Raw genomic sequence first — 57,671 nt, 5'->3', positions numbered from 1 at the left:
GCGGCGCTCGCGCCGGCGAGTTCGGTGAGGTACTCGGTCAGCTCCCGCTTGGTGTTCCGCCAGGTGAAGTACGTGTACGACTGCTGGAACCCGGCGCGGGCCAGCGCGTGGACCATCGCGGGGCGGGTGAACGCCTCGGCGAGGAAGATCACATCGGGGTCGGTGCGGCCGATGGCGCCGATCACCGTCTCCCAGAAGTGCACCGGTTTGGTGTGCGGATTGTCGACCCGGAAGATCCGCACCCCCTTGTCCATCCAGAAGCGCAGCAGCCGCTCGGTCTCGCGGACCAGCCCCGGGAAGTCGGTGTCGAAGTCGAGCGGATGGATGTCCTGGTACGTCTTGGGCGGGTTCTCGGCGCAGGCGATCGAGCCGTCGGCGCGGTGGCGGAACCACTCCGGGTGCCGGGTGAGCCAGGGATGGTCCGGCGAGCACTGGAGCGCGAAGTCGAGGGCGACCTCCATCCGCAGGTCACGGGCGGTGCGCACGAAGTGGTCGAAGTCCTCGAAGGTGCCGAGGTCCGGGTGGAGCGCGTCGTGTCCGCCGGCCGCCGAACCGATGGCCCAGGGGGAGCCCACGTCGTGCGGCCCGGCGGTCAGGGAGTTGTTGGGGCCCTTGCGGTGGGTGGTGCCGATGGGGTGGACGGGCGGGAGGTAGACCACGTCGAACCCCATCGCGGCGACGGCCGGCAGCCGCTCGGCGGCGGTGCGCAGGGTGCCGCTGATCAGCGTCCCGTCCGGCCCTGCGGTGGCACCCTCGGAGCGCGGGAACAGCTCGTACCACGATCCGTACAGCGCCCGGCGGCGTTCGACGAGGAGCGGCAGCGGGTCCGCGACGGTGAGCAGAGTGCGCAGGGGGTGGCGGGCGAGCGCGTCGGTGACGGCGGGGGCGGTGGCAGCGGCGAGGCGGTCGGCGGGCGGTGCGGTGGTGGCGCGCAGCGCGTCGGCGGCGGCGAGCACCGCCTCCCGCCCGGCCTTCTTGGGGACGCCGTCGGCGGCGCGTTCCAGCAGGTCGGCGCCTTCGTGGAGGGTGAGTTCGAGGTCCGGTGCGGCGGGGAGCTTCGCGGCGGCGGCGCGGCGCCAGGTGGTGACGGGGTCGGCCCACGCCTCGACGGTGTACGTCCAGCGGCCCTCGGCGTCGGGGGTGATCTCGGCGGTGAACCGGTCGGTGCCCGGGAGGAGTTCGGCCATCGGGGCCGGCGGGCGGCTGCGGCCCGCCGGATCGGTCAGTACGACATGGGCGGCGACGGCGCCGTGGCCCTCGCGGAAGACGGTGGCCGAGACGTCGAAGCTCTCGCCCGTCACCGCCTTCGCGGGGCGGCCGTCGTCGAGCCGGGGGCGGATGTCCAGGACAGGGATACGACCGATCATGGGCTCACCAGAGAATCGTCAGGTTTTGCCGGAATTTCTCCTTTCTATCCGTTCCTCTGGGGGAGCCGGTGTGCGAGGGGCGAGGGGCCTGCCGCCTTCACCCGGTTGGCGGCCGGAGCGGAGCCGATCGGCCCGCGCCCGCGGACCACGAGGCGGGGTGGCCCGGGGTGGCCCGCGGCGGCGCGGCGAGAAGGGTGGAACGGCGGGGACGCTGGAACGGCAGCCTGGAACGCCGGAACACGAGAGGGGTGGAACGGGCCGGAACGCACGAACGCCACGGGTGCGGGAACACCGGGAACACCGGGAACACCGGGAACGCCGGGAACGCCGGGAACGCCGGGACCGGCTGGAACGACCGGAACACCGGCGCCCCCGGAACGCGGGAACGGCGGAACGGCCGGGGAGAGGATCCCCGGCCGTTCCGCCGTTCTCGGGGCGCCGGCCGTTCCCGGGGACACGTCACAGGGGTCCCGGGTGGGCCGGTGCGGTGCCGGGCGCCGTGTCGTACGGCGCCCGGCGGGGTGCGTTACTTGACGGCGACGCCGTTCCAGGCGGCCTCGACACCCTTGACCTCGGCGCTGTCGGCCTTGTACAGGTCGGTCGCGGCCTTGATGGTGGCCTCGCGGGCCGCCTTGTAGTCGGTGTTCGAGGTCATGTACTCGGTCAGGGCCTTGAACCAGATCTTCTCGGCCTTGTCCCGGCCGATGCCCTCGACCTTGGAGCCGTCGGCGGTCGGGCTGTCGTACTTGACGCCACCGATCTCCTTGGCGCCGCTGCCCTCGGACAGCAGGTAGAAGAAGTGGTTGGCGACACCCGACGAGTAGTGCGGGTCCAGGCCACCGGTGCTGGAGTCCCAGTTGTCCTGCGACTGACCGTCCTTGGACGGCTTGTCCATGTAGCGCAGCGGCGTACCGTCACCGTTGATGTCGATCTTCTCGCCGATGAGGTAGTCGCCCGGGTCCTCGGTGTTCTTCGCGTAGAACTCGACCGAGGTGCCGAAGATGTCGGAGGTGCCCTCGTTCAGGCCGCCGGACTCACCGCTGTAGGTGAGGTTGGCGGTGGCGGAGGTGACACCGTGCGACATCTCGTGGGCCGCGACGTCGATGGCGGTCAGCGGGGCCTTGTTGCCCTCGCCGTCGCCGTAGGTCATGCAGAAGCAGCTGTCGTCCCAGAAGGCGTTGACGTAGTTGTCGCCGTAGTGGACGCGGGAGAAGGCGCCCTTGCCGTCACCCTTGATACCGGAGCGGCCGTGCACCTCCTTGTAGTAGTCCCAGGTCTCGGCGGCACCGTAGTGCGCGTCGACGGCGGCGGTCTGCGGGTCGTCCGGCTTGCCGGTGCCCCAGTTGTCGTCGTCGTCGGTGAAGAGCTTGCCGTCGCCGTCCTCGGCGTTCTCCAGGTTGGTGGTCTTGTGGCCACCGCGCTCACCGTCGGTCAGCGAGTAGCCGCTGCCCTCCTTGGTGGTGCCGAGCTCAACGGTGCCGCTGAACTCGCTCTCGCCCTTGCCGGTACGGATGTCGTCGTACTGGAAGAGCTTCTTGCCGGTGTTGGCGTCGGTGATGACGTGCATCCGGCTCGGGGTGCCGTCCTTCTTCACGCCCTTGACGACGGTGTCGTATGCCAGGACGGGCGAGCCGGAGGCGGCCCAGACGACCTTCTGCGCGGCCTGCGCGCCGGTCTGCTTGGCGCTGATGGACTTGGCGGCGGTGCCCTGCGCGCTCTTCGCCGCGGCACCCGGGGCGATCTTCGGCGTGAGGGAGGCGACCTTGATGGTCTTCTCGGTCGACTTGGTGGTGCTCTTGATGGAGCCGTCCTTGGCGCGGTGCACGACCATGTCGCCACCGAGCACCGGCAGACCGGCGAAGGTGCGGTCGTAGCGGGTGTGGACGGTGCCGTCGGCGTCCTTGATGACGTCCTTGACGACCAGCTTCTCCTGGGAGCCCAGGCCCAGTTCCTTCGCGGTCTGTGCGGTGAGGGCGCTCGCGTCGCGGATCATCTCGGCGCGGTGCGAGACGGTGAGGGCGACCGGCGCGCCGCTCGGGGCGGCGGTCGGGGCGGTCGAGGCGCCCGCCGTGGCGGCGACGCCGGCGACGAGGGCCGCGGCGGCGACGACGGCAGTTCCGGTGATGCGGGCCTTGCGGGATATGCGGGGGGTCACGCGTGCTCCTTCAACTTTGCCAAGTGGTGGGGGTGCAAAGCGATGCGGGTGTGACGTGCGTCGGGAACATTGCCATTCCGAACGCGTTCATGTCAGGACGCTGAGAGCAGGTTGGCCGAAACTCGTCGATAGGGTTCGCCGTACGATCTGTACAACGGGAACGGGCGCCGCCCCCGGAGATCCGGAAGCGGCGCCCAAGGTGCCGTTTTCGCAGGTGAGTTCAGGACGTCACCGGTCGTGCCACAGTCAGATGACCGGTTGGTGCCGTCACCGGGTCACAGTGTCACTTTCCGGCCGACACCCGGGAGCCGACGTGCACCGCGGCCCAGGTGTTGGCCACCGTGTTGTACGACGCGCTGCCCTGGCCGAAGAGGTCGGCCGCCGCCTTGAGCGTCGCGGTACGGGCCGCGGCGTAGTTGGTGGACGAGGTCATGTACTGGCTGAGCGCCTTGAACCAGACCTTCTCGGCGTTGGCCCGGCCGATGCCCGGCACCGACTTCCCGTCGTACGTCGGGCTGTTGTACTGCACGCCGTTGACCACCTTCGAGCCGCTGCCCTCGGACAGCAGGTAGAAGAAGTGGTTGGCGACGCCGGACGAGTAGTGCACGTCCTTGTTGCCGACGCCGGACGACCAGTAGTCGGCCGAGGCGCCGTCCTTGGAGGGCTTGTCCATGTAGCGCAGCGGCGTACCGTCGCCGTTGATGTCGATCTTCTCGCCGATGAGGTAGTCGCCCGGGTCCGCGGCGGTGTTGGAGTAGAACTCCACCGCGGTGCCGAAGATGTCGGACGTCGCCTCGTTCAGGCCACCGGACTCGCCGCTGTAGATCAGGCCGGCGGTGGCGGCGGTGACACCGTGGGACATCTCGTGCCCGGCGACGTCCAGCGCGGTCAGCGGCGCGGAGTTGCCGTAGCCGTCGCCGTAGGTCATGCAGAAGCAGCTGTCGTCCCAGAAGGCGTTGACGTAGCTGTTGCCGTAGTGGACGCGGGAGTAGGCGGCGACGCCGTCCCCGCGGATGCCGGTGCGGCCGTGCACGCTCTTGTAGTAGTCCCAGGTCTCGGCGGCGCCGTAGGCGGCGTCGACCGCGGCGGTCTGGGCGTTCTGCGGCGTGCCGTCGCCCCAGACGTCGTCGGCGTCGGTGAAGAGCGTGCCGGTGCCGTACGAACCGTGGTTGAGGTTGTACGTCTTGTGCCCGCCGCGCCCGCCGTCCGTCAGGCTGTAGGACGAGCCGGAGGCGGTGGTGCCGAGGGTGACCTTGCCGCTGTACTCGCTGTTGCCGACGCCGTTCTCGATGCCCTGGTACTGGAAGATCCGCTCACCGGTGGTGGCGTCGGTGATGACGTGCAGCTGGTTGGGGGTGCCGTCCTTCTGGAGCCCGCCGACCACGGTCTCGTATGCCAGCCTCGGGGTGCCGTCGGCGGCCCAGACGACCTTGCGCGGCGCCTTGTCGGCGGCGGCCTTCGAGGCGCCCAGGGAGCGGGCGGCGGCGACGGCCTTGCCGGAGGCGGCGGACGGTGTGACCTTCGCGGTGGTCGTGGCGACCTTCAGCTGCTTGCTCTGGGCCTTGGTGACGCCCTTGACGGTGCCGCCCTTCGTCTCGTGGACGATCAGGTCGCCGCCGAGGACCGGCAGGCCGTCGAGGGTCCGCGCGTAGCGGGTGTGGGTGGTGCCGTCGGCGTCCTGGGAGACGTCCTTGACGAGCAGCTTCTCCTGCGCGCCGAGCTTGAGCTGCTTGGCCGTCGCCGGGGTGGCGTCGGCGGCGGCGCGGATCAGCTCCGCGCGCCGGGCGGGGGAGAGCTTGGCGGGCAGGGCGCCCGCGGCGGGGGTGGCGTGGGGTGCGGCCGACGGGGGTGTGGCCGCGGTGCCGGTCCCGGCCTGGACACCGACGGCGAGCATGGCCGTGACGGCGACGAGGGTTCCGGTGACGACGGCGCGACGAGGGGGGTTACGTCTCACGCTGACTCCTTCTGCGGGGCTGCGGCGTGGGGCCGCGGCCGAGGGGGACCGGATGGCGGGGAGCCGTCCGGGCAGAGCGAGGCAGAACACTTGGAACGTGTGGGGGGAGACGGTGCCGACTGCCGCACGGCGGGACTGTGGGGGTCCGTGTGGCGGCTGCCGGGAAGAGTGCCACCGTCATGAGCCCGTTGTCAGGGCCCCTTCAACTAATTGGCCGGAATCCGTCCGTAGCCCGGAATGTGGATCCGGAATGCGGACGCCCCGTCCGGCGGCCCGGGAACGGCCCAGGTCCGCACAGTGCGCGGGTGAGTACGGGGCGGCCGGATTCTGCGGGTTTGGAGGACGGGGGCGGAGTGAAGGGGGCGCTGGGACAGGGGGGTTGAGGGAGCCGCGGGTGCGCGGCGGGACGGCGGTCGGCGGCCCTCGGTGGGCTGCCGGGATGCCGGGACGGCTGCGGCTGCGGCTGCGGGGGCGGGACGCGGACCGGCCGTCCGATCGGACGGGGCCCTCGGCGGTCCTTCAGTGCCGGGGCCGGGGCCGGAGTTGTGCGGTGGCTCGCGGTGATCCGTACGGCGGCCGGGGCGGGCGCGGGGCGGTGGCCGACGTGGGCCGGCCGGGCCCGGTCCCGGGCGCACTCCGGGGGCCGGGACCGGGATCCTGGCAGGTCAGCGGTGCTTCGGTGGTGCCGGGTACGGGGGCTCACCGCGCCAGGCGGGGGGGGCGGCGTCAGCCGCAGCGGATGGCGCGTGGCACTGCGGTGATCGGGCGTCTCCTGTCCCGGACGTGCCGCCTCACGGCCCGGACGTGCCACCTCACGGCCCGGCGTCCCCGTGGCCGCGCCCTAGGGGGCCGTGTACAGGTCAGCGGCGGACGGCCCGCAGCAGGACGAACTTGGGGTCGGAGGCGACGACCTCGCAGTTGCCGAAGAGCCGCTTGAGCCGTACGTGGTAGCCGAGGTGACGGTTGCCGACCACCCACAGCTCCCCGCCGGGCCGCAACGCGGCGCGGGCACCGCCGAACATCCGCCGGGCGGTCGCGTCGGACGTCGCGCGGTGGGTGTGGAACGGCGGATTGTTCACCACCAGGTCCACCGAACCGGGCGCCAGCCCCGTCAGCGCATCGCCGACGGTGAACTCCGCCCGTGCGCCCTCCGGCGCGTTCGCCGTGAAGGTGGCGCGCGCGGCGGCCACCGCGGAGAACGACTCGTCGACGAAGACGGTCTCCGCCTCCGGGTCGGCCAGCGCCAGCGCGGTGCCGACGACACCGTTGCCGCACCCCAGGTCGACGACGCGCCCGCCGCCCCGCCGCGCGGGCAGATGCCCCAGGAGGAAACGGGTGCCGATGTCGAGCCGGTCCGCGCAGAAGATCCCGGCGTGGTTGGTGACCGTCCGCCCCGACATCACGCCGATGTCCCCGGGCAGCGCGTAACTGCGCGGCCAGGACGGGGCGCCGGGGGCCAGGGACGGATCGGGGGTGCAGAAGATCAGCCGCGCCTTGCGGACGGCGAGGGACGTCCGGGTCGGCCCGAGGATCCGCTCGAACAGCTTCAGCGTCGACGTGTGGATCTCGGAGGCCATGCCGGTGCCGACGATCCGGGTCCCCTCGTGCACCGCGGGCGCCAGCCGCCGCAACTGCTCCTCCAGCAGGGCCAGGCTCTTCGGCACCCGCACCAGTAGCAGATCGATCCGCTCCGGCGGCGTGTCCAGCACCGTCCGCAGCCGCACCGCCTCCTCGGGGACACCGTTACGCCGCAGATTCACCTCGGTGGCGCGGTGCGTGAGATAGGAGTCGGTGATCTGTACGACAGGGCCGCCCGGGGCGAGGAACGGGGACGGACCGGTGCCGGTGCCGGCCGCCCGAACTGCCTCGGGAGGAGTGACGCCGGGGATGGCCACGGCGGTGGGCCCGGTCCCGGTGCCGGGTGTGGTGCCGGGGCCGGTCCCGCCGTCGGCTCCGGGCGCGGGGCCGGTGCCGGCACCGGCCAGTGCGGTGGCGAGGGCGCCCCAGCGGTCGCCGAGGACGACGGTGGCGCCCGCCGTGGCCGGCCGCGGTCCGGAGGAGTCCCCGGCGCTCGGCCCGGAGCCGTGCTCCGCGAGATGGTCCAGCAGATAGGCGTCGGCGGCGTCCCAGGCACGGAGCGGGTCGCGGGGATCCTCGGGGAAGCGGGTGAGGTCGTACGCACCCCACGACGTCGTGAAACGGTTCATCGTGAACTCAGGCTAGCCGAGGCGCGAGGACGGCCGGCCGGGGAGCGGGACCGGCCGGGGCCGGAGCGGGCCCTTGGGCGCGGCCGGGGGCCGAGCGGTACTTCAGGCAGGGGCCGGGTCCGGGGCGAGGTCCGGTACGCGGCCGGAGCGCGTTACGGCCAGGCCGGGCCGGGCTCACGGCACGGTGCGGCCCGAGCGAGCCCCGCCCCGCACCCGGCCGCACCCAACCGCACTCGACCCGAGGCCCGCTCCCGGCCTCCCGGCCTCCCGGCAACCGTCCACCCGCAGCGGTCCGCCCCCGGCACCCCCGGCGACCGCGGCCCCCGTCCCGCTCACCCCACGCTGTCCCGCCACGCCCGGTGCAGGTCCGCGAAGCGACCGCGGTCGGATATCAGGGTGGCGGGGGTGCCGTCCTCCACGATCCGGCCGCCGTCCATGACCAGCACCCGGTCGGCGATCTCCACCGTCGACAGGCGGTGCGCGATCACCACCGCCGTACGGCCGCGCAGCACGGTGTCCATGGCCCGCTGCACCGCCCGCTCGCCGGGGATGTCCAGCGAACTGGTCGCCTCGTCCAGGATCAGCACGGCGGGGTCGGCGAGCAGCGCCCGCGCGAAGCCGACCAGCTGCCGCTGGCCCGCGGAGATCCGGCCGCCCCGCTTGCGGACATCGGTGTCGTACCCGTCCGGCAGCGCGGTGATGAAGTCGTGCGCGCCGATCGCCCGCGCCGCCTCCTCGATCTGCGCGCGGGTGGCGTCGCGCCGCCCCAGCGCGATGTTCCCGGCGACCGTCCCGGAGAACAGGAACGCCTCCTGGGTGACCATCACCACGCCCCGCCGCAGCTCGGCCGCGGACAACTCCCGCAGGTCCACGCCGTCCAGCAGGACCCGGCCCTCGGTCGGGTCGTAGAACCGCGCCAGCAGCTTCGCCAGCGTCGACTTCCCGGCGCCGGTCGACCCGACCACGGCGACCGTCTCGCCCGCGGCCAGCCGCAGCCCGAAACGGGGCAGCACCTCGCCGCCGGTGCGGTACGCGAACCGGACGTCCTCGAAGACGACCTCCCGGCCGGGCCGCCCGGCGGTGGCCGGCGGCAGCGCCGCCGGGACGGGCGGTTCCGGCACCGACGGACGCTGCGCCAGCAGACCGGCGATCTTCTCCAGCGACGCCGCCGCGCCCTGGTAGGAGTTGAGGAACATCCCGAGCCGGTCGATCGGGTCGTACAGCCGCCGCAGGTACAGCACGGCGGCGGCCAGCACACCCAGCTCCAGGGCGCCGGTCGCCACGCGGTAGGCGCTCCACAGCACGATCGCGGCGACCGCGAAGTTGGCCACCAGCCGTGAGCCGACGACGTACCGGGCCATTTCCAGCGCGGTGTCGCCGTTGACGCCCTCGTGGGTGCGGTTCAGCGCGGTGAAGGCGGCGTCGTTGGGCCGCTCGCGGCGGAACGCCTGCACCGGGCGGATGCCGTTGACCGTCTCGGTGAACTTCACGATGACCGCGGCCACCGCCGACGACTTGCTGCTGAACACCCGCAGCGAACGCCGCCGGTAGGAGCGGATCAGCAGTGCCAGCGGTCCGGCGGAGGCGAGCGCCGCGGCGCCGGTGCGCCAGTCCAGGTAGAGGAGCATCGCGGTGATCCAGACCGTGGAGAGCACGACGGAGATCAGCTCCTCCAGCCCCTCGTCGAGCAGTTCGCGCAGCGCTTCGACATCCGTGGTGGCGCGCGAGATCAACCGGCCCGAGGTGTACCGCTCGTGGAAGTCGAGGCTGAGCGCCTGCGCGTGCCGGAAGATGCGGCCGCGCAGCTCCAGCAGGACGTCCTGGCTGATCCGGGCCGAGCACCGGATGAAGAGGTACTTCAGCCCGCCCGACACCGCGGCGCACACCGCGGCCGCCACGCCCACGGTGACCAGCGGACCGTGGTCCCCGGCGCGCAGCGCGGGCACCGCGCGGTCCAGCGCGAACGCCACCAGCAACGGCCCGGCCTGCACCGCGGCCTGCTGGAGCAGCAGCATCACGGCCGCGATCGCCACCCACCGGGCGTGCGGGGCCAGCAGCGACCGCAGCAGCCGCCGCGACGCCCCGGGCGGGGTGGGGAGGACATCGCGCGCGAAGGCGTCACCGTCCCCGGGCGGCTCGGACGCGGGCGGACCGGCGGGTACGGCGCCGGGTGCGGGGGCGGTCGTCACGGGGTGCCTCCGGAGGGGTCGCGCGGCCCGGGTACCGCCCCGGCCGCCACAGGGGCGGTGCCGGACATCAGCCCGGCGTACTCGGCGCTGTCGCGCAGCAGTTGGTGGTGGGTGCCGACGGCGGCGATCCGGCCGCCGGAGAGCAGCGCCACCCGGTCGGCCAGCAGGACCGTGGACGGACGGTGCGCGACGACCAGCGCGGTGGTGGTCGCCAGGACCTGCCGCAGGGCCGCCTCGACCAGCGCCTCGGTGCGGACGTCCAGGGCGGAGAGCGGATCGTCGAGGATCAAAAACCGCGGCCGCCCGGCGATCGCGCGGGCCAGCGCGAGCCGCTGCCGCTGCCCCCCGGACAGGCTCATGCCCTGCTCACCGACCTGGGTCCGCGGCCCCTGGGGCAGCGCGGCGACGAACCCGTCGGCCTGCGCCACCGCCAACGCCCGCCGCAGATCGGCCTCCTGCAGATCCACGCCGCCCATCAGGACGTTCTCGGCGACGGTCGCGGAGAACAGCGTCGGCTCCTCGAAGGCGACCGACACCTGAGCGCGCACCTCGTCCCGGGAGAGCGTGGCGAGATCGCGGCCGTCCAGGGTGATCCGGCCACCGGTCGGGTCGTACAGCCGCGGGACCAGCGCGGTGAGCGTGGTCTTCCCGCTGCCGGTGGCCCCCACCAGCGCCATCGTCTCCCCGGGCGCGATGTGCAGATCGACCCCGCGCAGCGTCGGCTCCGCGTCCCCGGGAGCGTCGGGGTAGCGGAACTCGACACCGGAGAAGCGGAGACCGCCGGAGCGGGTACCGGAGCGTGCGGGACCGCCGGATCTGCCCGATCCGTCAGGCGTCACGGAGCCGCCGGAACCGTCAGGGCCCGGGTTGCGGCCGCCGGCCGGTCCGCAGGCGGCCTGACGGTGGGCGTCGTCAGGGGCTTCGGAGTCTGCGGCGCCGCCGGTGGGGACGCCGGGTCCCGGCGCCGGGACCGGTGTGTCGGTGGGCAGCGGGGCGTCCAGGACCTCGAAGTACCGGTCCGTGGCCATCGCCGCCTCGTTGCTCATCGCCAGCAGGAAGCCGATGGAGTCCACCGGCCAGCGCAGCGCGAGCGCTGTCGACAGGAACGCGACCAGGGTGCCGGCCGAGAGCGCGCCGTTCGCCACCTGCACGGTGCCCAGCACGAGCGCGGCGCCGATCGCCAGCTCGGGCAGCAGGGTGATGCCGCCCCAGATCGTCGCCAGCAGTCCGGCCTTGCGCAGCTCGGTGGTGCGCAGTTGGCGGGTCAGCCCGCGGAACGCGCGGGCCTGGTCGCGGTGGCGGCCGAAGCCCTTGACGATCCGGATGCCGAGGACCGACTCCTCGATCACCGTGGTCAGATCACCCACCTGGTCCAGCGCCCGGCGCGCGGCCAGCGCGTACTTCGCCTCGAAGACGGAGCAGAGCACCATCAGCGGTACGACCGGCGCGAGCAGCACCAGCCCCAGCGAGAACCGCTGGGTCAGCAGGATCGCGCAGCCCACCACGATGGTGACGCCGTTGACCAGCAGGAACGTCAGCGGGAACGCCAGGAACAGCCGGAGCAGCTGAAGGTCGGTGGTGGCGCGGGAGAGCAACTGGCCCGACGCCCAGCGGTCGTGGAAGGCGACCGGCAGCCGCTGGACATGGGTGTAGAGCCGCTCCCGCATGGCCGCCTCGACACCCGCCAGCGGCCGCGCGACCAGCCACCGCCGCAGACCGAACAGCCCCGCCTCGGCCACCCCGAGCAGCAGCAGGAGGCCGGCGCCCAGCCACACCCCGCCGGGCGCCCCCGCGGCGACCGGCCCGTCCACGATCCACTTGAGCACCAACGGGATGACCAGGCTGATGCAGGACGCGGCCACGGCGACGACCGCGGCCGTGAACAGCCGCGCCCGCACCGGCCGGACGAACGGCCACAGACGCAGCAGCGACCGCACCGCGGAGTGCCGCGGGGGCTCGGCGGACGGGGGAGAGGCGGGTGTGCTCGTGGTGGCATCCATCACCCGCGAGAGTAAGCGCGACCACTGACAACGCTCCTGTGCTTTTTCCGCCGACCCGCCCCGGCCCGCCCGTCACCCCGGCTCGGCCCGGTTGCCGCCCCGCCGGGCCCGGCCCTTCCCCGCCTCGCCGCTCCACCCGGCCCGCCGCTCCCATCACCGCCGAGGTGCCACCCGGACCTGACCGCCCGCCACGCCCCTCACCTCCCGCCCGGCCCTCCCCGCGCCCCGGCGCAGGAGCACCGGCCACCGGCCCGGCCCCCGCCCCGTACACCCGTCACGCCGTATCCCCTGCGGGCGTACGACCCTGTCGGACTATCACTTCCGGTGGGACAACCACCTCATCGGTCACAATTCGACACATGTCCGGTGATGAGAAGGACCGCACCCCCCGTCCGCCGGCCCGCCGCCCCGGGCGGCTGCGGCGGCTCCTCCGTCTCGCCCTGGTGCCGGTGTGCACGCTGACCGCGATGACCGGCTGCGCCGTCCCCGACCTGCTGGGCGGCGACAAGCCGCCGGGACCGGAGCAGGGCATCGACATCGAGCCCGGCGACGGTGCCCGCGATGTGGGCGAGAACGGACGGTTCGTCATCCGGGTGCCCGACGGGCGGCTCCAGCGGGTGACGGTGCGGCGCTCCGGCGACGGCGGGACGGCACGGGTGGCGGGCCGGATCTCCCGGGACGGCCTGACCTGGCGGCCCACCGCGCGCCAACTGGAGGCCGCGGCGACGTACACCGTGGACGCGGTGGCGCTGGACGGCTCCGGCGACCGCAGGTCCCGCCACACCACCTTCACCACCGGCCCCGCCGAACTGGCCGCCTCGCCGCTGCCCGGGGACGGCGCGACCGTCGGCACCGGAATGATCGTCTCGCTCCAGTTCAACCATCCGATCCCCGACCTCGCCGCCGTGGAGCGCGCCGTACGGGTCACCGCGGAACCGGACGTCGAGATCGCCCCCCACTGGTTCGGCGACCAGCGGCTGGACTTCCGCCCGAAGGAGCGCTGGCGGCCCGGCACCGAGGTCACCGTCGACCTGCGGCTGGACGGGGTGCGGGCCGGGCCCCGGACCTTCGGCGTCCAGCGCGAGACCGTCAGGTTCCGCGTCGGCAGGGACCAGACGAGCCTGATCGACGCGGGCCGGCACACCCTGACGGTCACCCGGCGGGGCGAGAAGCCGGTGACGCTGCCGATCACCGCGGGCGACGAGAAGAACCCCACGTACAACGGGAAGATGGTGATCCAGGAGCGGCTGCGGAAGACGCGGATGGACGCCCGCACCGTCGGGTTCGGCCGCGCCTACGACATCCCCGACGTGCCGCACGCGATGCGCCTGACCACCTCCGGCACCTTCCTGCACGGCAACTACTGGACCGATGCCGACGTCTTCGGCGACGAGAACACCAGCCACGGCTGTATCGGTCTGCTCGACAACAAGGACGGCAAGGGCGACACCCCGGGCGGCTGGTTCTACGCGCAGTCGCTCGTCGGCGACATCGTGGAGGTCCGCAACTCCCCGGATCGCACCGTCGCACCGGACAACGGTCTCGGCGGCTGGAACATGTCCTGGCCCCGGTGGCGCGCGGGAACAGCCCTCTGACCGGCGACGCGACCGTCCACAGCGGCGGCGGACCCCCGCGTACGGGCCGCCGCCGCGGACGGCCGGCGGCCCCCGGGTGGCCCGGGGCGGCCTGAGCCACTCCGGACCCCGATTCCCGCGTCGCGCCGGTCCTCCCGGCCCACTGCCTCGGCCCCCCGCCGCGAGCCGGCACAGCGCCCGCGACCCGCCGTGGCGCGGGCCCTCCCGCTTCCCTTTCGGCTCCCCCTTCGCGGCCGCGCCGCGCATCACCCCTGCTCAGGCGCCTCCCGCCCGCGCCGGGCAATCCACTGTCATACCCATGTGGTTATCTACACGGAAGATGCGACCGCCCTCGACGGGCGGTGCCGCGTCGAGTGGTGATGGCCGGTGCGCGGGGGAGCGCGCGGCACGAGGGGAGAGGGGCCGAAGATGCCTCGGACGAGGGTGCGTCAGGCGATGTCCGCAGAGCCGGAACCGCGGTCGGTACGCCGGCGAAGGGCAGGGCGGCGGGCCCGTCGCGGCGCGGCCGCGGCCCTCGCGCTCGGCTCCGTCCTGCTCGCCGCGGGCTGCGGGGACGACGCGGACGCGAAGGGCCGGCCGGACACGGCGCACGCCGCGGGCCCCTCGAAGGCCGCCGTGACGATAGCGCCCCGGGACGGCGCGGACTCCGTCGCCACCAGCGGCGCCCTCGCGGTGACCGCCCGCGGCGGCAAGCTCCTCTCCGTCAAGGTCAAGGACGCCGAGGGCCACGACGTGCCGGGCGGGATCTCCGGCGGCGGCACCGGATGGCGGCCCGCCGGACACCTCGGGACGGCCACCACGTACACCGTCGACGCGGTGGCAGCCGACGACCGCGGCCGGAGAACCACCCGGCACGCCCGCTTCACCACGCTCACCCCGGACGAGACCTTCACCGCGTCGTACACCCCGGAGGACGGGCAGCGGGTCGGTGTCGGGATGCCGGTCTCGCTGCGCTTCAGCCGCGGTATCACCGACCCCGCCGCCGTGGAGAAGGCCGTCGAGGTCACCGCGGAGCCCGCCGTTCCCGTCGAGGGACACTGGTTCGGCAACGACCGGCTGGACTTCCGCCCCGAGAAGTACTGGGCGCCCGGCACCAAGGTCACCCTCCGGCTCCGGCTCGACGGCGTCGAGGGCCGCCCCGGCGTCTACGGCAAGCAGTCCCGGAAGATCACGTTCACCGTCGGGCGCAGCCAGATCAGCACCGTCGACGCCCGGTCGAAGAAGATGACCGTGGTCCGTGACGGCAAGAAGCTCAAGACCATCCTGATATCCGCCGGGGCGCCGGGCACCGAGACGTACAACGGCCGCATGGTCATCAGCGAGAAGCTCCGGGTGACGCGGATGAACGGCGCGACCGTCGGCTTCGGCGGCCAGTACGACATCAAGGACGTCCCGCACGCCATGCGGCTGAGCACGTCCGGCACGTTCATCCACGGCAACTACTGGTCGGGCCAGGGCGCGTTCGGCAGCCGGAACGCCAGCCACGGCTGCGTCGGCCTCTTCGACCAGCGCGGCGGCGGCGATCCGGACACCCCCGCCGCCTGGTTCTTCCGCAACTCCCTCATAGGTGACGTGGTCGTGGTCGAGAACAGCCACGACGAGACGATCCGGCCGGACAACGGCTTCAGCGACTGGAACCTCTCCTGGAAGGAGTGGAAGGCCGACCGCCGCTGACCCGGCGGCGCCCGGTCCGGGGAGGCGCGGGGCACGTCGGCGCCCCGTACCCAGCGTCGTTAACGACGGCTAACCTTCGCGGTATGACTGTGAACTTCGAGATCGCCGACGGCGTCGGGACCATCCGGCTCGACCGTCCGCCGATGAACGCGCTGGACATCGCCACCCAGGACCGGATCCGCGAACTGGCCGACGAGGCCACCCGCCGGGACGACGTACGCGCCGTCGTGGTGCGCGGCAGCGAGAAGGCGTTCGCCGCCGGGGCGGACATCAAGGAGATGCAGCGGATGGATCACGCCACCATGGTGGTGCGGTCCCGGGCGCTCCAGGATTCGTTCAGCGCGGTCGCCCGCATCCCCAAGCCGGTGGTCGCCGCGGTCAGCGGCTACGCCCTGGGCGGCGGCTGTGAGCTGGCGCTCTGCGCGGACTTCCGGATCGCGGCGGAGAACGCCAAGCTCGGCCAGCCGGAGATCCTGCTCGGCGTCATCCCGGGCGCCGGCGGAACCCAGCGGCTCTCCCGCCTGGTCGGCCCGTCCAAGGCCAAGGACCTGATCTTCACCGGCCGGCAGGTACGGGCCGACGAGGCGCTGGCCATCGGCCTAGTCGACCGGGTCGTCCCCGCCGCCGAGGTGTTCGAGGCGGCGCACGCCTGGGCGGCGCAGCTGGCGAAGGGCCCGGCGCTCGCGCTGCGCGCCGCCAAGGAGGCCGTCGACGCCGGGCTGGAGGCGGATCTCGAAACCGGCCTGGCGATCGAACGGGCCCAGTTCGCGGGGCTGTTCGCGACCGAGGACCGCGAGACCGGTATGCGCAGCTTCGTCGAGGACGGTCCGGGCAAGGCCAAGTTCCGCTGAACGGGCGGAGGTTGACGGGGCGTGGGGGAGCGGGCGGTGCGCGGTGCCCCGTGCGGGGGAATCGCGCCGAACGGGCCCCGTCGGGGTCCGCGCCGCGCCCCCGCGCCGGTAGCCGGCGCACGGTGCGGCAGCGCCGCAGCTCAGACAGTTGACACCGGTGTCATGAACGCCGTGGAACGGCCCTCGCGGCCACCGGAGGCGGAGGTTCCGCGGCGTTCGGATTCCGCCGGTTCCGGCCCGGGGGCGTTGCGCAGCGGCCATGATGGGGGCATGGCGGGCCTGGAGGAATCGGAGCAACCGCAGCCGCTGTGCGGCGCGGCTGCCACCTGCCGGGGAGTCCCCGGCGCACCGGAGAGCGACGGACCGGCGGCGGGTGACCCGGGGCCCGTCGTCCTCGATCTGCTGGACCCTTCCGTGGACGAGGTCCCGCTGCCCTCGCGGCCCGAATCCGCCGGTGCCGCCCGCCGGTTGACGCACCGGGTCCTCCTCGAACAGTGGGGCCTGTCCCCCCAGCTCACCGAGAACGCCGTCCTGCTGGTGTCGGAGCTGGTCGGCAACGCTGTGCGGCACACCGGTGCGCGGCGGTTCGGGCTGCGGATGCTGCGGCGGCGTGGCTGGATCCGTATCGAGGTGCGCGACCCCTCGCGCGGGCTGCCGTGTCTGATGCCGGTCCGCGAACTGGATGTCAGCGGCCGGGGCCTCTTCCTCGTCGACACGCTCTCCGACCGCTGGGGCGTGGATCTGCTGCCGCGCGGCAAGACCACCTGGTTCGAGATGCGCACCGGCGACCGCTGAGCGGCGCCCCCACCCCCGGATACGCGACTGGGGCCTCCCGCAGGGTGATGCGGGTGAGGCCCCAGTGTCGCCCCTCGGCGGACGGAAGGGGTGTGTCCGCGGGGGTGGAACGACCTGGCCCGGGTCAATGGGGGTCGTTGCGAACGACTATGGCAGGTCCGGCCTCCGATGCCAAAAGTACATTGAGGGCAAAGTGTGACATCGGTGGATCAATTTCTTGATGATCCCAGGTGAGGTGCGCCACCGACCTTGTAAACGACGGTTCGTTTACCGGTTGCCTCGATATATATGCGGTGCTGGGCGAGCGGTCCGTACGTGAGGGGAACGGCCGGAGCGGCGCCGCGCGCCGGAACCACGGCGCCCCGCGCGCCGCCGTGGCGTCCGGCGCGCGACCCGTCCGCCGCCTTCCCCGCACCGGGCCCCGGCGCCCGGCGCCGCACCTGCCCCGGATGGCGGTCCGCGCTCGGGAGGAGGCGCCACGGTCCGTAGGATGGGGCCGCTCGCGGGCGGGATCACGTCCGTCCGCCGGGCGACCGTGACGGCGGCGTGTGCCGGGGCATCCGCGCACGCCGGGACGAGGAAGGAGGGCCCATGACACCCACCCGCCGGCCGGCGGCCGTGATCTGGCTGCTCCTCCTCGCCGTGACCTTCGGCCCGCTGCTCTGCCGCACCGGCGGAGACCAGTCGTGGGCCGCGCGGACCACCGCCGCGCCCGCTCCCCGGCCGGCCGGCGTACCGGCCGCCGCCCCGCACGACGCCGCGCCCCCGGCGGACGGCGCCACCGCGCGCCCGGCCGCGTTCCGTACGGACACCACGCCCCCGGGCGGTGCCGCCGCCGAGCGGGCCACCGGCACCGCCGCGGAGCAGGACCGTACGTACCGTCTCACCGCACGGACCGACTTCGTCGACATCCCCCGGCGCTGCTCGGGGCGGCATGCGCCGGGGCCCGGCGAAGCGGCGCCGCTGCCCGTGCCGCACCGTGCCGAACCGCCCGCCCTCCACCCGGTGGTACCGGCCGCGGACCCGACCGTGCTCCTCGTCCGCCCCGCCCCGGCACACTCCGGCACCGGCCCCGCGGGTCCCGCCGACCCCGCCTCGCTCCTTCCCGTACTGCGGATCTAGGCGCCGCCGTGCTCCCGCCCGCCCTCCTACCGGGCGGACGGCGGGGGCACCCCGGCAGCCCGGTGGCGCGCCCTTCCCGCGCGCCCGCATCCGGACCGGCCCGTGCCGCGCCGGCCGCCCCGCGCGGCCCGCCACCGCCGTCCGGCCCATCCGTCACCCCGGTACGACTGGAGAGCCAGTGCCCACCCTCACCTCACCCACCCGCAAGCTCGCCGCCGTCGGCGCCATCGCCGCCCTGATCATCGCCGTCATCGCCATCGGCATCGCCGCAGGTAAAGCCGTTGAGGACGGCCGCGGCGCCGACGCCTCGCGGGCCGCCTCGCCGGAAACCGGCGAGGACCCGGCACAGCAGCGCCTCTACGACCAGCTGGCCGAGCGCACCAGCCGCCGCGAGGCCGGCGACGCCCTGGCCGTAGGCAGGAAGGACGCCCCGGTCGTTCTCGTCGAGTACGCCGACTACCAGTGCTCGTTCTGCGGCCGCTTCACCCGCGAGACCCAGCCCGAACTGATCAAGAAGTACGTCGACGCGGGCACCCTGCGCATCGAGTTCCGCAACTTCACCCTCTACGGCGCCGACTCCGAACGTGCCGCCCGCGCCTCCTGGGCCGCCGGGCGCCAGGGCCGCTTCTGGCAGTTGCACGACGAGCTGTACGCCAAGACCCGTAAGGGCGACGCGCTCGCCGAGGACAAGCTCGTCGAGCTGGCCCGCACCGCCGGCGTCGCCGACCTCGACAAGTTCCGCACCGATCTCGACAGCGACGCCGCCCGCGCGGCCCTGAAGAAGGATCAGGAAGAGGGGTACGAGCTGGGCGTGCAGTCCACGCCGTCCTTCCTGATCAACGGCCGCCCGGTGTCCGGCGCCCAGCCCACCGCCGTCTTCGCCGACGCGATCGAGACCGCCGCGAAGGCCGCCGACGGGAAGAGGACGGCCGGGAAGAAGACGGGCGAGGAGAGCGGCAAGTGACCGACATCGGGTATCTCGCCGCGTTCCTCGGCGGCGCCCTCGCGCTGGTCAGCCCGTGCAGCGCACTGCTGCTCCCGGCGTTCTTCGCGTACTCGCTCTCCCACCCGGGGCGGCTGCTCGCCCGTACCGGCGTCTTCTACCTGGGGCTCGCCACCACACTGGTCCCGCTCGGCGCCGCCTCCACCGCCGCCAGCCGGCTCTTCAACGGCCACCGGGACCTGCTGATCACCGTCGGCGGCTGGGTCGTCATCGCCATGGGGCTCGCGCAGATCCTCGGCCTCGGCTTCGCCTCCCGCCGTGCCCAGGCCGCCGCCGCCCGGATCACCCCCCGCTCGGCCGTCTCCACCTTTCTGCTGGGCTGTGTCTACGGGTTGGCCGGCTTCTGCGCCGGGCCTATCCTCGGCGCCGTCCTCACCGTCACCGCGGTCAGCGGCTCACCCGTGTACGGCGCGTCGATGCTCGCCGTCTACGCCTTGGGCATGGCGCTGCCGCTGTTCATCCTCGCCCTGTTCTGGGACCGCTACCGGCTGGGCACCCGGGGCTGGCTGCGCGGCCGGGAAGTGCGCCTGGGCAGGCTGCGGCTGCACACCACCTCGCTCCTGTCCGGCCTCTTCTTCCTCGCCATCGGCGTGCTCTTCCTCCGCTACAACGGCACCAGCGCCCTGCCCGGCGTCCTCGACGCGGAGGCGGAGTTCCAGGTCGAGGAGTGGGTGGCGTCGATCGGCAACGCCGTACCGGACTACGTACTGATCGCCCTGGGCGCACTCGTCGCCGCCGCGGTCCTCGGCCGGATCGCCCTGCGCCCGGAGAAGAAGCCGGAGAAGAAGCGGGAGGAGGCGGCAGGGGAGAAGGCCCGGTCGCAGCCGCGGACCACCCCGGAGTGAGACGAGGGGCGGCGGGCCATCCGGCACCGAGCCGGCCCCGGCCGCTCGGTTCCCGGCTTCCCTGGCCACCGGCCCCGGCGGGCCATCCGGCACCGAGCCGGTCCGTCCCTGGCCGTCCGGTCTCGCCCCGGCACCCGGCAGCCCGCCCGGTGCCGGGCCCGGCACCGGGCTCCTAGGCGCTCCGCCGTCGCCCCGGCTGCCGCGGGCGGGGGTGGCGCAGGCGTTGCGGGGCGTCGGCCCGTCTGCGGCGGTCGTTGCAGAGCAGGCATTTGCCGTAGCCGGGCGGCAGCGGGTCCTCCGGATCGCCGTGGAGGGGGTCGACCGCGCCGTGCGGATGCAGCGCGCAGCCGGTCGGGCCGGTGGCTTCGCCGAGGGAACCGGCGGCGGTCAGCGCCCGGCGCAGCGCGTCGACGAGCTGGTCGGCGTCCCGCCGGGACGGCGTGGCCCGCAGGGACGAGGCGATGTCGGAGGCGGTGGTCAGCGCGGTGCGGAGTTCGCGCAGCTGTGCGTAACCCATGCCTTGGAGCGTAGGCGGCCCCACTGACAGTGGATCTTCCGATCGTGCTTCGTGGTCTCCCATGGCCGCATCCCTGCCCGCCCCGGCCGACGTCTTAGCCCCCGCGAGCTTGCTGTCGCCTTACCGGCGCATGACAGGTACGCCACCCGCTCCGCCCGGCCGGACGGCCCCGCGGACGCCGGCACCGGACGACGGAGGGGCCCGCCGGAACACACCCCGGCGGGCCCCCGTACGGGCGGGGAACCGGCCTTGCGCCGGCGCCCGGCCGTCACGGCGCGATCGGCAGCTCCCGCTTGTGGGCGGTGAGGTGGTAGCGGCGGACGATGGCGTCGCGCACCGCGTCCTCGACCGGCAGCCCCTCCAGGAAGTCGTCGATCTGGTCGTACGTCACGCCCAGCGCCTCCTCGTCCGGCTTGCCCGGGGAGAGCGTCTCCAGGTCCGCCGTCGGCACCTTCGCGACCAGCTCCTGCGGGGCGCCCAGCGCGGCGGCCACCGCGCGCACCCGCCGCTTCGTCAGGCCCGTCAGCGGGACGACGTCGGCGGCGCCGTCACCGAACTTGGTGAAGAAACCGGAGACCGCCTCGGCGGCGTGGTCGGTGCCCACGACCAGACCGTCCTGGGCGCCCGCCACCGCGTACTGCGCGATCATGCGCTGCCGGGCCTTGATGTTGCCCTGGACGAAGTCCTGGTGGGCGGCGTCGCGGAACTCCAGTCCGCCGGAGACCGCCGACGCCAGCGCCGCGTCGCTCGCCGGGCGGACGTCCACGGTCAGCAGCTGGTCCGGCCGGATGAAGTCCAGCGCCAGCTGCGCGTCCCGCTCGTCGGCCTGGACGCCGTACGGCAGCCGCATCGCGAAGAACGTGGCCTCGTGACCCGTCTCCCGGGCACGTTCCACCGCGAGCTGGCACAGCCGGCCCGCGGTCGTCGAGTCGACGCCGCCGCTGATGCCCAGTACCAGGGAGCGCAGTCCCGTGAGGGCCAGCCGCTCCGCGAGGAAGGCGACCCGGCGCTCGATCTCGTGCCCGGCGTCGAAGGACGCGCTCACCTGGAGATCCCGGGCGATCTCCTGCTGGGCCTTGGCTGCCGGGTCACTCACGGCTGCTCCTCGCTGCTGTCGGAATCCGAACGGCCGGTCGGACCGGCCACGGAAACCTTATGCCGGGTGCGCCCACTTCTTCAGGGCGGCCTTGCTCGCGAAGTCCGCGACGTCCTTGTCGAGCGGCCGGTCGGTGTACTGGTGGATGCGCCACTTCGCCTTGATCCGCGGGTGCCCGGCCTTGACGTAGTCGGCGATCCACAGCCCGTCGGCGGCGTACGAGGAGGTGTCGTGGTGCAGCCAGAAGTCGCGGTTGCAGTAGAGCATCACGCGGTGGGTGGGCCGGAGCTTCTTGACCTCTCTGAGGAACTGGTCCTTCTGCGCGTTGCTGGCGTACGTACCGCTGCCGGTGGTCTCCCAGTCGGCGGCGAGGATGTCGCCGCCCACCGAGGCGCACTTCTCGACGAAGTACCGTGCCTGCGCCGCGATGTTCCCCGGCCACAGGAAGTGGTAGAAGCCGACCACGCACCCGGCCTTCCGCGCCTTCGCCGCCTGCGCCGACTGGTGGGGATTGATGTACGAGCGGCCCTCGGTCGCCTTGATGATCACGAAGTCCAGCCCGCCCGTGGAGAAGGACGTGTTGTACGAACTGACATCGACACCGTGCAGCATGAGCGGCCTCCCGCCGTTTCGACCTGCTTCTTCGAACCGTCCCCTGCCAACCAGCAGTTCAGCACGTTCAACGGGGAAGACGCCAGAGAGCTACCGGGAAGTTCCGCAGCGCGAGCGCCCGTTGGCGCGGGGCGGCCGTACGGCTCGCGATGGGGCGGCGGAGGCGGGTGGGTCGAAAAGGTGACCGGGGATCAGCCGGTGGGCTGCGCGGGGTGGCGCAGTTGTTCGGCGGCCTCCGAGACGCGGTGCAGCAGCTCCACGAAGACGGTCTGCTCGGACGGGGCCAGCGGGGAGAGGAAGAGCTGATTCATCCGCGCGGTGCGCACCGCGAGCTTCTTGTGCACGCGAACGCCCTCGTCGGTGGCGCGCAGCGCCGCACGGCGTCCGTCACGCGGATCGCGGATCTTGTCGACCATCCCGCGCACCACCAGCCGGCGGATCACCTCGGCGATGGTGGAGCGGTCCAGCCCGACCCGCTCACCGACCGTGCGCTGGTCCAACCCGTCCTCGCCGACCAGGGAGTTGAGGACCGCGAACTGCGGGGAGGTGACCTCCTCGGAGACCATGGTCGTCCACAGCAGGGTGTGCGCCTGCTGGAACCGCCTGGCCAGGGGGCCCGGATGGCTGCTGAGGTCGAGCGTGGTCACGCCGCCTCCCCTTCCCCGTCGAAGCTCGGATCCGTACGCAGTGTGCGCCGGAGCGCCACTCATTGTAGCGGCGCGCCGAGCCCGATATAAGTGCCGTGACCAGGCAGGACGTGCTGGCGGCAACCGTCGGGGGAGTACGTTCCCGCGGCGGGGACGGCAGCGGGGACGGCAGGCGGCGGCGAGCGGGACGGCCGCCCGCCCCGCCGGGCACGGGCCCTGATCCCGCGTCGGGCGCGCGGGGTCAGGGCCGGTCCGGACTCAGCACTCGATGATGTTCACCGCGAGGCCGCCGCGGGCGGTCTCCTTGTACTTCACCGACATGTCCGCGCCGGTGTCCTTCATCGTCTTGATGACCTTGTCGAGGGAGACGTGGTGGCGGCCGTCGCCCCGCAGCGACATCCGGGCGGCGGTGACGGCCTTGACGGAGGCCATACCGTTCCGCTCGATGCACGGGATCTGCACCAGACCGCCGATCGGGTCGCAGGTCAGGCCGAGGTTGTGCTCCATGCCGATCTCGGCGGCGTTCTCCACCTTCTCCGGGGTCGCGCCGAGGACCTCGGCGAGGCCGCCCGCCGCCATCGAGCAGGCCGAGCCGACCTCGCCCTGGCAGCCGACCTCCGCGCCCGAGATGGAGGCGTTCTCCTTGAAGAGCATGCCGATCGCACCGGCGGCGAGGAGGAAGCGGACCACGCCGTCCTCGTCGGCGCCGGGCACGAAGTTCACGTAGTAGTGCAGGACGGCGGGGATGATCCCGGCGGCGCCGTTGGTGGGGGCGGTCACCACCCGGCCGCCGGCCGCGTTCTCCTCGTTGACGGCCATCGCGTAGAGGGTGATCCACTCCATGGCGTGGGTCTGCGGGTCGCCCTCGGCGCGCAGGGCGCGGGCGGCGTTGGCGGCCCGGCGGCGGACCTTCAGACCGCCCGGCAGGATGCCCTCGCGGGACATGCCGCGCTCCACACACGCCTGCATGACGCGCCAGATCTCCAGCAGCCCGGCGCGGATCTCCGCCTCGGTGCGCCACGCCTTCTCGTTCTCAAGCATCAGCGCGGAGATGGACAGACCGGTCTCCCGCGTCAGCCGCAGCAGTTCGTCGCCGGTGCGGAAGGGGTGCGTCAGGACGGTGTCGTCGAGCTTGATCCGGTCCTCGGCCGCCGCGTCCTCGTCGACGACGAAACCGCCGCCGACGGAGTAGTACGTCTTCTCCAGCAGCGGGGCGCCGTGGGCGTCGTACGCGAAGAGGGTCATGCCGTTGGCGTGGTACGGCAGGGAGCGGCGGCGGTGCAGGATCAGCTGGGTGGACTCGTCGAAGGCGATCTCGTGGGCGTCCCCTATCTCGGCGGCCAGCAGGCGCAGCCGGCCGCTCTCGCGGATCTCGGCGACGCGGGTGTCGGCGTTCTCGACGTCGACGGTGCGCGGGGAGTTGCCCTCCAGACCGAGCAGGACGGCCTTGGGGGTGCCGTGGCCGTGGCCGGTGGCGCCGAGGGAGCCGAAGAGTTCCGCCCGTACCGAGACGGTCTGGGCGAGCAGTCCGTCCTTCTTGAGGCGGCCGGCGAACATCCGGGCCGCGCGCATGGGGCCCACCGTGTGGGAGCTGGAGGGGCCGATGCCGATGGAGAAGAGGTCGAAGACGGAGATGGCCACGGTGGCGGACTCCCTTGTCTGCTCGTGAGGGGCGGTGCGGGCGGAGAGAGGGGGATCGGGAGGTTGGTGCGGTTTTCGGGGTGTATCGGTGCCGACTGACGAGCGTAACGCGGTCATGGGGCGGGCCGCCGGACACGGACCGACGGGTGGCGGGCGGCCCGGGGAACGGCGGGTGCCGGGCCGCCCGCGGCACCCGGTACGGAGCGGTGCGCGGGGCGGCCGGGGCGTGGCCCCGGTGCCGGCGTACGCGGGCGGGCGGTGGCGTCCGCGTGCGGAGACCGCGTCCGTTCCGTGCCCTGTGTGCCGGATCGTTCCGGATTCCGGGGCAGGCAGACGGCGAGCCCGGGGCCGGGGCCCCGGGCTCGTGGCCCGTACCGCCTCCGGGCGCCGGTGGTGCGGCGCCCGGAGGCAACGGCGCGCGGCGGGGCGCCGCGCGCTCCCTCTCAGAGGGAGGGGTAGAGCGGGTGCTTCGCGGCGAGGGCGGCGACCCGCGCCTTGAGCGACTCGGCGTCGTACGACGGCTTCAGCGCCTCGGCGATGACGTCGGCGACCTCGCGGAAGTCATCGGCGCCGAAACCGCGGGTGGCCAGCGCCGGGGTGCCGATCCGCAGGCCCGAGGTGACCATCGGGGGCCGCGGGTCGTTCGGGACGGCGTTGCGGTTGACGGTGATGCCGACCTCGTGGAGACGGTCCTCGGCCTGCTGGCCGTCCAGCTCGCTGTTGCGCAGGTCGACCAGGACGAGGTGGACGTCGGTGCCGCCGGAGAGGACGGAGACGCCCGCCTCGGTGACGTCCGGCTGCACCAGGCGCTCGGCCAGGATGCGGGCGCCGTCCAGGGTGCGCTGCTGGCGCTCCTTGAAGTCCTCGGACGCCGCGACCTTGAAGGAGACCGCCTTCGCCGCGATGACGTGCTCCAGCGGACCGCCCTGCTGACCGGGGAAGACCGCGGAGTTGATCTTCTTGGCCAGCTCCTGGGTGGAGAGGATCACGCCGCCGCGCGGACCGCCCAGGGTCTTGTGGGTGGTGGTGGTGACGACGTGGGCGTGCGGCACCGGGTTGGGGTGCAGCCCCGCGGCGACCAGACCGGCGAAGTGCGCCATGTCCACCATCAGGTACGCGCCGACCTCGTCCGCGATCTTGCGGAAGGCGGCGAAGTCCAGCTGGCGCGGGTAGGCCGACCAGCCCGCGACGATCAGCTTCGGGCGGTGCTCCTTGGCGAGCCGCTCGACCTCCGCCATGTCGACCAGGTTGGTCTTCTCGTCGACGTGGTAGGGCACCACGTTGTAGAGCTTGCCGGAGAAGTTGATCTTCATGCCGTGGGTGAGGTGGCCACCGTGGGCGAGGTTCAGGCCCAGGATGGTGTCGCCCGGCTTGATCAGCGCGAACATCGCGGCGGCGTTGGCCTGCGCACCGGAGTGCGGCTGGACGTTGGCCGCCTCCGCGCCGAAGAGCTCCTTGATGCGGTCGATGGCGATCCGCTCGACCACGTCGACGTGCTCGCAGCCGCCGTAGTAGCGGCGGCCGGGGTAGCCCTCGGCGTACTTGTTGGTGAGAACCGAGCCCTGCGCCTCCATGACGGCGACCGGAGCGAAGTTCTCCGAGGCGATCATTTCGAGGGTGGACTGCTGACGGTGCAGCTCGGCGTCGACGGCGGCGGCGACGTCGGGGTCGAGCTCGTGGAGGGAGCTGTCGAGAAGCGACATGGGTCTTCTCCTGGAGGGTTCAGGGGGCGCGGAGCGCTTCGGTACGGGCGGCGGCCGAGCGGCGGACTCAGCCGGCGGTGAAGGCGGTGTACTCGTCCGCGGAGAGCAGGTCGCCCGGCTCCCCGGTGATCTTCACCTTGAACAGCCAGCCGCCCTCGAACGGGGCGGTGTTCACCAGCGAGGGGTCGTCGGTGACACCCTCGTTGACCTCGGTGATCTCGCCGTCGACCGGCGCGTAGAGATCGCTGACCGACTTGGTCGACTCCAGCTCACCGCAGGTCTCGCCCGCCGTGATCGTGGAGCCGACCTCCGGGAGCTGCACGTAGACGACGTCGCCGAGCGCGTTCGCCGCGTGCTCGGTGATGCCGACCGTCGAGACGCCGTCCTCGGCGTCCGACAGCCACTCGTGCTCCTTGCTGTAGCGCAGCTGCTGGGGGTTGCTCATGGGTCGATTCTCCTGTACGCGAGGGTGTGGTGGTGAAAGGGGTCTGCACAGTGAGACACAGCGGCGGCGGCCCGGCCGCACCGGAACGGCCGCACCGGACCGGCCCGGCGGCCCCGTACGGCGGCTCCGGGCGGCGATGTGTCCCGCTACGGGCTACTTCTCCCGCTTGTAGAACGGCAGCGCGACGACCTCGTACGGCTCGTGGCTGCCACGGATGTCGACCTTGACGCCCGCGGTGCCCGGGGCGGCGTGCGCGGCGTCGACGTACGCCATCGCGACCGGCCTGCCCAGGGTCGGCGACGGCGCGCCGGAGGTCACCTCGCCGATGACGGTGCCCTCGGCGTCCACCACCGGGTAGCCCGCCCGGGGCACCCGGCGGCCCTCGGCGATCAGACCGACGAGCTTGCGCGGCGGCCGCTCCTCGGCGCGCGCGGCGGCCGCCTCCAGCGCGGCGCGGCCGACGAAGGCGCCGCCGTTGGACGTCTTCTCGAACTTCACGACCCGGCCCAGCCCGGCGTCGAACGGCGTGGTCGCCGTCGTCAGCTCGTGGCCGTAGAGCGGCATGCCCGCCTCCAGGCGCAGCGTGTCGCGGCAGGACAGGCCGCACGGGACCAGCCCGGCGTCCTCGCCCGCCGCCAGCAGTGCCTCCCAGAGCGCGGCCGCGTCCTCGGGCCGGACGAACAGCTCGAAGCCGTCCTCGCCGGTGTAGCCGGTGCGGGCGATGAGCGCGGAGACGCCGGCGACCGTGCCGGGCAGCCCGGCGTAGTACTTCAGCCCGTCCAGATCGGCGTCGGTGACGGCCTTGAGGATGCGGGGGGACTCGGGGCCCTGCACGGCCAGCAGCGCGTACGCGTCGCGGTCGTCGCGGATCGCGGCGTCGAAGCCGCCGGAGCGGGCGGTCAGCGCGTCCAGGACGGTCTGCGCGTTGGAGGCGTTGGCGACGACCAGGTACTCCGTCTCGCCGAGGCGGTAGACGATCAGGTCGTCGAGGATGCCGCCGTCCTCCTGGCAGATCATGGTGTAGCGGGCGCGGCCCGGCTTCACGGAGCCGATGTTGCCGACCAGTGCGTGGTCGAGGAGGTCGGCCGCCTGCGGGCCGGTGACGGTGATCTCGCCCATGTGGGAGAGGTCGAAGAGACCGGCGCGGGTGCGGACGGCGAGGTGCTCGTCGCGCTCGCTGGCGTAGCGCAGCGGCATGTCCCAGCCGGCGAAGTCGGTCATGGTCGCGCCCAGCGCGCGGTGGACGGCGTCGAGCGCGGTGCGGCGGGGGGCATCGGTCATGGTGGGCTCCCGGACAGGGTGAGAGGACATGTCTCCCCATCTGTCATCGGAACCTGAGAGGTTCACCGGAATCCCGCGAACGGGCCGGTTTGCACCTTGGGTGGAACCGCTCCCGTACGGGCCGCGGCTCGCTTTTCAGATCTGCCTCGCCCGCGCGGTATAGGGGCCTGAGAGATTCAAGGGAGGACTTGCTCCTTCGGCGCCCCGGCGCGCGGCCGGGGACTCTCCCGCGCGGATTCAAGCGGCCGGTATGGAGTTGGACCATGCACGGCGCGACGCCGGTGTGCACGGGGCGCCGACATCATCGCACGGGAACGCCGCACGTAGGAGCCCCGGCCCGGAACCCGCCCGGCCGCCCGGACGGAGCGCCTCCGCACGGCGCCGCCCCCGGCCGCGCACCGCCCGAGGCGCGGCACCGGAACACCCCGCGTCTTGAACGGCATTACCTTTCCTTGACACTGTGCGGGAGGGGACGGGGCCGCCGCCCGGCCCCGCCGAGGGGGAAGGGGCGATCACGGTGCAGAGCGAAGCCGCGCGCACGGCCGTACCGAGGACCGGTGGCACCGCGCCGCCCCGGCCCGCGCCCGGGGCCCGCGAGGCCCGGCCGCCGCGGGCGGTGCCGGACGCGCGACCGGCACCGGAGGCACGCCGCGGACCGCGCCCGGACGCGTACCCGGGGGCCGCCCCGGACGCGTACCCGGGGGCCGGCCCGGACACGCCGCCCCGCCCGCCGCGGCAGGACTCCGCCGTGGCCGCCCGCCCGGAATCCGCTCCCGCGCCGGAACCCGCTTCCGTGCCGGACCCCGTCGCCGTCACCGACCTGCGGGGGTGCCCCGCCGCCGGGCTCCCGGCCGAACTCCGCTTCCCCGCAGGTGCCCTGGTCGTCGTCTCCGGACTGCCCGGCAGCGGCAAGAGCACGCTGATGCACCGCGTCGTCCCGGCGGCCGACGGCGCGGGCGCCCCCGTCCACCGCGTCGACTCCCAGGACGCCCGCGAGCGCTGGGAGCGCGGCCGGCTGCGCCGGGTGCCGTACGCCCTCTACCGGCCACTCGTCCGGGTGGCGCACTACCTCGGGCTGCGCCGGGTGCTGCGCTCGGGCCGGAGCGCCGTGGTGCACGACTGCGGGACGCAGACCTGGGTGCGCCGCTGGATCGCCCGCGCGGCGCGGCGCGGCGGGCGGCGTCCGCATCTGCTGCTGCTCGACGTCCCGCCCGAGGTGGCGCGGCGCGGTCAGCGCTCGCGCGGGCGCGGGGTGTCCGGCTACGCCTTCGCCCGGCACCGCGCGGCCAGCCGGCGGCTGATCCGGAACGCCGGGGCGGGGCGGCCGCCCCGGGGGTTCGCCTCGGCCGTCCTGCTGGACCGGTCCGCGGCCGACCGGCTGCGCACGCTCCGGTTCGGCGGCGGGCCCGCGCCCCGGGCGGCGGACGCGGCGGTGCCGCCACTCGTCTAGGGTTCGGTCGTCACCCTCCGTCCGCCCCTTCCGGGCGGGCGACCGGAGGGCGGCGACAGGGCCCGGAGGGTGTCCTGTCGGTCTTCGCCGGCCGGGACGGCCCGCGGCCGTGCGCCGCGGGGCGCGGCCGTCCGCGGCGCAGGACGCCTCCGCGGCGAGGCGTGCTGCCGCTCACCCCGGCCCCGCGAGGATGCCAAGGACACCCCCTAAGCTCATCGGCCAGAGCGCGCGGTACGGAAGCGGATGGATGGACATGGACTTTCCCGAGCAGGGGATCGAGCAGGGAATACCGCAGCTGGCGTGGCCCGCCAACGAGTTGGAGGAGGTCCTCGCGGCCTCCGTCGGCCACCCCGGCGCGGGCGGCCGGATCGTGGAGGTGCTGGGCCGCAGCCGGGTGTGGGTGCCGCTGCCCAACGGCGGTGGCCCGGACGCCGCGGGCCCCGGCGGCCGGGGTCTGGACCTGCCCACCGTTGAGATCGGCGAGGTGGCGTACGTCCCGGTGTTCAGCTCCGAGCAGGAGTTCCTGCGGACCGTCGGCGCCCACATGTCCTTCACCGTCGCTCCGGCGAAGGAGTTCGCCCGGGGGCTGCCGCCGCTGCTCGGTATCGCCGTCAACCCCGGCGGCACGGTCGGCACCGCGCTGCCGGCGCCCGCGGTGGCGGAGCTGTGCCGGGAGGCGGGCGCCGGGGTGTCCGCGCCCACCGGCGGCCGGGTGCGGCTCTTCGAGCCGGACTGGCAGGAGGAGCCGGTGGACTTCCTCGCCGCCGCCGGCCTGGAGTTCTCCGGTGCCGGATTTGTCCTGACTGCCCGGCGTGCCCTGGCGAGTGTGGAGGGCGACACGCCCGCGCTCTTCGTCGGCGTCGAGGTCGACGCCACCCTCGCCAACCCCTACGACGACGCCACCCGCGAAGCGGCCCTCGCCGCCCTGGGACGCGCGCTCGGCACGGTGCCCGTGGCCTGGCCCGTCCAACTGGTGCTGCTGGACGTCGCCCAGGGCGACCCGGTCGCCGACTGGATGACCGCGCGCGTACGGCCCTTCTACTCCCGGGACCACTCGTAAGCTGGACGGACGACGGGCGGGCGTACCCCACGCGGCCGCCGGAGAAGGGACGGACCACGTGAGCGCGGGTGCGCATCAAGGAGCGGCGGCAGGCCGGGTCGAGCAGCTGCTGGGACAGGTCACACCCGGCCGCTACGACGCCTACGAGGCGCTGCTGCACGCGCTCGCCGCCGGTCAGGTCTGGATGCTGCTCTGGCACGGCCGCGCCGGGATGCCCGACGCGCAGTACGGAAACATGGAGGTCGACGGCCTGGGCTACGCGCCCTGTGTCACCTCCGCGCCCGAGCTGGCCGCCTCCGGATGGAACCGTGACCACGAGTTGGTCACCGGTGTCGAGATCGCCTCCGCCCTCTTCCCCGACCGCTGGGGCCTGTGGCTGAATCCGCACGCCCCTGGCGGCGGCGTCGGCATCCCCTGGCTGGATCTGCGCCGTATCGCCGGCGGTCTCGACCGACTCCCCGCCGGACCGCTGCGCATCACCGAACCGGTCATCGACCTCCCGCAGTTCTACGCCCTGCTCACCCAGAACGCCCACCGCACGCCCGCCGTGCGGTCGTTGCGCCGCGCCTGGGTGCAGCCCGCCCTCGGCGCGCCCTACCTCGCCCTCGGCCTCGATCTCTACGACGCGGGCCAACAGGGCGTGGACGCCGCGCGGTTGATGGTCCAGCAGTCGATGGGCGCGGTCCCCGAAGGGCTGCCGGTCTCGACCGTCGCGATGAACGACGAGTACGACCCGGTCGGCATGTGGATGCGGGCCTGCGCCCGCCCCTTCTTCGACCGCGAGGGCTACGGCGCCCCGGCGCAGCCGCCCACCGGGTACGGCTACCCGCGCCCCTACTGATCCGGCGGCGGGCCTTCCCCGGGCCACCGCCGGAGGTTCACCGCCCAGGGTGTGCGGTGTCTCGAATTCGCCCTGTTCGTCCGTCAGTTGACGGGCTTTTTCCCGCCACCGAAATCTCCGTTCAGACGTCCCTTGCGTCCGGATAGCGGAGACTTGTGGACCAGATCACAGTTGCGCATCCATTCACCTTGGGGGCTGGTGAGTGATCGCGAATCGGATGAAGACTCCGGCAGCAGGGCATCGGCCCTGTGTACGAACACCATCCGGACACCTGTCATGTGACACCGCGATGTTTCGCGGTGCGAACTTCCATGGCATCCGCGCGTCGTGCGGCGGCGATGGGGACCAGGCCGCGAGCGCGGCGGGGCGTGAGGCCGCACCGTCGGCCGAGAGGGGTCAAAGGCACTGTGACCGCACCGATCGAGACCACCGGCGCGGCTGCCCAGGCGCAGCCGGAAGCGGTGCTGAAGGGCGTGGCGGGCAAGCGGATCGAAGGCCGCTCGCTCGGCCGCATCGCACTGCTGCGCTTCCGGCGCGACAAGGTCGCGGTGGCCGGTGCCATCGTTGTCATCCTGCTCATCGTCGTCGCCGCGCTCTCCCGCCCGCTCCAGGCGCTGCTCGGTCTCGACCCCGACAGCCCCCACCAGTCGCTGATCGACCCCAACACCACGCTCCCCAAGGGCGACCTAGGCGGGATGAGCGGCGACCACCCGCTGGGCGTGGACCCGAAGTTCGGCCGTGACCTGCTCGCCCGGGTGCTGGAGGGCTCCTGGGTCTCGCTGATCGTCGCCTTCGGCGCCACCTTGCTGTCGGTGGCGATCGGCACGGTCATGGGAGTGGTCGCCGGCTTCTACCGCGGACGGGTCGACGCGGTGATCAGCCGGCTGATGGATGTCTTCCTGGCGTTCCCGTTGTTGCTGTTCGCCATCGCGATTTCCGCCTCGCTCCAGGGGGGCGCTTTCGGCCTCACCGGGCTGCCGCTCCACCTCTCCGTGCTGATCTTCGTGATCGGGTTCTTCAACTGGCCGTACATGGGCCGCATCGTGCGGGCGCAGACCCTGTCGCTGCGGGAGCGGGAGTTCGTCGACGCGGCGCGCGGAATGGGTGCGCGCGGTCCGTTCATCCTCTTCCGCGAACTGCTGCCCAACCTCGTCGGCCCGATCGTCGTGTACTCGACGCTGCTGATCCCCTCCAACATCCTCTTCGAGGCGGCGCTGAGCTTCCTGGGCGTCGGCATCCAGCCGCCCCAGGCGTCCTGGGGCGGCATGCTCAACCAGGCGGTCAAGTACTACGAGGTCGACCCGCAGTACATGCTCGTCCCCGGTCTCGCCATCTTCGTCACCGTGCTCGCGTTCAACCTGCTCGGTGACGGTCTGCGGGACGCACTGGACCCTCGCGGCGGACGCTGAGCCCTCCGGGCCCGCCCCCCACCGCCCGCCGTACGTCCGGTCGTCCGAAGTTTTCCGAAGTCCTTTCCCGAAGTGTTCGACGAATCAAGGGGAGCGCCACCATCATGCGAAGGTCAGTTCCGGTCGCGGCGATAGCGGCCATCACCAGCGCGGGCCTGCTGGCCGGCTGCACCGGGGGCGCCGGATCCACCGCCTCCGGCAAGGCGAACGCCGCGACGGAGGGCATCGTCAACGCCTCGGACGCGAAGGGCGGCACCCTCACCTACGCGATGAGCGACGCCCCCGAGTCCTTCGACCCGGGCAACACCTACTACGCGTTCGTGTACAACTTCAGCCGCCTCTACGCGCGTTCCCTGACGACCTTCAAGCCGGCCCCCGGCCCCAAGGGCAACGAGATCGTCCCGGACCTCGCCGAGTCGAAGGGCAAGTCCTCCGACGGCGGCAAGACCTGGACGTACAAGATCCGCAAGGGGGTGAAGTACGAGGACGGCCGGGAGGTCACCTCGCAGGACGTCAAGTACGCCGTCGAGCGCTCCAACTTCGCCCGCGACACGCTGTCCCTGGGGCCGAACTACTTCCAGCAGTTCCTCAAGGACAACGACGGCGGCTACAAGGGCCCGTACAAGGACAAGAGCAAGGACGGGCTCAAGTCCATCGAGACGCCGGACGACCACACCATCGTCTTCCACCTCAAGAAGGCGTTCGCGGAGTTCGACCAGCTGGTCAGCGCCCCGCAGACGGCGCCGGTGCCGCAGGACAAGGACAAGGGCGCCGACTACACCCGGTCCGTGATCTCCTCCGGTTCGTACAAGTACCAGGATTACCAGGAGGGCAAGCAGCTCACCCTGGTGCGCAATCCGCACTGGTCGGCGAAGACGGACCCGCTGCGCAAGCAGCTGCCGGAGAAGATCGTCCTGAAGCTGAAGGTGGCGCAGTCCACCATCGACAAGGACCTGCTGGCCGGCAACACCATGGTCGACATGGCCGGCAAGGGCGTCGACGCGCAGACCCAGGCCCACCTGCTGCTCGACGCCAAGGAGAAGGGCAACACCGACAACGCGCTCGGCCAGCGGCTCAACTACCTGGCGATCAACTCCAAGGTGAAGCCGTTCGACAAGCTCGCCTGCCGCCAGGCGGTCGAGTACGCCGTCGACAAGAAGGCCGTACAGACCTCCCTCGGCGGCCCGATCCGCGGCGACATCGCCTCCACGGTCCTGCCGACCGACATCCCCGGCTACGAGAAGTACGACCTGTACCCGCAGAAGTACAAGGGCGACGACCTCGACCTCACCGAGGCGAAGAAGAAGTGGGCCGAGTGCGGCGCCGGGAACGTCTCCACCACCATCCTCGCCCGCAGTGACCGGCAGGAGGAGGTGGACGCGGCGACCTCCGTCATCTCCTCGCTGAAGAAGATCGGCGTCAACGCCAAGATCCAGCAGTACCCGAGCAGCAAGTACTTCTCGGACTACGCGGGCGTCCCGTCGTTCAACAAGAAGAACGACGTCGGTCTGATCATGATGCAGTGGGGCGCCGACTTCCCGACCGGCTACGGCTACCTCCAGCAGATCCTCAACGGCAAGGCGATCTCCCAGTCCGGCAACACCAACCTCTCCGAGACGGACGACCCGGAGATCAACAAGCTTCTCGACTCCGCCGTCGCCAACCCGGACAAGGCCGGGCGCGAGAAGGCGTACGCCGAGATCGACAAGAAGGCGATGGGCCAGGCCGTGATGGTCCCGCTCACCTACTTCAAGGTCCTGAACTACCGCTCCCCGAAGGCCACGAACATGGTCGCGACCTCGGCGTACAGCGGGCAGTACGACTACCTCAACATCGGCGTCAAGAAGTAAGTCCCGGAAGGCAGGTGAAGGCATTGGTGCCCGCGGCCGGCCCCTCGGCCCCGCGGGCACCGACGCCGCATCCCCGTGTTCTCGTACCTCATCCGCAGGGTGATCAGCGCGGTGATCCTGCTGCTGATCGTCAGCGCGGTCACCTTCGGCATCTTCTTCCTGCTGCCGAAGATCGCCGGGCAGACCACCGACCAGCTCGCACAGCAGTACATCGGCAAGTCGCCGACGCCCGCCGACATCGCGGCGGTGAAGAGGAACCTCGGCCTGGACAAGCCCGTGTACGAACAGTACTGGGAGTTCCTCCGGGGCATCTTCACCGGCGTCGACTACAAGTTCGGCCCCGAGGCGGCGCGCTGCCACATGCCGTGCTTCGGCTACTCCTTCAAGACCCATATCGAGGTCTGGCCGGAGATCCAATCCCGGCTGCCGGTGACCCTGTCGCTCGCCGCCGGCGCGGCCGTCGTCTGGCTGCTCACCGGCATCACCACCGGCGTCATCTCCGCGCTGCGCCCCGGCTCGTTCTTCGACCGGCTGTCGATGGGCGTCGCCCTGGCCGGTGTGTCGCTGCCGATGTTCTTCACCGGAGCCATCGCGCTGGCCCTCTTCACCTACCAGTGGCCGCTCTTCGAACGCAGCGACTACGTCCCGCTCTTCGACGACCCGCTGCTGTGGGCCAGGACGCTGGTCCTGCCCTGGGTGACGCTGGCGTTCCTCTACTCGGCGCTCTACGCCCGTCTGACCAGGGCGGGGATGCTGGAGACGCTGGGTGAGGACTACATCCGCACCGCCCGCGCCAAGGGGCTGGGGGAGCGCACCGTCGTCGTCAAGCACGGCCTGCGCGCCGCCCTCACCCCGCTCATCACCGTCTTCGGCATGGACCTGGGCCTGCTGCTCGGTGGTGCGCTCATCACCGAACAGGTCTTCTCGCTCCAGGGCGTGGGCGCCTTCGCCGTCCAGGCGATCACCGCCAACGACCTGCCCAACATCCTCGGCGTCACCCTGCTCGCCGCGTTCTTCATCGTCCTGTGCAACCTGGTGGTGGACGTCCTGTACGCCGCCGTCGACCCGCGCGTGAGGCTCTCGTGACCGACTCCGACGACACCGCATCCGGCGCCACCGGGGCGTCCGCCGAGACGGCGGCCCCGTTCCTCGACGTCCGCGATCTGAAGGTGCACTTCCCGACCGACGACGGGCTGGTCAAGTCCGTCGACGGCCTCTCCTTCACGCTGGAGAAGGGCAAGACCCTCGGCATCGTCGGCGAGTCCGGCTCCGGCAAGTCCGTCACCTCGCTCGCCGTGATGGGGCTGCACGCCGCGTCGCGGCGGCAGCGGGCCAAGGTACGGATGTCCGGTGAGATCCGGCTGGACGGCCAGGAGCTGATCGGCGCCGCCCCGGACGCGGTCCGCCGGCTGCGCGGCCGCCGGATGGCGATGATCTTCCAGGACCCGCTCTCCGCGCTGCACCCCTACTACACCGTCGGCAAGCAGATCGTGGAGGCGTACCGCGTCCACCACGACGTGGACCGCAAGACGGCGCGCAAGCGGGCGATCGAGATGCTGGACCGGGTCGGCATCCCGCAGCCGGACAAGCGGGTGGACGACCATCCGCACCAGTTCTCCGGCGGGATGCGCCAGCGCGCGATGATCGCGATGGCGCTGGTCAACAACCCCGAACTGCTCATCGCGGACGAGCCGACGACCGCGCTGGACGTCACCGTCCAGGCGCAGATCCTCGACCTGATCCGCGATCTGCAGAAGGAGTTCGGCTCCGCCGTCATCGTGATCACCCACGATCTGGGCGTGGTCGCCGAACTCGCGGACGACCTGCTGGTGATGTACGGCGGGCGGTGCGTCGAACGCGGCCCGGCCGACAAGGTCTTCGAGGCGCCGCAGCACCCCTACACCTGGGGTCTGCTCGGCTCCATGCCGCGCATCGACCGGGACCACACCGACCGGCTGATCCCGGTCAAGGGCTCCCCGCCCAGCCTGATCAACGTCCCCTCCGGGTGCGCCTTCAACCCGCGCTGCCCGTACGCGGACGTGCCCAAGGACGACCTCACCCGTACGGTCCGCCCCGAGCTCACCGAGGCCACGGACGGCCACTTCTCCGCGTGCCACATGGCGCCGGCGGAGCGGAAGCGGATCTGGACCGAAGAGATTGCGCCCAAGCTGTGACCGAGAACGAGAAGAAGAAGCCGCGGGCGGGTACGGCCCGGAAGAGCGGACCGGCCGCGAAGTCCCGGAAGCCCGGGGCCGCCGCGAAGTCCCGGAAGCCCGGCGGGACGGCGGGGGCCGGGAAGGCCGAGGCGGCGGAGCCGCAGAAGCCGGCCGGGCAGGCCGGGGCCGTGGAGCCCGGGAAGGCCGTGGAGCCGGAGAAGGACACGGGCGGGGCCGGGGCCGCGGAGCCGGGTACGGCCGCCGTCCCGCCGCAGAGGCCCGCCGGGCAGGCCGGGGCCGCGGAGCCGGAGAAGCCCGCGGAGGCCGCGGAGCCCAAGGAGTCCGCGCAGTCCGGGGAGCCCGCCGAGCCCGCCGAGTCCGGCGAGTCCGTGGCCGCCGCCGAGTCCGCCGCGACCGCAGACCCCGCCGGCCCCGCCGTCCCCGTCCCCGTACCCGCGCAGCGGAAGGACGCCGGCGGCGCGGGGACCCCGCTGCTGCGGGTGCGCGGTCTGACGCGGCACTTCCCGATCACCAAGGGGCTGCTGAAGCGGCAGGTCGGGGCCGTTCAGGCGGTCGACGGTATCGACTTCGACGTATACCCGGGCGAGACGCTGGGCGTGGTCGGCGAGTCCGGCTGCGGCAAGTCGACGATGGGGCGGCTGATCACCCGGCTCGACGAACCCACCGGCGGCACCGTCGAGTTCGACGGGACGGACATCACCCACCTCTCCCCGGGGCGGCTCCGCCCGATGCGCCGCGACGTCCAGATGATCTTCCAGGACCCGTACGGGTCACTGAACCCGCGGCACACCATCGGCACCATCGTCTCCACCCCCTTCCGGCTCCAGGGCGTCGAGCCCGAGGGCGGCGTCAAGAAGGAGGTGCAGCGGCTGCTGGAGCTGGTGGGCCTGAGCCCGGAGCACTACAACCGCTACCCGCACGAGTTCTCCGGCGGCCAGCGCCAGCGCATCGGCATCGCCCGCGCCCTCGCCCTCAAGCCGAAGCTGGTCGTGGCCGACGAACCGGTCTCCGCGCTGGACGTCTCCATCCAGGCGCAGGTCGTCAACCTCATGGACGACCTCCAGGAGGAGCTGGGCCTGACGTACGTGATCATCGCCCACGACCTGTCCGTCATCCGGCACGTCTCGGACCGCATCGTGGTCATGTACCTCGGCAAGATCGTCGAACTGGCCGACCGCGCCTCCCTGTACACCACGCCGATGCACCCCTACACCAAGGCGCTGATGTCGGCGGTGCCGGTGCCCGACCCGAAGCGGCGCACCGAACGCGACCGCATCCTGCTCAAGGGCGACGTCCCGTCCCCGATCAACCCGCCGTCCGGCTGCCGGTTCCGCACCCGCTGCTGGAAGGCGACCGAGACCTGCGCCACGACCGAACCGCCGCTGGTCTCGCTCAAGGACGGACACAAGGTCGCCTGCCACCACCCCGAGAACGCCCCGGGCCCCGGGACCGACTGAGCGCCGTGCCCCGGCGACGGCCGGGGCACGGGAACGCCCCGCGCTCTCCGCACGCCCGGCCCCGTCACCTCTGATGGCGGGAACCGCCGCCCCCGCATGACGAGTTGGCAAAGTCGCGCCCCGGGGGCGGCGGGTGCGTGCAGAGTCGGCGCGGCTGCATCGCCGTACGACTTCCGCATCCGTGTGTTCGAAGAGATGGGCTCACCATGGCACTCTCCGTATCCGCGCTCCGCCGTCCCCGGCTGCTCTCCCTGGCCGCCGCCTGCACCGTCGTCGCCACGGTCTGCGGGGTGGCCACCGCCCCCGGCAGCGTCGCCGCCGCACCGGTCGGCACCCCGGGCGCACCCGGCGCGGGCGACAGCTACTTCCCCGGCCTCGGCAACGGCGGCTACGACGCCCTCCACTACGACCTGGGCGTCAGCTACCACCCCTCCACCGGCCGCCTCGACGGCCGCACCACGCTCACCGCCCGCGCCACCCAGAACCTCACCGCCTTCGACCTCGACCTGCAGAAGCTCGACGTCACCGCCGTCCGGGTCGACGGCCGCCCGGCGCGCTTCACCAGATCCGGCGACGAGATCACCGTCCGCCCCGCGCGGATGCTGCGCGACGGCCGGACGTTCAAGGTGACCGTCGTGTACGGCGGGATACCCCGGCCGCTCGGCGGGCCGATCATCTTCGGCTCCGACTACGGCTGGATGAAGACGAAGGACGGCGTCTTCGTCGCCTGCGAGCCGAACGCCGCCTCGACGTGGTTCCCCTCCAGCGACCACCCCGGCGACAAGGCGACGTACGACATCCGCATCGACGCGCCCAAGGGGCTGACCGGCGTCTCCAACGGGCGGCTGATCGCGTCCGGCGAGCGCGGCGGCCGCTCGTACGCCCACTGGCGCGAGAGCCGCCCGATGGCGACGTACCTGGCCACCGCCACCATCGGGAAGTTCGACGTCCGCACCGGCACCACACCCGGCGGCACGCCGATCTACGTCGCCACCGACCCGACGCTGCCCACCGGGAAGGTCGACGTCTACGGCGTCACGGCGGAGGCGACGGACTACTGGTCCAAGGTGTTCGGCCCGTACCCCTTCGAGGAGACCGGCGCCATCGTCGACGACATGCCGCAGGCGGGCTTCTCCCTGGAGGTGCAGTCCAAGCCCGCGTACTCGGCGGTCCGCAACGAGTCCACGATCGTCCACGAACTGGCCCACCAGTGGTTCGGCGACTCCGTCTCCGTCAAGAACTGGCGGCACATCTGGCTCAACGAGGGCTTCGCCAGCTACGCGCAGTGGCTGTGGGCCGAGCACAAGGGCACCCGGAGCGCCCACGACGCGTTCCGCGAGGCGTACGCCGCGCTCCCCGCCGACGATCCGTTCTGGAAGATCGAGGTCGCCGATCCGCAGCGGGACACGATGTTCTCCGACGCGGTCTACCAGCGGGGCGCGATGACCCTCCAGGCGCTGCGCGAACGCATCGGTGACCCCGCGTTCTTCAAGCTGCTGCCCGCCTGGACCGCGGCCCACCGCCACGGCAACGCCGAGACCTCGCAGTTCATCGCGCTGGCCGAGAAGATCTCCGGGCAGCCGCTCGGCGACCTCTTCGACACCTGGCTGCACACCACCTCCCGGCCGCCGCTGCCGAAGCCGTAGCCCCGGCCCGCCCCGGCCACGTCAGTCGCCCGTGCCCGCGCGGTCCGGCGACCGGTGCGGCCGGGGCAGGTGCAGTCCGAGATAGACCGCGCCCATCCGCAGGCCGAAGACCAGCCCGGCGGAGGCGGCGGTGGCCGCGGTGCCGCCGATGCCGAGGTGGTGCAGGGCCAGCAGCAGGACGGCGCCGGCCAGCGCGGCGATCGCGTAGACGTCCTCCCGCAGCAGCAGCGGCGGGAACTCCCCGCACAGCACATCGCGGATGACCTCACCGGCCACCCCCGTCAGCACCGCCAGGATGATCACCGCGAGCGGGGTGGCCCCCGCGTCGATGGCGGCGCGCGCACCGATCACCGTGACGACCGCGAGCCCGACCGCGTCGACGACCAGCAGCGACTTACGCGGCAGGGTGAGGAAGCGGAGGTAGACCATGGTGGCCACGCCGACGCAGATGATCACCGTCAGCAGGACCCAGTCGTGCGTCCAGTACAGCGGGTGGCGGTCGAGGATCAGATCGCGCAGCGTGCCGCCGGAGATCGAGGCGGCGAAGGCGAGCACCAGACCGCCGAAGGGGTCCATGTTCGCGCGGTACGCGGCGAGCACCCCGCTCGCGGCGAACGCGGCGACACCGATCAGGTAGAGCACGTGGAGCATGGCGGAATCATCCCAGGCCGCGGGGGAGCGGAGCGCCGCCGGACACAGGAAATTGACACTACCGGTCGGTAACCTTTCGGTGTAGCGTTCCGGCCATGGCACAGGCGACCCTTGGTAACAGCGAGTTCGACCGTGACACGGCGGTGGTACGCCGCGCCCCGGGGAGCTACGACGTACAGCTCTCCGCCGGCTGGACGATCATCCAGGCTGTCAACGGCGGCTACCTCCTCGCCCTCATGGGCCGCGCGCTCGGCGACGCCCTGCCGCACCCCGACCCGCTCTCGGTCACCGCGCACTACCTGACGGCCTCCGTCCCCGGACCCGCCGTCATCCGGACCGAAGTGGTCCGCACCGGCCGCACCCTGTCGACCGGCACCGCCACCCTCGTCCAGACCGCACCGGACGGCACCGAGGTCGAACGGCTGCGGGTGCTCGCCTCCTACGGCGACCTCGCAGCCCTCCCCGACGACGTCCGCACCACCGCCAAACCCCCTGAGCTGCCCCCGTACGAGCACTGCCTGGGCGCCGACAGCGCGCCCGACGGCGCGGCGCCGATACCGGGCAGCACCGCCATCGCCGACCGGCTCGACATCCGGCTCGATCCCGCCACCGCGGGCTGGGCGGTCGGCGCGCCCTCCGGCAAGGGCGAGATGCGCGGCTGGTTCGGCCTCGCCGACGGCCGCGACCCGGACCCGCTCTCCCTGCTGCTGACCGTCGACGCCCTGCCGCCCACCGCCTTCGACCTGGGCCTGTCGGGCTGGGTGCCGACCGTCGAGCTGACCTGCCACATCCGCTGCCGCCCCGCACCGGGCCCGCTGCGCGTCGCCATCACCACCCGCAACCTCGCGGGCGGCTTCCTGGAGGAGGACGCCGAGGTCTGGGACACCGCGGACCGCCTCGTCGCCCAGTCCCGCCAACTGGCCCGCGCACCGCTCGGCCGCTGACCGGTCGTCCGTGGGCGGGGCCGGGGGCGGCGACCCGCCCGCACGGCGCCCGCCCCCGTACGGTGCGCCCCGGCACAGCACGTCCGGGCACGTACGGCGCCCCCGGAGGGCGGAGCTCCCGCGCGCCGGGTATGCGCCCCCGGGGCCGTGGAGCCCGCCCGTAGAATCGTCGGCACCATGGTTTACCTCGACCACGCCGCCACCACCCCGATGCTTCCCGAAGCGGTGCAGGCGATGACCGCCCAACTGGCCGTCACCGGGAACGCGTCCTCGCTGCACGCCGCCGGACGGCGGGCCCGGCGCACCGTCGAGGAGGCGCGCGAATCGCTCGCCGCCTCCCTCGGCGCCCGCCCCAGCGAGATCGTCTTCACCGCCGGCGGCACGGAGGCCGACAACCTCGCGGTCAAGGGCCTGTACTGGTCCCGCCGGGACGCCGACCCGGCCCGCACCCGCGTCCTGGCCAGCCCCGTCGAGCACCACGCCGTCCTGGACGCCGTGGAGTGGCTCGCCACCCACGAGGGAGCGCGGGTGGAGTGGCTGCCGGTCGACTCCTACGGGCGGGTGCACCCCGACGCGCTGCGCGAGGCCGTCCTGCGCGACCCCGCCGACGTCGCGCTGGCCACCGTCATGTGGGCCAACAACGAGATCGGCACCCTCCAGCCGGTCCGTGAACTCGCCGCGGTGGCCCGGGAGTTCGGTGTTCCGCTGCACGCCGACGCGGTCCAGGCGGTCGGCCAGACCGAGGTCGACTTCGCCGCCTCCGGCCTCGCCGCCATGACCGTCTCCGGCCACAAGATCGGCGGTCCGTACGGCATCGGCGCGCTGGTGCTGGGCCGGGAGTGGACGCCCGTGCCCGTGCTGCACGGCGGCGGCCAGGAGCGTCAGGTCCGCTCCGGCACCCTCGACACCCCCGCGATCGTGGCGTTCGCCGCCGCCGCCCGCCACGCCGTCGCCCACCGCGCGGAGTTCGCCCGCGACATCGGCGCCCTCCGCGACGACCTGATCAAGGCGGTACGCGCCGCCGCGCCCGACGCCGTCCTGGGCGGCGACCCGGACCCGGCGGGCCGCCTCCCCGCCAACGCGCACTTCTCCTTCCCCGGCTGCGAGGGCGACTCCCTCCTGCTGCTGCTGGACGCCCGCGGCATCGCCTGCTCCACCGGCTCCGCCTGCACCGCCGGCGTCGCCCAGCCCAGCCACGTCGTCCTCGCCACCGGCACCCCGCCCGAGCTGGCCCGCGGCACGCTCCGCTTCTCGCTGGGCCACACCTCCACCGCCGAGGACGTCGCGGCGCTCGCCGAGGCCATCGGCCCGGTGGTCGAACGGGCCCGCCAGGCCGGACTGAGCTGACCGGCGCCGCCCCGGGCCGCGCGCCCGGGGCGGTCCGCTACGCCTTGCCCGTCCGCGGCTTCTTCCGCAGCTCCGCGCGGACCAGCCGCAGATAGCCGTCCCAGTCCCAGTGCGGCCCGGGGTCGGTGTGGTCGGCGCCCGGCACCTCGGAGTGGCCCACGATGTGCTGCCGGTCGGCGGGGAACCCGTACCGTCGGCATATCCCGGCCGTCAGCCGCGCCGACGCCGCGTACATCGCCGTCGTGAACGACTCCGGACGGTCCACGAACCCCTCGTGCTCGATGCCGACGCTCCGCTCGTTGTACGCGCGGTTGCCCGCGTGGAACGCGACGTCCAGCTCCCGGACGACCTGCGCGATATGACCGTCCCGCCGCACCACGTAGTGCGAGGCGGCCGCGTGGAGGGGGTTCTGGAAGACCTTCAGCGCCGTCGGGTAGCTGCCCTGGACGACGTGGATCACCACGCGGTCTATCGGGTAGTCGTCCGGGCGGTCGGCCCGCCGCCAGTTCGCCGAGGACGCCGCTATCCACTCCGCGCCCGGCTGGTCCACGGCGCCCGGCGTGCGCGGCTCGGCGGCGCCCGGCAGGAGTCCCCCGCGGGAGGCGACGACGCCGGAGCCGACGGCGGCCACCGCGGCGCCGCCGATCCACAACGCGCGCCGCCTGCTGATGCCGGACCCGGTCCGTTCCGTCTTCCCCATGCGCTGGACAACGCGTACGGGACTGCCGGTGGTTCCGTCTACTCTGGAGAAGTTATGACTGACGCACCCCGCCTGCGCGTACTCGCCGCCATGTCCGGCGGTGTCGACTCCGCCGTCGCCGCCGCCCGCGCCGCCGAGGCAGGACACGACGTGACCGGCGTGCACCTCGCCCTGTCCGAGAACCCCAAATCGTTCCGGACCGGTGCCCGCGGCTGCTGCACCATCGAGGACTCCCACGACGCCCGCCGCGCCGCCGACGTCATCGGCATCCCCTTCTACGTCTGGGATCTCGCCGAGCGCTTCCGTGAGGACGTCGTCGAGGACTTCGTCGCCGAGTACGAGGCCGGCCGCACCCCCAACCCCTGCCTGCGCTGCAACGAGAAGATCAAGTTCGCCGCGCTGCTCGACAAGGCCCTCGCCCTCGGCTTCGACGCCGTCTGCACCGGCCACTACGCCACCGTCGTGCTGCGCGAGGACGGCAGCCGCGAGCTGCACCGCGCCTCCGACATGGCCAAGGACCAGTCGTACGTCCTCGGCGTCCTCGACGACCGGCAGCTGGCGCACGCGATGTTCCCGCTGGGCGACACCCGCACCACCAAGGCGGAGATCCGCGAGGAGGCCGCCCGGCGCGGACTGTTCGTCGCCAAGAAGCCGGACAGCCACGACATCTGCTTCATCGCCGACGGCGACACCCAGGGCTTCCTCGCCAAGCGGCTCGGCACCGCCGAGGGCGCCATCGTCGACGAGTCGGGCAACCGCCTCGGCAGCCACGACGGCGCCTACGGCTTCACCATCGGCCAGCGCAAGGGCCTGCGCATCGGCACCCCCGCCGCCGACGGCAAGCCGCGCTACGTCCTCGACATCTCCCCGGTCGACAACACCGTCACCGTCGGCCCCGCCGCCTCCCTCGACGTCACGGCCCTCACCGCGATACGCCCCCGCTGGTGCGGCCGCCCGCCGGCCGGCGGCCCCACGACCTACACCGCCCAGCTGCGCGCCCACGGCGGCGAGACGGAGGTCCGCGCCGAGCTGACCGACGCCGAGGAACTGCACGTCACCTTCACCGAGCCGGTCCGAGGCGTCGCCCCCGGCCAGGCCATCGTCCTCTACGACGGCACCCGCGTCGTCGGCTCCGCCACCATCGCCACGACCAGGCGCCGGGCGGGGGCGGGGGCGTAGGGTCCGCCCGGCTATCGGACGGTGGGCACCGCCGGCGGAGCGGCCCGCTCCGCCGGGCACGGCCGGATTCCGTGCTGCGGATGAGGTTTTCCCCACAGTGGTCTCGATACAGGACCCCGCGGCAAATAGTCTCGGTCCCGCGACAGGACGTTCAGTGAGCCGTTGCGCTTTCGATTTCATCGGGAATCGGGGCGCGGGCGGCTTTTCGTCGGTCATGAAGGGATCCGAAAGTATGTCGACCATTCAGTCCGCGGGCCACGCCGGGGTTCATCCGGGATGGCACGAGGCCCTGCACGCGGAGCTGGTCCGGCGGAATCCCGGGGAGCCGGAATTCCACCAGGCGGCGCTGGAGGTGCTGGAGACGCTGGCCCCCGTGCTCGCGGCGCGTCCGGAGTTCGCCGAGGCCAGGATCGTGGAGCGGATCTGCGAGCCCGAGCGGCAGATCATCTTCCGGGTGCCGTGGCAGGACGATTCCGGGGCGATCCGCGTCAACCGGGGCTTCCGGGTGGAATTCAACAGTGCGCTCGGTCCGTACAAGGGCGGGCTGCGCTTCCATTCCTCGGTCAATCTCGGGATCGTGAAGTTCCTCGGCTTCGAGCAGATCTTCAAGAATTCCCTGACCGGCCTCAATATCGGAGGCGGTAAGGGCGGCAGCGACTTCGACCCGCACGGCAGGTCCGACGCGGAGGTCATGCGGTTCTGCCAGTCGTTCATGACGGAGCTCTACCGGCATCTGGGCGAGCACACCGACGTGCCCGCCGGTGACATCGGCGTCGGCGGCCGGGAGATCGGCTACCTCTTCGGGCAGTACCGGCGGATCACCAACCGCTGGGAGGCCGGGGTGCTCACCGGCAAGGGCCTCGACTGGGGCGGTTCCAAGGCCCGTACGGAGGCCACCGGCTACGGCAACGTCCTCTTCACCGAGGAGATGCTGAAGCGGCGCGGCGAGGAGTTCGACGGCCGCCAGGTCACCGTCTCCGGCTCGGGCAACGTCGCGATCTACACGATCGAGAAGGCCCAGGCGCTCGGCGCGCACGTCGTGACCTGCTCGGACTCCGGCGGCTACGTCGTCGACGAGAAGGGCATCGACCTGCCGCTGCTCCAGCAGATCAAGGAGGTCGAGCGGGGCCGCATCTCGGAGTACGCCGAGCGGCGCGGCAGCTCCGCCCGGTACGTCCCCGGCGGCAGCGTGTGGGACGTCCCCTGTGATGTCGCCCTGCCGTCGGCCACCCAGAACGAGCTGGACGCGGACGCCGCCCGGACGCTGATCCGCAACGGCGTCAAGGCCGTCTCGGAGGGCGCGAACATGCCGGCCACCCCGGAGGCGGTGGCGCTGCTGAAGGAGGCGGGCGTCGCGTTCGGTCCGGGCAAGGCGGCCAACGCCGGTGGCGTCGCCACCAGCGCGCTGGAGATGCGGCAGAACTCCGCGCGCCAGGCGTGGAGCTTCGAGCGGGCCGAGGGTGAACTCGCCGCGATCATGCGGAACATCCACGACACCTGCTACGAGACGGCCGAGCGCTTCGGCCTGCCGGGCGACTACGTCGCGGGCGCGAACATCGCGGGCTTCGAGCGCGTCGCGGACGCGATGCTCGCCCAGGGCCTGATCTGACACGCCCGGCGGCCCCGCCCGACGACGTGCGGGGCCGGCGGTGCCGGCCGTTCCACCGGCCCGGCGACCGCCCCGCGGCCGCCCGAGGGGCGCCGTGCCCCGGCTCGTAAGCTGGCGCGTATGAACATCTGCGTCTTCTGCTCCGCCGCCGACCTCGACGACCGCTACACCACCCCCGCCCGCCAGTTCGCCCAGCTGATCGGCAAGGGCGGCCACTCCCTGGTGTGGGGCGGTTCCGACACCGGTCTGATGAAGGTCATGGCGGACGGCGTGCAGGAGACCGGCGGCAAGCTGATCGGCGTCTCCGTGGAGTTCCTGGCCCACAAGGCGCGCGCCGGGGCGGACGAGATGGTCGTCACCCGGGACCTCGCCGAGCGCAAGGCGCAGCTGCTGGAGCGGGCCGACGCGATCGTGATCATGGTCGGGGGCACCGGCACCCTCGACGAGGCCACCGAGATCCTGGAACTGCGCAAGCACGGGATGCACACCAAGCCCGTCGTCCTGCTGAACACCGCGGGCTTCTACGACGGCCTCAAGGAGCAGTTCCAGCGCATGGAGACCGAGGGCTTCCTGCCCCTGCCCCTGACCGAACTGGTCTTCTTCGCCGAGGACGGCGTGGGCGCCCTCGCCTACCTGGAGGAGCAGGCGGGCCTCACCGCCTGACCCGCCCTCACACCACGTACGCCCAGGTCACCGGCGGTCCGGCGGGATGCGGCAGGCGCGGGGGCACGGGCCGTGTGCCCGCTGCGGCTCGTTAGGATCGGGGCATGGGTACGCACTTGATCACAGGCGCAGGATCGGGCATCGGAGCGGCGGTCGCACGGCGGCTGGCGGAGCGCGGGGAGGACCTGTGGCTGCTGGCCCGGGACGCCGGACGCGCCAAGGAACTGGCCGCGCGGTACCCGGGCGCCCGCACGCTCGTGGGCGACCTGGCCTCCCCCGAGAAGCTGGACTGGGCGCTCGGCAAGCAGCCGCTGCCCGAGCGCCTCGACTCGCTGATGCACATCGCCGGCGTCCTCGAACTGGGCGCGATCGGTGACTTCGGCGCCAAGGCGTGGCAGCGCCAGCTCGCCGTCAACCTCGTCTCGCCCGCCGAGCTGACCCGGCTGCTGCTGCCGCTGGTACGCGTCGCCAAGGGCCACGTCGTCTTCGTCAACTCCGGCGCCGGACTGCGCGCCAACCCCGAATGGGGCGCGTACGCGGCGAGCAAGCACGGCCTGAAGGCGCTCGCCGACGCGCTGCGCGGCGAGGAGCACGGCAACGGCGTGCGGGTCACCTCCGTCTACCCGGGGCGGACCGCCACGCCGATGCAGGCCAGCACCCACCAGCAGGAGGGCAAGGAGTACGACCCGGCGCGCTGGATCGACCCCGAGTCGGTCGCGACGGCCATCCTCACCGCCGTCGACCTGCCGCGCGACGCCGAGATCAACGACCTCTCGGTCCGCCCGGGACGCTGAGCCGCACGCCCGGGACGCTCCCGCGCGCCCCGGGCGGGCCGCCCGCCACCGGGCGCGCCGCCGCGTCATACGCTTCCCGGGTGAGCGAGAACAGCACGAGTGAGCGCAGCGGAACGGACGGACGGGGCGGCGCGCGCCCCTGGGGCGCGGGGGTGGCGACCGCCGTGGGCTCGATGCCCGGCGGCGACGCCCGCGAGGCGGTCAAAACCGTCACCGGTTCGCTGGAGACCTTCCCCCACCTGCCGGAACTGCCCGTCCGCGGACCCGGCGCCGACATGATCGGCCGCACCTGCGGCCTCCTCGTCGAGCTGTACGCCCATGTGGAGCCCAGCGGGTGGCGGATCAGCGACCGCCCCGGGCGCGACACCCGCCGCGCCCGCGCCTGGCTCGGCGAGGACCTCGACGCCCTGGAGGAGTTCACCCAGGGGTACGAGGGCCCGCTGAAGGTCTCCGCCGTCGGGCCGTGGACCCTCGCCGCCGCCCTGGAGCTGCGCGGCGGCGAGGCGGCGGTCAGCGACCCGGGTGCCTGCCGCGACCTGACCGCCTCACTGGCCGAGGGCGTCCGCGCCCACCTCGCCGACCTGCGGCGCCGGGTGCCCGGCGCGCGCCCCGTGCTCCAGCTCGACGAGCCGTCGCTCACCGCCGTCCTCCAGGGCCGGGTGAAGTCCGCCAGCGGCTACCGCACCCACCCCGCCGTCGACCGCGCCGACGTGGAGAGCGGCCTGCGCACCCTCGTCGAGGCGGCGGACGGCGCGCCCGTCGTCGTCCATTCGTGTGCCCCGGCCGTCCCGTTCGCCCTGCTGCGCCGGGCGGGTGCGGCGGGCGTCTCGTTCGATTTCTCCCTGCTCACCGAGCGTGAGGAGGAGGCGATCGGCGAGGCGGTGGAGGGCGGCACCGCGCTCTTCGCCGGGGTGGTGCCCGGCATGGACGGCCGATTGTCAGACCCTGCCGGTAGCGTCATGGGTGTCAGGACGCTGTGGCGCAGGCTGGGGCTGACGCCGGGGACTCTTGCCGAGTCCGTGGTGGTCACCCCGTCGTGCGGGCTCGCGGGCGCTTCGCCCGCCTACGCCCGCGCCGCGCTCGCCCACGTCGTCCGGGCCGCGACCTCGCTCGCAGACAACCCTGAGTGACGACCACTCACGGACCACGGGAGGACAAGACGGTGGCTGGCGAACAGCACGCAGCGGCAGCAGAGGTGCCCGCGGCGGCGCGGGAGGAGCACGCGCAGCTCGCTGAGCAGATCGAGGAGCACCGCTTCCGGTACTACGTGAAGGACGCCCCCGTCATCAGCGACGCGGAGTTCGACCGGCTGCTGCGCTCCCTGGAGGCGATGGAGGAGGCCCACCCCGGGCTGCGCACCCCGGATTCCCCGACCCAGAAGGTCGCCGGCGCGTACGCCACGGAGTTCACCGAGGTCGAGCACCGCGAGCGGATGCTCTCCCTCGACAACGCCTTCGACGACGAGGAGTTGGCCGCCTGGGCCGAGCGGATCGCCGGGGAGCTGGGCGGCGACGCGAAGAGCGCCGGGTACCACTTCCTGTGCGAGCTGAAGGTGGACGGCCTCGCCGTCAACCTCACCTACGAGCACGGCCGCCTCACCCGCGCCGCCACCCGCGGCGACGGCCGCACCGGCGAGGACATCACGCCCAACGTCCGCACCATCGCCGAGATCCCGCACCGCCTGACCGGCGAGCGGATCCCGGAGCTGGTCGAGGTCCGCGGGGAGGTGTACTTCCCCATGGAGAAGTTCCTGGAGCTCAACGAACGCCTCGTCGCCGACGGCAAGCCCCCGTTCGCCAACCCGCGCAACGCCGCCGCCGGCTCGCTCCGCCAGAAGGATCCGAAGGTCACCGCCACCCGCCCGCTGCACATGGTGGTCCACGGCGTCGGCGCCCGGCAGGGCTTCGACATCGACTGCCAGTCGCACGCCTACGACCTGCTGCGCGAGTGGGGCCTGCCCACCGCCGCGCACAACCGCGTGGTCGACTCCCTCGCCGAGGTCCGGGAGTTCATCGCCCGCTACGGCGACGCCGAGACCCGCCGCACCGCCGTCGAGCACGAGATCGACGGTGTGGTCGTCAAGCTCGACGAGATCCCGCTCCAGGGGCGGCTGGGCTCCACCTCCCGCGCCCCGCGCTGGGCGATCGCCTGGAAGTACCCGCCGGAGGAGGTCAACACCAAGCTGGTCGACATCCGTGTCGGCGTCGGCCGTACGGGCCGCGTCACGCCGTACGCCGTCGTCGAGCCGGTCACCGTCGCCGGCTCCGAGGTCGAGTTCGCCACGCTCCACAACCAGGACGTCGTCAAGGCCAAGGGCGTCCTCATCGGCGACACCGTCGTCATCCGCAAGGCGGGCGACGTCATCCCGGAGATCCTCGGCCCGGTGGTCGATCTGCGCGACGGCGGTGAGCGGGAGTTCGTGATGCCCGCCGACTGCCCCGAGTGCGCCACGCCGCTCCAGCCGGCCAAGGAGGGCGACATCGACCTGCGGTGCCCCAACGCCCGCTCCTGCCCCGCCCAGATCCGCGAACGGCTCTTCTACCTCGCCGGGCGCAAATGCCTCGACATCGAGAACTTCGGCTATGTCGCCGCCACCGCGCTCAGCCAGCCGCTGGAGCCCGCCGAGCCGCCGCTGAAGGACGAGGGCGACCTTTTCGGCCTCTCCATCGAGCAGTTGCTGCCCATCAAGTCCTACGTCCTCGACCCGGACTCCGGCCTGCCCAAGCGGGACCCGAAGACCGGCGAGGAGAAGATCGTCACGTTCTTCGCCAACCAGAAGGGCGAGCCGAAGAAGAACGCCCTGGCCATGCTGGAGAACATCCAGGCGGCCAAGGAGCGCCCGCTGGCCCGGATCATCACCGGCCTGTCGATCCGTCATGTCGGCCCGGTGGCCGCCGAGGCGCTGGCCCGCGAGTTCCGGTCGATCGACCGCATCCGCGAGGCCGACGAGGCGGAGCTGGCCGCGGTGGAGGGCGTCGGGCCCACCATCGCCGCCTCCCTCAAGCGCTGGTTCGAGGTCGACTGGCACCGCCAGATCATCGAGAGCTGGCGCGCGGCCGGGGTCCGGATGGAGGAGGAACACCGGGCCGACGAGGGCCCGCGCCCCCTGGAGGGCCTCACCGTCGTCGTCACCGGCACCCTGGCGTCCCACACCAGAGATGGCGCGAAAGAGGCCCTGCAGAGTCTCGGGGCGAAGGTGACCGGTTCCGTTTCCAAGAAGACCGGATTCGTCGTCGTGGGTGACAACCCCGGTTCCAAGTACGACAAGGCGATGCAGCTGAAGGTGCCCGTGCTGGACGACGACGGCTTCGCGGTACTGCTGGAACAAGGGCCCGACGCGGCACGTGAGGTGGCGGTCACGCCGCCCGAGGAGGAGTGACAGGCCGCCCCTTCGGCGCATACCAGAGTGATCGGGATGGCCAGGTCGCATTCGGGCAACCGCTGCCGATCGCTGCCCGTAGGGGCCCTTCGCGTCCTACTGTTGAGAGGTGCGCCTGCCGTGGCGCGGGCACAGCCGGCTGTGAGAGGGATCGGAATGAAACCGACCGACAGCGCCGCTCCGGCGTCGCGGCTCCGCCGGCTTGTGGTGCCCGCGCTGCCCGCCGCCTTCACCGTCCTGGCGGGCCTCACCCTCCTGGGCGGGGTGATCTGGACACTGGGCGAGCGGCGGGCACTGTTCCCCTCCGGCACCGTCGGCTGGTCGCTGGCGGTCCTCACCGGCATCATCGTCGGCCATCTCGTCGCCCTCGGCCGGGACCGCTGGTGGGGCGGCACCGGCTCCGGCGCCGCCCTCGCCCTCGCCGTCGTCCTCCTCTACGGCTGGATGCCCGCGGTCCTGGTCAGCCTGGCCGTCGTCGTCCTCGTCGGCGCGGCCCGCCGCCACCGCTGGCGGCAGGCCGTCCTGCACGGCGCGGTCGACCTGCTGGGTGTCGGGGCCGCGGCCCTCGGCAGCGCGGCCCTCGGCAACACCGCCACGGTCCGCCACCCCTGGGGTCCCGAGGTGTGGGACCTCGCCGTCCTCCCGCAGGTCGTCGCGGCCGCCGCCTGCTATCTCCTGGTCACCCGCGGCCTGTTGTGGTGCACCCTGCTGCCGCGCGGCGGCGGCCTGCCGACCGTCACCCGCACCGCGCTGACCCGTCAGCTGCTGGTCGGCGTCGCGCTGTTCGGTATCGCCCCGCTGATCGCCGTCACCGCCGACCACGCCCCGCTGCTGCTGCCGCTCTACGCCGTCCCGCTCATCGCCCTCGACTCCACCCTCTGGATCGCCCGCGCCCGCGCCGAGGAGCAGCTGCGCGATCCGCTGACCGGGCTCCCCAACCGCCAGTGGCTGCTGGAGCGCGCCTGGTCCGCGCTGGACGAGGCCGAGCGGATCGAGGCCCGGTGCGCCCTGGTCCTGATCGACCTCGACCGCTTCCGCTCCGTCAACGACACCCTCGGGCACCTCGCCGGTGACCGCCTGCTGCTCCAGATCGCCGACCGGCTGCGCGACGCCCTGCCACGCGGCGCCGAGGCGGCCCGCCTGGGCGGGGACGAGTTCGCCGTCCTGCTGCCCACCGCCGACTCCCTCACCAGCGCCCAGCGGGTGGCGCGCAACCTCGTCGCCACACTGGGCTCCCCCCTCGACCTCGACGGCCTGACCCTCGTCCTCGAAGCGAGCGCGGGGGTCGCCGTCTTCCCGGACCACGCGCTGGACGCCGAGGGACTGCTGCGCCGCGCCGACGTCGCGATGTACCAGGCCAAGCGGGACCGCAGCGGCGTCGAGGTCTACGAGGCCCGGCGTGACGGCAACACCCCCGACCGCCTCGGCCTCCTCGGCGACCTGCGCCGCGCCCTCGACGCCGGGGACGTCGAACTCCACTACCAGCCGAAGGTCGGCTTCGACGGCCATGTGGCGGGCCTGGAGGCGCTGGTGCGGTGGGTGCACCCGGACCGCGGGCGGGTGCCTCCGGACGAGTTCATCGCCATCGCCGAGACCTCCGGTCTGATGCCCCGGCTGACGGAGTACGTGCTGGAGACCGCGCTCGCCCAGGTGGCGCGGTGGCGGGCGATGGGCCTGGAGGTGCCGGTCGCGGTCAACGTCTCACCCCGCGATGTGCACTCGCCGGGCTTCGCGGGCGCGGTCGCCGCCCGCCTCGCCCGGCACCGCGTACCACCCGGAGCGCTCCAGCTGGAGATCACCGAGCATGTGCTGCTGGAGGATCCGCAGCGGGCGGCCGACACCCTCGCCGGGCTGACCGGACACGGCGTCAAGATGTCCCTCGACGACTTCGGCACCGGCTACTCCTCCCTGGTCCATCTGCGGCGGCTGCCGGTCAGCGAGCTGAAGATCGACCGTTCCTTCGTGGCCCGCCTCGCGGTCGACAACGAGGACGCCGAGATCGTCCGCTGCACCCTCGACCTCGCCCACTCCCTCGGACTGCTGGTCGTCGCCGAGGGTGTGGAGGACGACGAGACCTGGGAGCGCCTGCGCGACCTCGGGTGTGACGCGGTGCAGGGCTGGCTGGTGGCCGCGGCGATGCCGCCGGACGAGACCACCGCCTGGCTGCGCGCCCGTGGTGAGCGCGGCTGGCACCGTGAGTCGGAGACGTCCGCCCTCGCGGCGGAGAGGGCGGCCGACCGCCCTTCGGGACAGGTCCTGAACTGAGGACCCGGCCACCCGCCGTCCCTCCTCCCCGCTCCGACCACACCGCCCGACCGCCCGGCACACCGGGCACGCGCCAGGCGCCGGACGCGCCCACACCGCCGGACGTCCCTGCCGTGCCGGAGCCGCCCGCCCCGCCCGGTGAGCCCGGAGCCCTGACCGGGCCCGCCTCGTCCGGCGCCCCCGTCCCACCGGGCGCCCCGGCCGGGCCCAGGACGCCCGATCAGCCCGCAGAGCCCGGAGCCCCCTCCCGGCCCGCCGTACCCGCCGAGCCAGGCGCCCCCGGCGCCACGCCTGAGCCCGGCGCACCCCATGACCCGCCCCCGCCCGGCATCCCCGACGCACCGGCCGGGCCGGCCGCGTCCGCCGTACCCGACGTGCCCGCCCCGCCGGCCGCGCCCGGCGCTCCGTCCGACACCCCACCTCCCCCGGGGAGCGACTGACCGGCACCGACACCGGACCCGGCATCGGCACCGGCCTCACCACCGATACACGACGGCCACCTGGCCGGTACCGCCCGCCCCGGCAAGCACACCTGCGCCCGCCCCGGGGAACGCCCCACGCCCGTCCCGCGCCGCGGCCCCGGGCAAACGCCCCACACCGCCCCCCCGGAATGCAGGCGCGGCTCCGTACGACGGGGCCATAGGATTGGGCCGTACAGATTCAAGCCGTACAGATTCACGCAGATCCCCGACGGACGGATCCCTGGCGGATCCCCGTCGGATTCCCGTTCACGTAGAACTCCGAGAACCAGCAGAGGAACGCTGCATGCCTGGCATCACGCGCGAGGAGGTCGCCCACCTCGCCCGGCTGGCACGTCTGGAGCTGAAGGACGAAGAGCTCGACCACTTCGCCGGACAGCTCGACGACATCATCGGCGCGGTCGCCCGCGTCTCCGAGGTCGCCGACCAAGACGTACCGCCGACCTCCCACCCGCTGCCGCTGACCAACGTCATGCGGGCGGACGAGGTCCGTCCGTCGCTCACTCCCGAGCAGGCGCTCTCCGGCGCCCCCGCCCAGGAGCAGCAGCGTTTCAAGGTGCCGCAGATCCTGGGGGAGGAGTGACCGACATGGCAGACCTGATCAAGCTCACCGCCGCCGAGACCGCGGCGAAGATCGCGTCCGGCGAGGTCACCGCCGTCGAGGTGACCGAGGCCCACCTGGCCCGCATCGAGGCCGTCGACGAGAAGGTGCACGCCTACCTGCACGTCGACCGCGAGGGCGCGCTGGCCCAGGCCCGCGCCGTCGACGACAAGCGCGCCCGCGGCGAGAAGCTCGGCCCGCTGGCCGGAGTGCCGCTCGCGCTGAAGGACATCTTCACGACGAAGACGATGCCCACCACCGTCGGCTCGAAGATCCTCGAAGGCTGGATCCCGCCGTACGACGCGACGCTCACCAAGCGCCTCAAGGACGCCGACGTCGTCATCCTCGGCAAGACCAACATGGACGAGTTCGCCATGGGGTCCTCCACCGAGAACAGCGCCTACGGTCCGACCGGCAACCCCTGGGACCTCACCAAGATCCCCGGTGGCTCCGGTGGCGGCTCCTCCGCCGCCCTCGCCTCCTTCCAGGCGCCGCTCGCCATCGGCACGGACACCGGCGGCTCCATCCGCCAGCCCGCCGCCGTCACCGGCACCGTCGGCGTCAAGCCCACCTACGGCGCGGTCTCCCGCTACGGCATGGTGGCCTTCTCCTCCTCCCTCGACCAGGGCGGGCCCTGCGCCCGTACGGTCCTGGACGCGGCGCTGCTGCACGAGGTGATCGCCGGCCACGACGAGCTGGACTCCACCTCCATCGACGCGCCGGTCCCGCCGGTCGTCGAGGCGGCCCGCAACGGCAGCGTGCAGGGCATGCGCGTCGGCGTCGTCAAGCAGTTCCGCGGCGAGGGCTACCAGGCCGGTGTGGTGCAGCGGTTCGAGGAGTCCGTCGAGCTGCTGAAGAGCCTCGGCGCCGAGATCGTCGAGCTGGACTGCCCCTCCTTCGACCTGGCGCTCTCCGCGTACTACCTGATCGCGCCGTCCGAGTGCTCCTCGAACCTCGCCCGGTTCGACGCCATGCGCTACGGCCTGCGCGTCGGCGACGACGGTACGAAGTCCGCCGAGGAGGTCACCGCCCTCACCCGTGAGGCCGGTTTCGGCGACGAGGTCAAGCGCCGCATCATCCTCGGCACCTACGCGCTCAGCTCCGGCTACTACGACGCGTACTACGGCTCGGCGCAGAAGGTCCGCACGCTCATCACGCGGGAGTTCGAGGCCGCGTTCGAGCAGGTCGACGTCATCGTCTCGCCGACGACGCCCACCACCGCCTTCCCGATCGGTGAGCGCGCCGACGACCCGATGGCGATGTACCTCGCCGACCTGTGCACCATCCCGACCAACCTGGCCGGCAACGCCGCCATGTCGCTGCCCTGCGGCCTGGCGCCGGAGGACGGCCTGCCCGTCGGACTGCAGATCATCGCCCCCGCCATGAAGGACGACCGCCTCTACAAGGTGGGCTCGGCCGTCGAGGCCGCCTTCGTGGAAAAGTGGGGGCACCCGCTGCTGGAGGAGGCACCGTCACTGTGAGCAACATCGGCAAGAAGGCCAAGAACTTCAAGAAGTCCAAGTCCGGCGTGTACCTGTCGATCGGCACCACCGCGTTCGGCGCCTTCAGCGTGTTCAAGCAGGCCCGGGAGGCCCGCAACGAGCACGACACGCTCCGGCTGATCGACGCGGGCGTCTCCGCCGCGGCGATCGTCACCGGCCTGGCGATCCTCTACCGCGAACTGAAGCGCCTGGGCGACGACGACGTCCTGCTGGGCTGAGAGGGAAAGTTTCACCGTGACAGTCACTGACCTGGTGTCGTACGAGGACGCCCTCGCGTCCTACGACCCCGTCATGGGCCTGGAGGTCCATGTCGAGCTCGGCACCAAGACCAAGATGTTCTGCGGGTGCGCCACCACGCTCGGCGCCGACGCCAACGCGCAGACCTGCCCGACCTGCCTGGGCCTGCCCGGCTCCCTCCCGGTCGTCAACGCGATCGGTGTCGAGTCGGCGATCAAGATCGGTTTGGCGCTCAACTGCTCCATCGCCGAATGGTGCCGCTTCGCCCGGAAGAACTACTTCTATCCGGACATGCCGAAGAACTTCCAGACCTCCCAGTACGACGAGCCGATCGCCTACGACGGTTACCTCGACGTGCAGCTGGAGGACGGCGAGGTCTTCCGCGTGGAGATCGAGCGCGCCCACATGGAGGAGGACACCGGCAAGTCGACGCACGTCGGCGGCGCCACCGGCCGTATCCACGGCGCGTCCCACTCCCTGCTGGACTACAACCGCGCCGGCATCCCCCTCATCGAGATCGTCACCAAGCCGATCGAGGGCGCGGGCTCGCGGGCCCCCGAGGTCGCCAAGGCGTACGTCGCCGAGCTGCGTGAGCTGATCCGTGCCCTGGGCGTCTCCGAGGCGCGCATGGAGATGGGCCAGATGCGCTGCGACGTCAACCTCTCGCTGCGCCCGAACGGCACCGAGACGTTCGGCACCCGCTCGGAGACGAAGAACGTCAACTCGCTGCGCTCCGTGGAGCGGGCGGCGCGCTTCGAGATCCAGCGGCACGCCGCGGTCCTCTCCTCCGGCGGCACCATCGTCCAGGAGACCCGGCACTTCCACGAGGAGGACGGCTCGACCACGGCCGGCCGCATCAAGGACAACGCCGAGGACTACCGCTACTTCCCCGAGCCGGACCTGGTGCCGGTCGCGCCCGCCCGCGCGTGGGTCGAGGAGCTGCGGGCGGCCCTGCCCGAGCTGCCGCGCGTCCGCCGCAACCGGCTGCGCGAGGAGTGGGGCGTCTCCGCCCACGACATGCAGTCGATCCTCAACGCCGGTGCGGTCGATCTGATCGTCGCCACCATCGAGGCGGGCGCGGGCTCCGCCGCCGCCCGGAAGTGGTGGATGGGCGAGCTGGCGCGCCGCGCCAACGAGGACGGTGTGGAGCTGTCCGCACTGCCGATCACCCCGGCGCAGGTCGCCCGGGTCGCCGCGCTGGTCGACGAGGGCTCCCTCAACGACAAGCTGGCCCGGCAGACCATCGAGGGTGTGCTCGCCGGTGAGGGCGACCCGGACACCGTCGTCGAGAAGCGCGGCCTGAAGGTCGTCTCCGACGACGGCGCTCTGGGCGCGGCCGTCGACGAGGCCATCGCGGGCAACGCCGCCATCGCCGACAAGATCCGCGGCGGCAAGGTCGCCGCGGCAGGCGCCCTGGTCGGCGCGGTCATGAAGGCCACCCGAGGCCAGGCCGACGCGGCCCGCGTCCGCGAACTGATCCTGGAGAAGCTGGGCGTCGAGGGCTGACGACCACTCCTGGTATACGTGACGGCGGCCGCCTTCCCGGAATTTCCGGCAGGGCGGCCGCCGTTCGTGTGCGGTCTTCGGGGAAACGGACCGCGTGATCAAGGAATGCCGGGCGGGGCGGGGGCGCTGTAGGAGGGCGAACGGACCGGGACGCGGATGTCCCCCGACACCTTGGAGGAACGGTGCCTCAGCACGCTCTCACCACTCGGATCGGCACGGTCGGTGT

45 protein-coding genes, 1 pseudogene and 1 riboswitch (2 of these 47 only partly in view) are annotated in these 57,671 nt (G+C 72.8%); of the genes and pseudogenes, 30 read left to right on the top strand and 16 right to left on the bottom strand.

Going from position 1 to position 57,671, the window contains the following annotated elements; genetic code table 11:
- The 6 genes and pseudogenes from ACZ4M8_RS06490 to ACZ4M8_RS06465 form a co-directional block, all read right to left on the bottom strand.
- A protein-coding gene (locus ACZ4M8_RS06490; RefSeq protein WP_467603854.1) for an alpha-1,4-glucan--maltose-1-phosphate maltosyltransferase crosses the window boundary here: on the bottom strand, positions 1 to 1,367 show its 5' portion. The gene continues 634 nt to the left of window position 1, outside the view; only the first 1,367 of its 2,001 coding nucleotides appear in the window; its start codon is at positions 1,365 to 1,367; the stop codon falls past the left edge of the window.
- 526 nt (positions 1,368 to 1,893) lie between these two features.
- Positions 1,894 to 3,522 carry a M4 family metallopeptidase gene (locus ACZ4M8_RS06485; RefSeq protein ID WP_467603852.1) on the bottom strand — a complete coding sequence of 543 codons (1,629 nt, stop codon included), beginning with the start codon at positions 3,520 to 3,522 and terminating at the stop codon, positions 1,894 to 1,896.
- A 289-nt stretch (positions 3,523 to 3,811) separates the two neighbouring features.
- Positions 3,812 to 5,476: pseudogene (locus tag ACZ4M8_RS06480) on the bottom strand (M4 family metallopeptidase); the annotation flags it as partial.
- Positions 5,477 to 6,336: 860 nt separating this feature from the next.
- Entirely contained in the window at positions 6,337 to 7,683 is a 1,347-nt protein-coding gene (locus tag ACZ4M8_RS06475) for a methyltransferase (protein ID WP_467603851.1), read from the bottom strand.
- A 332-nt stretch (positions 7,684 to 8,015) separates the two neighbouring features.
- Positions 8,016 to 9,872, bottom strand: coding sequence for an ABC transporter ATP-binding protein (locus ACZ4M8_RS06470; RefSeq protein ID WP_467603849.1), 1,857 nt, complete (start codon positions 9,870 to 9,872; stop codon positions 8,016 to 8,018).
- Positions 9,869 to 11,872 carry an ABC transporter ATP-binding protein gene (locus ACZ4M8_RS06465; RefSeq protein WP_467603847.1) on the bottom strand — a complete coding sequence of 668 codons (2,004 nt, stop codon included), beginning with the start codon at positions 11,870 to 11,872 and terminating at the stop codon, positions 9,869 to 9,871. The genes ACZ4M8_RS06470 and ACZ4M8_RS06465 overlap by 4 nt, the downstream gene beginning before the upstream one ends.
- Before the next feature lie 359 nt (positions 11,873 to 12,231).
- Between ACZ4M8_RS06465 and ACZ4M8_RS06460 the strand changes: the two genes are divergently transcribed.
- The 7 genes from ACZ4M8_RS06460 to ACZ4M8_RS06430 all read left to right on the top strand — a co-directional run bounded on the left by ACZ4M8_RS06460 (position 12,232) and on the right by ACZ4M8_RS06430 (position 19,757).
- Positions 12,232 to 13,467, top strand: coding sequence for a L,D-transpeptidase (locus ACZ4M8_RS06460; RefSeq protein WP_467603845.1), 1,236 nt, complete (start codon positions 12,232 to 12,234; stop codon positions 13,465 to 13,467).
- Positions 13,468 to 13,902: 435 nt separating this feature from the next.
- Positions 13,903 to 15,141, top strand: coding sequence for a L,D-transpeptidase (locus ACZ4M8_RS06455; protein ID WP_467603843.1), 1,239 nt, complete (start codon positions 13,903 to 13,905; stop codon positions 15,139 to 15,141).
- Between the two features lie 83 nt (positions 15,142 to 15,224).
- Positions 15,225 to 15,992, top strand: coding sequence for an enoyl-CoA hydratase/isomerase family protein (locus ACZ4M8_RS06450; RefSeq protein WP_467603841.1), 768 nt, complete (start codon positions 15,225 to 15,227; stop codon positions 15,990 to 15,992).
- A gap of 270 nt (positions 15,993 to 16,262) precedes the next feature.
- Positions 16,263 to 16,787 (top strand): ATP-binding protein, encoded by a 525-nt coding sequence (locus ACZ4M8_RS06445; RefSeq protein WP_467603839.1) that lies wholly within the window; start codon positions 16,263 to 16,265, stop codon positions 16,785 to 16,787.
- Positions 16,788 to 17,378: 591 nt separating this feature from the next.
- On the top strand, positions 17,379 to 17,909 hold the full coding sequence (locus ACZ4M8_RS06440) for a hypothetical protein (protein ID WP_467603837.1): 531 nt from the start codon (positions 17,379 to 17,381) through the stop codon (positions 17,907 to 17,909).
- A 178-nt stretch (positions 17,910 to 18,087) separates the two neighbouring features.
- Positions 18,088 to 18,873, top strand: coding sequence for a DsbA family protein (locus ACZ4M8_RS06435; protein ID WP_467603835.1), 786 nt, complete (start codon positions 18,088 to 18,090; stop codon positions 18,871 to 18,873).
- On the top strand, positions 18,870 to 19,757 hold the full coding sequence (locus ACZ4M8_RS06430; RefSeq protein ID WP_467603832.1) for a cytochrome c biogenesis CcdA family protein: 888 nt from the start codon (positions 18,870 to 18,872) through the stop codon (positions 19,755 to 19,757). Before ACZ4M8_RS06435 ends, ACZ4M8_RS06430 begins: the two co-directional genes overlap by 4 nt.
- Before the next feature lie 172 nt (positions 19,758 to 19,929).
- On the opposite strand, the gene ACZ4M8_RS06425 is transcribed toward ACZ4M8_RS06430, so the two are convergent.
- From ACZ4M8_RS06425 to gcvT, 8 genes are all read right to left on the bottom strand, one after another.
- A complete protein-coding gene (locus ACZ4M8_RS06425) occupies positions 19,930 to 20,274 on the bottom strand; it encodes a hypothetical protein (protein ID WP_467603831.1) in 345 nt (114 codons plus the stop codon).
- A gap of 268 nt (positions 20,275 to 20,542) precedes the next feature.
- Complete coding sequence (gene nadE / locus ACZ4M8_RS06420; RefSeq protein ID WP_467603828.1) at positions 20,543 to 21,370, bottom strand: ammonia-dependent NAD(+) synthetase; 828 nt, start codon at positions 21,368 to 21,370, stop codon at positions 20,543 to 20,545.
- Between the two features lie 57 nt (positions 21,371 to 21,427).
- Complete coding sequence (locus ACZ4M8_RS06415; protein ID WP_467603827.1) at positions 21,428 to 21,982, bottom strand: GH25 family lysozyme; 555 nt, start codon at positions 21,980 to 21,982, stop codon at positions 21,428 to 21,430.
- Positions 21,983 to 22,173: 191 nt separating this feature from the next.
- Complete coding sequence (locus ACZ4M8_RS06410) at positions 22,174 to 22,629, bottom strand: MarR family winged helix-turn-helix transcriptional regulator (protein ID WP_467603825.1); 456 nt, start codon at positions 22,627 to 22,629, stop codon at positions 22,174 to 22,176.
- Between the two features lie 258 nt (positions 22,630 to 22,887).
- On the bottom strand, positions 22,888 to 24,270 hold the full coding sequence (locus ACZ4M8_RS06405) for an L-serine ammonia-lyase (protein ID WP_467603822.1): 1,383 nt from the start codon (positions 24,268 to 24,270) through the stop codon (positions 22,888 to 22,890).
- A 443-nt stretch (positions 24,271 to 24,713) separates the two neighbouring features.
- A complete protein-coding gene (glyA, locus tag ACZ4M8_RS06400) occupies positions 24,714 to 25,973 on the bottom strand; it encodes a serine hydroxymethyltransferase (protein ID WP_467603820.1) in 1,260 nt (419 codons plus the stop codon).
- Positions 25,974 to 26,040: 67 nt separating this feature from the next.
- Positions 26,041 to 26,418 carry a glycine cleavage system protein GcvH gene (gene gcvH, locus ACZ4M8_RS06395; protein ID WP_467603817.1) on the bottom strand — a complete coding sequence of 126 codons (378 nt, stop codon included), beginning with the start codon at positions 26,416 to 26,418 and terminating at the stop codon, positions 26,041 to 26,043.
- Positions 26,419 to 26,571: 153 nt separating this feature from the next.
- Positions 26,572 to 27,699 (bottom strand): glycine cleavage system aminomethyltransferase GcvT, encoded by a 1,128-nt coding sequence (gcvT, locus tag ACZ4M8_RS06390; protein ID WP_467603815.1) that lies wholly within the window; start codon positions 27,697 to 27,699, stop codon positions 26,572 to 26,574.
- 145 nt (positions 27,700 to 27,844) lie between these two features.
- Positions 27,845 to 27,939: riboswitch (glycine riboswitch) on the bottom strand.
- 553 nt (positions 27,940 to 28,492) lie between these two features.
- Between gcvT and ACZ4M8_RS06385 the strand changes: the two genes are divergently transcribed.
- From ACZ4M8_RS06385 to ACZ4M8_RS06345, 9 genes are all read left to right on the top strand, one after another.
- Positions 28,493 to 29,149, top strand: a complete 657-nt coding sequence (locus ACZ4M8_RS06385) for an AAA family ATPase (RefSeq protein WP_467603812.1) — start codon at positions 28,493 to 28,495, stop codon at positions 29,147 to 29,149.
- Between the two features lie 253 nt (positions 29,150 to 29,402).
- On the top strand, positions 29,403 to 30,209 hold the full coding sequence (locus ACZ4M8_RS06380; protein WP_467603811.1) for an enhanced serine sensitivity protein SseB: 807 nt from the start codon (positions 29,403 to 29,405) through the stop codon (positions 30,207 to 30,209).
- A gap of 58 nt (positions 30,210 to 30,267) precedes the next feature.
- Positions 30,268 to 31,050: an enhanced serine sensitivity protein SseB C-terminal domain-containing protein gene (locus ACZ4M8_RS06375; RefSeq protein ID WP_467603810.1), complete on the top strand. Its 783-nt coding sequence runs from the start codon at positions 30,268 to 30,270 to the stop codon at positions 31,048 to 31,050.
- 407 nt (positions 31,051 to 31,457) lie between these two features.
- Positions 31,458 to 32,459: an ABC transporter permease gene (locus ACZ4M8_RS06370; protein WP_467603808.1), complete on the top strand. Its 1,002-nt coding sequence runs from the start codon at positions 31,458 to 31,460 to the stop codon at positions 32,457 to 32,459.
- A 104-nt stretch (positions 32,460 to 32,563) separates the two neighbouring features.
- Complete coding sequence (locus tag ACZ4M8_RS06365; RefSeq protein WP_467603806.1) at positions 32,564 to 34,309, top strand: ABC transporter substrate-binding protein; 1,746 nt, start codon at positions 32,564 to 32,566, stop codon at positions 34,307 to 34,309.
- Positions 34,310 to 34,384: 75 nt separating this feature from the next.
- Positions 34,385 to 35,395: an ABC transporter permease gene (locus ACZ4M8_RS06360; protein WP_467603805.1), complete on the top strand. Its 1,011-nt coding sequence runs from the start codon at positions 34,385 to 34,387 to the stop codon at positions 35,393 to 35,395.
- A complete protein-coding gene (locus tag ACZ4M8_RS06355; RefSeq protein WP_467603804.1) occupies positions 35,392 to 36,483 on the top strand; it encodes an ABC transporter ATP-binding protein in 1,092 nt (363 codons plus the stop codon). Before ACZ4M8_RS06360 ends, ACZ4M8_RS06355 begins: the two co-directional genes overlap by 4 nt.
- Before the next feature lie 473 nt (positions 36,484 to 36,956).
- Positions 36,957 to 37,943, top strand: coding sequence for an ABC transporter ATP-binding protein (locus ACZ4M8_RS06350; RefSeq protein ID WP_467605265.1), 987 nt, complete (start codon positions 36,957 to 36,959; stop codon positions 37,941 to 37,943).
- Positions 37,944 to 38,149: 206 nt separating this feature from the next.
- Positions 38,150 to 39,589, top strand: coding sequence for a M1 family metallopeptidase (locus tag ACZ4M8_RS06345; protein WP_467603802.1), 1,440 nt, complete (start codon positions 38,150 to 38,152; stop codon positions 39,587 to 39,589).
- A gap of 21 nt (positions 39,590 to 39,610) precedes the next feature.
- Here the strand turns inward: ACZ4M8_RS06345 and ACZ4M8_RS06340 are convergent, their stop codons facing one another.
- Positions 39,611 to 40,240, bottom strand: coding sequence for a trimeric intracellular cation channel family protein (locus ACZ4M8_RS06340; RefSeq protein ID WP_467603801.1), 630 nt, complete (start codon positions 40,238 to 40,240; stop codon positions 39,611 to 39,613).
- 95 nt (positions 40,241 to 40,335) lie between these two features.
- Here ACZ4M8_RS06340 and ACZ4M8_RS06335 point away from each other — a divergent pair, with 95 nt between their 5' ends.
- Positions 40,336 to 41,184: a thioesterase family protein gene (locus tag ACZ4M8_RS06335; protein ID WP_467603800.1), complete on the top strand. Its 849-nt coding sequence runs from the start codon at positions 40,336 to 40,338 to the stop codon at positions 41,182 to 41,184.
- A 177-nt stretch (positions 41,185 to 41,361) separates the two neighbouring features.
- Positions 41,362 to 42,531 (top strand): cysteine desulfurase family protein, encoded by a 1,170-nt coding sequence (locus ACZ4M8_RS06330; RefSeq protein ID WP_467603798.1) that lies wholly within the window; start codon positions 41,362 to 41,364, stop codon positions 42,529 to 42,531.
- A gap of 37 nt (positions 42,532 to 42,568) precedes the next feature.
- Here ACZ4M8_RS06330 and ACZ4M8_RS06325 read toward each other — a convergent pair whose 3' ends face one another.
- The gene (locus ACZ4M8_RS06325) at positions 42,569 to 43,231 is read right to left on the bottom strand and encodes an N-acetylmuramoyl-L-alanine amidase (RefSeq protein WP_467603797.1); all 663 of its coding nucleotides are present in this window, start codon (positions 43,229 to 43,231) and stop codon (positions 42,569 to 42,571) included.
- Between the two features lie 54 nt (positions 43,232 to 43,285).
- Between ACZ4M8_RS06325 and mnmA the strand changes: the two genes are divergently transcribed.
- The 12 genes from mnmA to ACZ4M8_RS06265 form a co-directional block, all read left to right on the top strand.
- Entirely contained in the window at positions 43,286 to 44,410 is a 1,125-nt protein-coding gene (gene mnmA, locus ACZ4M8_RS06320; RefSeq protein WP_467603795.1) for a tRNA 2-thiouridine(34) synthase MnmA, read from the top strand.
- A gap of 232 nt (positions 44,411 to 44,642) precedes the next feature.
- Entirely contained in the window at positions 44,643 to 46,019 is a 1,377-nt protein-coding gene (gdhA, locus tag ACZ4M8_RS06315) for an NADP-specific glutamate dehydrogenase (RefSeq protein ID WP_467603794.1), read from the top strand.
- A gap of 120 nt (positions 46,020 to 46,139) precedes the next feature.
- Positions 46,140 to 46,682, top strand: a complete 543-nt coding sequence (locus tag ACZ4M8_RS06310; protein ID WP_467603793.1) for an LOG family protein — start codon at positions 46,140 to 46,142, stop codon at positions 46,680 to 46,682.
- A gap of 104 nt (positions 46,683 to 46,786) precedes the next feature.
- Entirely contained in the window at positions 46,787 to 47,476 is a 690-nt protein-coding gene (locus ACZ4M8_RS06305) for an SDR family oxidoreductase (RefSeq protein ID WP_467603791.1), read from the top strand.
- Positions 47,477 to 47,556: 80 nt separating this feature from the next.
- Complete coding sequence (locus ACZ4M8_RS06300) at positions 47,557 to 48,606, top strand: methionine synthase (protein ID WP_467603790.1); 1,050 nt, start codon at positions 47,557 to 47,559, stop codon at positions 48,604 to 48,606.
- 32 nt (positions 48,607 to 48,638) lie between these two features.
- Positions 48,639 to 50,855 carry an NAD-dependent DNA ligase LigA gene (gene ligA / locus ACZ4M8_RS06295; RefSeq protein WP_467603789.1) on the top strand — a complete coding sequence of 739 codons (2,217 nt, stop codon included), beginning with the start codon at positions 48,639 to 48,641 and terminating at the stop codon, positions 50,853 to 50,855.
- Positions 50,856 to 51,011: 156 nt separating this feature from the next.
- Positions 51,012 to 53,120 (top strand): putative bifunctional diguanylate cyclase/phosphodiesterase, encoded by a 2,109-nt coding sequence (locus ACZ4M8_RS06290; protein ID WP_467603787.1) that lies wholly within the window; start codon positions 51,012 to 51,014, stop codon positions 53,118 to 53,120.
- A 765-nt stretch (positions 53,121 to 53,885) separates the two neighbouring features.
- On the top strand, positions 53,886 to 54,182 hold the full coding sequence (gene gatC / locus ACZ4M8_RS06285; protein WP_030258164.1) for an Asp-tRNA(Asn)/Glu-tRNA(Gln) amidotransferase subunit GatC: 297 nt from the start codon (positions 53,886 to 53,888) through the stop codon (positions 54,180 to 54,182).
- A 5-nt stretch (positions 54,183 to 54,187) separates the two neighbouring features.
- Positions 54,188 to 55,681 carry an Asp-tRNA(Asn)/Glu-tRNA(Gln) amidotransferase subunit GatA gene (gene gatA / locus ACZ4M8_RS06280; RefSeq protein ID WP_467603786.1) on the top strand — a complete coding sequence of 498 codons (1,494 nt, stop codon included), beginning with the start codon at positions 54,188 to 54,190 and terminating at the stop codon, positions 55,679 to 55,681.
- Positions 55,678 to 55,920 carry a hypothetical protein gene (locus tag ACZ4M8_RS06275; RefSeq protein ID WP_467603785.1) on the top strand — a complete coding sequence of 81 codons (243 nt, stop codon included), beginning with the start codon at positions 55,678 to 55,680 and terminating at the stop codon, positions 55,918 to 55,920. The genes gatA and ACZ4M8_RS06275 overlap by 4 nt, the downstream gene beginning before the upstream one ends.
- A gap of 16 nt (positions 55,921 to 55,936) precedes the next feature.
- The gene (gene gatB / locus ACZ4M8_RS06270; protein ID WP_467603784.1) at positions 55,937 to 57,445 is read left to right on the top strand and encodes an Asp-tRNA(Asn)/Glu-tRNA(Gln) amidotransferase subunit GatB; all 1,509 of its coding nucleotides are present in this window, start codon (positions 55,937 to 55,939) and stop codon (positions 57,443 to 57,445) included.
- Positions 57,446 to 57,627: 182 nt separating this feature from the next.
- Positions 57,628 to 57,671: the 5' portion of an LLM class F420-dependent oxidoreductase gene (locus ACZ4M8_RS06265; RefSeq protein ID WP_467603782.1), read on the top strand. The gene runs 865 nt beyond the window's last position; 44 of the gene's 909 nt are visible here — the first part of the coding sequence; its start codon is at positions 57,628 to 57,630; its stop codon lies off the right edge, out of view.

The sequence above is a fragment of the Streptomyces sp. NPDC027185 genome (assembly GCF_055567035.1).
Note: the sequence above shows the minus strand (reverse complement) of the source record. Positions and strands in the feature narration are given on the sequence as shown.

What these genes read in the sequence shown, in the direction of transcription:
- ACZ4M8_RS06475 (WP_467603851.1), bottom strand. Translation starts at nt 7,683, where the DNA reads ATGAACCGTTTCACGACGTCGTGGGGTGCGTACGACCTCACCCGCTTC.
- ACZ4M8_RS06465 (WP_467603847.1), bottom strand. Translation starts at nt 11,872, where the DNA reads ATGGATGCCACCACGAGCACACCCGCCTCTCCCCCGTCCGCCGAGCCC.
- ACZ4M8_RS06460 (WP_467603845.1), top strand. Translation starts at nt 12,232, where the DNA reads ATGTCCGGTGATGAGAAGGACCGCACCCCCCGTCCGCCGGCCCGCCGC.
- ACZ4M8_RS06455 (WP_467603843.1), top strand. Translation starts at nt 13,903, where the DNA reads ATGTCCGCAGAGCCGGAACCGCGGTCGGTACGCCGGCGAAGGGCAGGG.
- ACZ4M8_RS06450 (WP_467603841.1), top strand. Translation starts at nt 15,225, where the DNA reads ATGACTGTGAACTTCGAGATCGCCGACGGCGTCGGGACCATCCGGCTC.
- ACZ4M8_RS06445 (WP_467603839.1), top strand. Translation starts at nt 16,263, where the DNA reads ATGGCGGGCCTGGAGGAATCGGAGCAACCGCAGCCGCTGTGCGGCGCG.
- ACZ4M8_RS06440 (WP_467603837.1), top strand. Translation starts at nt 17,379, where the DNA reads ATGACACCCACCCGCCGGCCGGCGGCCGTGATCTGGCTGCTCCTCCTC.
- ACZ4M8_RS06425 (WP_467603831.1), bottom strand. Translation starts at nt 20,274, where the DNA reads ATGGGTTACGCACAGCTGCGCGAACTCCGCACCGCGCTGACCACCGCC.
- ACZ4M8_RS06415 (WP_467603827.1), bottom strand. Translation starts at nt 21,982, where the DNA reads ATGCTGCACGGTGTCGATGTCAGTTCGTACAACACGTCCTTCTCCACG.
- glyA (WP_467603820.1), bottom strand. Translation starts at nt 25,973, where the DNA reads ATGTCGCTTCTCGACAGCTCCCTCCACGAGCTCGACCCCGACGTCGCC.
- gcvH (WP_467603817.1), bottom strand. Translation starts at nt 26,418, where the DNA reads ATGAGCAACCCCCAGCAGCTGCGCTACAGCAAGGAGCACGAGTGGCTG.
- gcvT (WP_467603815.1), bottom strand. Translation starts at nt 27,699, where the DNA reads ATGACCGATGCCCCCCGCCGCACCGCGCTCGACGCCGTCCACCGCGCG.
- ACZ4M8_RS06380 (WP_467603811.1), top strand. Translation starts at nt 29,403, where the DNA reads ATGGACTTTCCCGAGCAGGGGATCGAGCAGGGAATACCGCAGCTGGCG.
- ACZ4M8_RS06365 (WP_467603806.1), top strand. Translation starts at nt 32,564, where the DNA reads ATGCGAAGGTCAGTTCCGGTCGCGGCGATAGCGGCCATCACCAGCGCG.
- ACZ4M8_RS06345 (WP_467603802.1), top strand. Translation starts at nt 38,150, where the DNA reads ATGGCACTCTCCGTATCCGCGCTCCGCCGTCCCCGGCTGCTCTCCCTG.
- ACZ4M8_RS06340 (WP_467603801.1), bottom strand. Translation starts at nt 40,240, where the DNA reads ATGCTCCACGTGCTCTACCTGATCGGTGTCGCCGCGTTCGCCGCGAGC.
- ACZ4M8_RS06335 (WP_467603800.1), top strand. Translation starts at nt 40,336, where the DNA reads ATGGCACAGGCGACCCTTGGTAACAGCGAGTTCGACCGTGACACGGCG.
- ACZ4M8_RS06330 (WP_467603798.1), top strand. Translation starts at nt 41,362, where the DNA reads ATGGTTTACCTCGACCACGCCGCCACCACCCCGATGCTTCCCGAAGCG.
- ACZ4M8_RS06325 (WP_467603797.1), bottom strand. Translation starts at nt 43,231, where the DNA reads ATGGGGAAGACGGAACGGACCGGGTCCGGCATCAGCAGGCGGCGCGCG.
- mnmA (WP_467603795.1), top strand. Translation starts at nt 43,286, where the DNA reads ATGACTGACGCACCCCGCCTGCGCGTACTCGCCGCCATGTCCGGCGGT.
- gdhA (WP_467603794.1), top strand. Translation starts at nt 44,643, where the DNA reads ATGTCGACCATTCAGTCCGCGGGCCACGCCGGGGTTCATCCGGGATGG.
- ACZ4M8_RS06310 (WP_467603793.1), top strand. Translation starts at nt 46,140, where the DNA reads ATGAACATCTGCGTCTTCTGCTCCGCCGCCGACCTCGACGACCGCTAC.
- ACZ4M8_RS06305 (WP_467603791.1), top strand. Translation starts at nt 46,787, where the DNA reads ATGGGTACGCACTTGATCACAGGCGCAGGATCGGGCATCGGAGCGGCG.
- ACZ4M8_RS06290 (WP_467603787.1), top strand. Translation starts at nt 51,012, where the DNA reads ATGAAACCGACCGACAGCGCCGCTCCGGCGTCGCGGCTCCGCCGGCTT.
- gatC (WP_030258164.1), top strand. Translation starts at nt 53,886, where the DNA reads ATGCCTGGCATCACGCGCGAGGAGGTCGCCCACCTCGCCCGGCTGGCA.
- gatA (WP_467603786.1), top strand. Translation starts at nt 54,188, where the DNA reads ATGGCAGACCTGATCAAGCTCACCGCCGCCGAGACCGCGGCGAAGATC.